This window comes from Acidithiobacillus sp. TH-A117 (genome assembly GCF_057473465.1).
This window is the reverse complement of sequence record NZ_JBYCKQ010000032.1, coordinates 1-44,732: the sequence shown is the minus strand read 5'-3', so window position 1 is coordinate 44,732 and position 44,732 is coordinate 1. Positions and strand designations below refer to the sequence as shown.

Sequence of the window (44,732 nt, the reverse complement as noted above, 5' to 3'; positions counted from 1 at the left end):
CCAGAATCCACATGGCCGAAAGACTGGAAGACAGGCCGACGTTGAAGGTGGCAAACAGATGCATGCCTTTACTGATTTTGCCCCAGCCGAAGACCATTAAGCCGATGAAGCCGGCTTCATACATGAAGGCGGTAATGGTTTCAAAGCCGAGGATGTTGCCGAAGAAGGGACCTACGGCCTGGGAGAAAGGGCCATAAAGGATGCCGAAGGCCATTTCCATGGTGACGCCGGTAGCCACACCTGCCCCGAAATTGATGATAAAGATTTTTTCAAAAAAGCGGTTGAGCTTGTACCAGCGTTCATCTCCGCTTTTCAACCATGCGAGCTCCATAAAAAAGAGCAGCCAGGACATGCCGATGGTCAAGGGCGTCCAGAGGATGTGCATGGAGGTGATCCAGGCAAAATCCAGTCGGCTCAAGAGCACCGGTAATGAATTTTCGATAACCATGATGATACTCCCTTTAGCATTGTTGCTATTAGTAACTACTGCCCGCTAAGACAGCAAATGCCGTGCCATCTGTCAGAGTGCAATGAAAGCCCACTGCATCAGTATCTTGTAATATAGATCGGAGATTTGGTGGGCATAACAACCATATCAGGGTGGTTCAAAAGAACCATATCACATAAAATAACCCAGTATAAAAGTATCTTCTTAAATTTTTATAGTCCAAATTGATGTTCTATCCTCACAAAATTAATGCGTTTCAGCCCTCGAATTGTTACAGTTGAGGAAACTACCCATCCGCCTGCTGGATTTGGCATACGTTCTTGATTGCGGAGGATATCCTTTGAAACAGGGCCAGGTATGTCGCTAAGGCAAAAGGTTTCCGTCACTGCCCGGCAGAAGTCCAACTTCTATCTGCTGGATCAGCTGACTGTGCTGCTCGGCCTGGTATTGTCCGGCCAGTTTGCCCGCTTCCTGATCCCGGATGTCCAGAACGGATGGTATCTGTCGGTATGGGCCAGTTCGGGGTTGTTTGTATTTGTCCTGATGCGCAGGGGGGGCATCTTGTTTCCCGGGCTGTGGTTGGGTGGGTTCTTAGACAACTGGTTACTGGGGTATAGCCCTTTTGACGCCCTGGGTTTTGCGAGTGGAGAGCTGCTTGCCGCATGGATTTCGTTACGTTTGCTGTATCGCTGGGCGCCTGACTGGCGATCGCTGGCGTATAAGACGGATTTTTTGCTGTTTCTGGCCTTTCCCGTTGGTTTGAATGGTGTGCTTGCCGGTGCCTGGGGACTGTTCTGGCAGCAAATATTTTACCAAGGACCGTGGCATCTGGCCCCTGCCCTGCTCCTCAGTAATAGCTGCGCGGTCAGTTTTGGTGTTTTGCTGCTGGGCACGAATTTATTGTCCTGGCAGAAGCCCTGGTCCTGGCAACGCCTGCTTGCCGAAGAATCCAGCTTCTGGTTTTTTTCGATTTATGCCCTAGTCGCGACAACCTGGCTTTTCTGGCAGCAGGATAGCGGATATCTGGGGATTGTCGGGTTGCTGTTTGTATTGTTCATGCCCATGCTCTGGGCGCTGACCCGCTTTCCTGTCGATGCCGTCTATCGCTTGGTACTGTTGGTGTTTCTGCTGGCCATGGCCGCTACTGCCCGTGGCCTCGGGCCTTACTCAGGGGCTACGGCCCTGCACCCCATCACCGTCCTGCAGATTATTGGAATAGGGATGATCAGTATCGGCCTTTTTGCCGCTGCCATGATTGCGGAGGCCGCACGCAACAAAGAGAAGCTGCGTCAGGGCAGCCGCTGGCTGGAGCGGCGCGTCGAAGACCGGACTCTGGCTTTGCGTCAGAGCCAGCAGGACTTGCTGGCCCGAGAGCGATTCATTCGTGCGGCCAGCACCGTGAACCGCTTGTTCTCGGAGAGTCTGGATCTGTCGGAAGATCAGGTTTTTCAGCGGTTTTGTGAAACCCTGCAGAGGCAATTACACCTTTCTCTAGCTTGGATTATGGAAGAAGGCCAGGGCATCAACGCCGTAGCGCTGCGCGCAGTGGCCGGTCCTCAGGCGGAAATGTTGCAGAGCATGCTGGAGCAAGCCCCCGGTCTGGTTCATCTCAGCCGTGATTCCGCTACGAGTATGGCCCGTGACTTTGTCTGGCCCGATGGGCATGCGGGTCATCTTGTCCTGCAATGTGCCGAAGAGGAGGGATTTGCGGAGGGGGTGACCGAGGTTCTGCAGCAGGTGACTCAGGATGTGCAGGATTTTTTGCAGCGTCAAAACAATCATTTTTCATTACAACGTACCCGCATCTTGCAGCAAGCCCTGTTGCGCGCTGGAGAAGCGATCCTGGCCGCCGAAGATATGCATGAGCTGCTCCAAAAAAGCTGCCAGCAACTGATCGATAGTGGCATTTTCATTGCCTGCTGGGTGGCGCGGCCGGGAGTGGATGCCTGTATGGACGCCCTGGCTTACGCCGGCTGGAGTGCGCCCAATGCGCTCCAACGACGCTGGCCGGTATCCGCAGATGTCCCCGAGGGACAGACGGTGGGTGCCAGAGCCTGGCGCGCCAATGGCCTGGTGGTTCAGCAGGATTATTTGTCCGATCCCTTGATCCAGTCCTGGCGCGCCGAAGCTCTGGATTACGGATGGCGTGCAGCAGCGGCACTGCCCATTGCTCACGATGGACAGCGCTGGGCGGTTCTGGCCGTCATTGGTGATCAGCCACACATGTTTTCCAGGGATATTTGTGACGTTTTGCAGCAGGTGGCGCGCCTGGTAGGACATGGACTGGACGAGCTGGTTCTGAAGCAAAAACTGGCTGAAGAAAAAATGCAGTTGACCTTGCTTGCCGCCCAGGATGCCACCATGCGCCGTTATCAGTCTGCAGTGATGAAAATCCAGCGCGATCTGCTGGATCGGGCAGCAGTGACGCAAATGTTTCCGGATTTGCTCCGTACCCTGGTACAGGAAACCAATGTGCTTGCGGCCTATATTACCTTGCCTGACCCTGAAAAGGCGCAGATCGGGAATTATTTTATCCAGTGCGATCATGTAGGCTTGCGCAGCGCCCTAGAGTCTTTCACAGACCAGCAAAATGCACTGGAATGGCCGGTAGCGGCCAGCCTGATCGGGCAATTTCTTCATCACCCCCCGGCGCAGATTCATCCCCTGGGTTATCCGGTCCCTCTGGTGAACAGCCTTTTCCTGCAAATGAATCCCCACCTCCAGAAGCTCGAACTGGTGAGCAGGCTCTGGGTCATCGCCGCTACGGACGACAGTCGACCCATGGCCATTCTGGGCGTTTTTAGTGAAAACCCGCAACATTTTACCGAGGCTGTTCAGCAACTGTATGGGCAGCTGGCCAACAGTATTGGTCTGGCCCTGCGCCAGGACGAATATCAGAAAACCATTGAAGAGGCCCGGCAAAAGCTGGAGAAAGTGGCGTTTTATGATCCTTTGACGGGCCTTGCCAATCGTCGTCTGCTGGAAAGCCAACTGGAGCAGGCCATGGCCCGGCATCAGCGGCAGGATGAAGTGCTGGCGGTATGCATGCTGGACCTCGATCATTTCAAACCCATTAACGATGAATTCGGACACGAGGCCGGAGATCAGGTACTGGTGACCTTGGGGCATCGTCTGGCTGAAGTGCTGCGCAAAAATGACATGGTGGGGCGCTTTGGTGGTGATGAGTTTGTGATTCTGCTGGAGTCTGTCCAGAACCAGGACGATCTCTATCAAATTTTGCGCAAAATTGAAAATGTAGTGACCTCGCCCATGCACTTGCAGACGGGTCAAAGTGTGCGCGTCGGATTGAGCATCGGCGTCAGTATCTATGCTGGTGGTGACAAAGTGCTGACCCCCGAAGAATTGCTCCATCAGGCGGATCTGGCCCTTTACGAAAGCAAGCATCATAAACAGGACCGGGACGCCTGTTGGATGCTGCATCAACCCAGTACGGCCCTGGAGCGGGCGCCGCTGGCGCAGCGGCTTCTCGCCAGCGGCCAGTTGCTGGTTTTATACCAACCGGTTTGGGATGCCCGGTCAAACAGGGTGGCAGGTATGGAGTCACTGGCCCGTCTGCGCGCGGAAGATGGCCGTATATTGACTCCCCGGGATTTTCTGCCGCAATTGCGCGGGGGGAATTTGTGTCATCTGACCCAGCGGATGCTGGCGCAGTCTCTGGAGGATCTCAAAAGTCTGGGGGAGGTAGGTGAGAACTTATGGGTTTCAGTCAATATTGATCCGCAATCCCTCAACAAACCCTGCATTCGCCAGATTCGCCAGATTATCCTGGATAGTGGTCTGGATCCGGCCCGCATTATTCTCGAAATTCTGGAGGGCAGCGATTTTCTGGAACGCAATTCCGCTCTGGAACTATTGCGCCAGATACGCGCCCTGGGCGTGCGTCTGGCGCTGGATGATGTGGGTAGTGCTTATGCCTCCCTATTGCGACTCAAGGACCTGCCGGTTGATGAAATAAAGCTGGATCAAGGCTTTGTGCGAACACTGGCCACCCGTCCGGAGGACTTGCATTTTGTGCTGGCGGTACGGGATCTGGCCCAGGGACTGGAAGTGGAACTGGTAGTGGAAGGGGTTGAAAACGAAGCCGTCATGGATGCCATGATGACTCTCAATATTCCGCTCCTGCAGGGACGGCACATTGCCCGACCCATGCCTATCATCCGTTTGCGCTCCTGGTTGCAGCGCAAACAACCCCTGCGCAAGTACCCCGCAACCATGCTGGGAATTTACGCCGCACAAATGGCCAGTCATAACCTGCTGTTCAAAATGGCCCGGCAAAATCCGCATTTGATGCAGGTTGAAACCCTCAGTCAGGCCCGTTTATGCCCCATCCATGACTATTTGCAGAATCTGGAACTAGACGACCAAAAGCGTTTGATGCGCCATCACCAATTATACCATCGGGAGCTGGGCAGTCTGCTCCGACAACTGGCAGAAGATCGCGATCAGGCCGACTGGATAGCCTGGAGTAAAGCCCAGGAAACTTTTCTGCATCTACTGCGCAATGCCTGGCAGGAGCAGGAACATTAAAACTTGCGATGGCGCGCAACCTTATCCTAAGCTTTAATTGAATCATGGATTTGTTCCTTTCTCGCTCAAGGAGTTTCCTCATGTCGGCAGCCCTGCTCAATGCTTCACCCGCCTGGCAACATTTACAGGCGCATCGTCAGACCTGGGAGGGCGTTACCCTGCGTCAGCTTTTTCAGGAAGATCCCCAGCGTGCTGCCTATTTTTCGGCAGAAGCCTGCGGGATTTACCTGGATTATTCCAAGCATCTGCTACGTCGCGAAAGCATGCACCTGCTCCTGGATCTGGCCCGCAGTCGTGACCTGGAGGCGCGCCGGGACGCCATGTTTGCCGGCGAAAAAATCAACTATACCGAGGGCAGGGCGGCATTCCATGTCGCCTTACGGGCACCCAAGGGTACGGTTATGCGGGTTGATGGTGTGGATGTGGTTCCCGAGGTGCATCAGGTCCTGGATCATATGGCGGAGTTCACCCAGGCCATTCATTCGGAATCCTGGCGAGGGGCCACCGGAAAACCCATCCGCCAGATCGTGAACATCGGCATTGGCGGATCCTACCTGGGTCCGGAAATGGCCTGGAAGGCACTGCGGGCTTATCGGCATCCCCATATGCAGCTGCATTTTGTGGCCAATGTGGATGGTGCCACCCTCAGTGAGGTGACCGCGCATCTGGACCCGGCGGAAACCCTGTTCATCATTTCCTCGAAAACCTTTACGACTCTGGAAACCATGACCAATGCCCATGCCGCCCGGCAATGGCTGGTGGATGCTCTCGGCGAGGAGGCGGTAGCCCGGCATTTCGTGGCAGTTTCCACCAACGCCGAAGCGGTCAGGGCTTTCGGTATGGATACGGAGCATATGTTCGGTTTCTGGGACTGGGTGGGTGGCCGCTATTCCATGGACTCCGCCATTGGCCTGTCCACCATGCTCGGGGTCGGCGTGCAGCATTTTCAGGCCATGCTGGCTGGTTTCCATGCCATGGACCTGCATTTTCAGAGCGCCCCGCTGGAGAAAAACCTGCCGGTTCTGCTGGGCCTCCTGTCCATCTGGTACAACAACTTCTGGGGCGCACAAACCCAGGCGATCTTGCCCTATGCCTATGATCTGGCCCGCTTCCCGGCGTATTTGCAGCAATTGCAGATGGAAAGCAACGGCAAAAGTGTGGATGAGGCGGGGCAATGGCTGGCCGTGGATACCGGGCCTATTATCTGGGGTGAGCCCGGTACGGACGGACAACATTCTTTTTATCAATTGATTCATCAAGGCACCCGCCTGATTCCCTGCGATTTCATCGGGTTTTGTCATCCTCTCAGTGATTCTGCGGAACAGCACGAATTGCTCATGGCAAATCTCATTGCCCAGGCGGAAGCCCTGGCTTTTGGTAAAAGCGCGGAGGAACTGCGCAGTGAAGGCGTGGCCGAGGCCCAGATTCCTTTCCGTACCTTTGCCGGGAACCGGCCGAGCAGCGTTCTGCTGGTGGATGCCTTGAGTCCCCATAGTCTGGGAACCCTGGTGGCCTTATATGAACACAGCGTATTTACCCAGGGGGTCATTTGGGGCATTGATTCTTTTGATCAGTGGGGCGTGGAGCTGGGCAAGGTGCTGGCGCAGCGCATTGTGTCTGATCTGCAGGGCAAAACCCATCATCCCCATGACGGTTCCACCTCGGCCTTGCTGGAGCGCTATTTGCGGCGGCGCGGTCATTGATGCAGGGAGTAGTAACCCCTCTTTGCCATCACCGAGATCTCCGAGAAACTTGGACGTGGTCATAGTGCGGTAAAGGGGGATCTAAATAGATTGGCGGTCTCTGTTTTGCTTGTCGTTGAGGCAGGTCGGGAACTTTTACCCGGCTGTGGTTTTCCAATAAAAGATTATCAGCTGGATTGAAGAGCCGCCCAACCATATGAAACAGCCTATTATTCTGGCCATTACGGCCATATTTGCCTGGGGGAGCGTCGCTTGTGCCGCTGTTCCGCCTTTGCCGCCCATGCCCACCCTGCCGCCGCCGCCGCCCATGCCAGCGCCACAATTGACGGGTATCCAGTCTGCCGTTTTGCTGGACGTCAACAGTGGTCAGGTGCTGATGGCGGAAAACGATCAAAAACCCGTCAACCCCTCGGGGCTGGTGAAGCTTATGACCGCCTACCTGATGTATCAGGCGGAAAAGCAGGGTTTGGTCCAGCCTGATGAAAATGTCCATGTGTCGAACGATGCCTGGCATGCCCAGGGGTCGCGCATGTTCATCCAGCCGGGGCTGCCGGTGACCATGTCCGAACTGACCCACGGACTATTGATTGACGGCGGCAATGATGCGGCCATCGCCATTGCCGAAACGGTGGCGGGCAGTGTCGGTGGTTTTGTGGATCTGATGAACCATGATGCCGCTGCCATGGGTCTGCAACATACTCATTTCACCAATCCCGACGGCTTGCCCCAACCGGGGCAAAGCAGCACGGCGCTGGATATGGCCCGGTTGTCCGAGCACCTGATCCAGACCTACCCGCAAGTCATGCAGGTGGCGGGTAAGGTGTCTTACACCTACAACCATATTACCCAGTACAATTATAATCCTCTCGCCGGCCAGAATGGGGTGAATGGCCTGGGCGTAGGGTTGGCCGGAAAAAACAGCTGGAATCTGGCGGTCAGTGCCACCCGGGACGGTCGTACCCTGGTGGCGGTGGTGTTGGGGGCGCCTTCCCGCAGTGCGGCGGGCAGCGATGCCAGCGCCTTGCTGCATTATGGCTGGAACGGCTGGCATAATGTCTCCCTTTACTCAGCGGGAACCATAGTGGCCCGGATCCATAACGGCGACTGGAGTCCGGCGGCGGTGAAAGGCATTACCGTAAGTCCTGTGGAGGTTTCTGAACCTAAGCAGCAGAAAAGCCAGTTACAAACCCGTTTTGTCGCTATTCCCGATTTGAAGGCACCCCTCGCGGCAGGAGCCGATCTGGGTACGCTGCAAATTTCCTGGCATGGTCATCTCCTGAAGACGGTTCCTGTACATGCCCAGACTGCGGTAAAACCGGCAGGATGGTTCACCCGTCTGGTCCACGAAGGCGAGTCCTGGTTATGAGCAGCCTGGAGATCAAGCTGTCTGCCGTTCAGCGGACCAGGAGCTGATTTTGGCAACGCGTGGAAAGTCTCCCCGGCGCCGCTGGGTATTCTGGACGCTTGTGGTTCTGCTGCTGGTTGCGCTCAATATCGTAGTGGGCATCGGTGTCTGGACCTGGCGAATCTGGCAGGAGTTACCCCCGGTTGTGCAGCTCGAAAATTGGCATCCCCAGGAACCTTTGCGCATTTATGCGGACAATGGTCATTTGCTCCAGGTAGTCGGGCCGCAATTGCGTTATGCCCTGCCCCTACAACAAATCCCCAAAACCCTGCAGGAAGCTTTCATTTCGGCGGAGAATTCCAAATTCTACAGTCATAATCCGATGTATTATCCGGTCAGTTTTCCCGGAATTATCCGGGCGGCCTTTGTGGATCTGGTACATATGGCACCAGTCCAGGGTGCCAGCACCATTACCGAACAGGTGGCCCGCAATTTTTATTTGACCCCCAAAAAAACCATCACCCGCAAGGTGGCGGAGATTCTTCTGGCCTATAAACTGGCAGCGCGTTTGCACCGACCTCAGATTCTGGATCTGTATCTCAACAAGATTTATCTGGGTGAGGGCGCTTACGGCGTCGAGGCGGCGGCGGAGACCTATTACGGTAAAACCGTCCAGCAACTCAGTATTGCCGAAATGGCCACCCTGGCAGGTTTGCCCGCAGCACCTTCGGACTTCAATCCCATTGCCTCTCCGGCATCGGCCAAAACCCGGCGGGATTATGTGTTACGGCACATGGCGCGCTATGGATACATCAGCAAGGCCCAGGAACAAGCAGCTCTGGCCGAACCCATCAAAGCCCATTATCACGCCCCGGCCAGCAATATTGCGCCTTATGCCACCGACTGGATCCGGAACTGGCTGGAAAAGCATTTTGGTGCTGACTTCACCTATCGCACCGGGCTGCGGGTGTACACCAGCATCAATCCCGTCGATCAGCGTGCAGCGGATCGGGATATTGCCGTGGGTCTCGAAAATTACGGCATGGGTCTGGACAGTATGGATCCCAAGGCCTGGCATGGTCCCATTGCCCAATTGTCGGCCAGCGCCATGGAAACGGCTCTGCAAGGCCAGCGTCCCAGCCAGTTGCCCCATCATAATCCCGCCAATTTGCACTGGGGGGTCGTCGTCAAGGCCACGCCGGCCATGGCGACGGTATCCTTCGAAGGCCGCCATCTGGTGCATCTGACTCTGCGCGACGTGGCCTGGGCACGTTCAGCGCCCAAGGGCAGTCCGCCGACGGCGGTCAACCAGGTGCTGCAGCCGGGTGATCTGATCTGGCTGCGCCGCTATGTGGTGGCTGCCACCTCGGGTACCGGTAACCCGGTGTGGGGAACCAAGGTCTGGCACACTATTCCCCATGGCGGCTGGCAACTGGCGCAAATACCCCATGTGCAGGGCGCTCTCGTGTCTCTGGACAGCCATAGCGGTGCTATCCTCGCCCTGTCGGGAGGGTTCAGTTATGAGCTCAGCCATTTTGACCGGGCCTTGTACGCCTTCCGTCAACCGGGCTCGGGATTCAAGCCATTTGTGTACTCATCGGCCATGGATGCGCCGACTTATCTGGCCAGTGGCCGCAAACATTATCTGACGCCGGTATCGCTGATTGCCGATACCCCGCTGGTGATTCATCTCAGCGACGGGCAGGTTTATGCCCCGACCAATTACAGCCGGACTTTTTCCAATATTCCTTTTCCGGTTTGGGAGGACCTGGCAGACTCCCATAATGTTCCCAGCGTGCGGCTGTTGATGCATGTGGGTATTCCCTACGCCAAGCGCTACGTGGAACGCTTCGGGATTCCGGCCAAACAGATTCCCGCTTCGCCTTCCATGGTGCTGGGTTCGGGAGATTTTACGCCCCTGCAGATTGCCCGGGGTTATGCGGTGTTTTCCAGTGGCGGGTTTTTGCCCCATCCCTATTTGATCCGGAAAATCGTCACCGCTCATGGCACGACGGTTTCCTTGCTGGGTTGTCCCCTGGGTTATCGCCCTCCGGCAAAGCAGACAGTGATTCCCCCCGGAGTGGCCTTTTTGATGACGCGCATGATGGAGCGGGTGATCCGGGTAGGTACCGGGGTGGCTGCGCAGATTTTGCATCGTCATGATCTAGCCGGGAAAACCGGCACTACCAACCACGAAGACAATGCCTGGTTCAATGGTTTTAATCCCAATATCACCACTTCCGTCTGGGTGGGTTACGACAATAATCAATCCATGGGGACTTGGGCGGCAGGCGCCCGCGAAGCCTTGCCGATCTGGATTCGTTACATGCATACGGCGCTGGCGGCTTATCCTGATGCAGGTTTCTTCCAGCCGCCTGATGTGGTGACAGCGCATTACAATCCCAAAACCGGGAATCTCGCCCCCCGGGATGATCCCGGGCACAAGTATCCTTTGGGTTACTTTCTTGCCGGTTATCTGCCGCCCAAGCCTAAACCCAAAGTCAGTGCAGAAACCCGGAGTTTCATTCATGCGTTGATGCAGATTTTCTAGGAGACTGACGATGAAGCAGTGGCTGGCCCTGATTATTATCGCCCTGTGTTTCTGGGGGGCTTTTGAAGTCAGCCATCACTGGCTGGTACAGCATCCGGATCGCCCGGATCAGCGGACCCTGAAGGTGATTTCCCCATAAGCGAAAGCAGGAATACTGAAATACCCCGGTGTAAACATCTGTGCTACATTTCCACGGCTTTAACTGGGATGTTGTGAAATTACAGCCATTATCAAAGGAAAATATTATGCGCCGTATGTTGACTGCCGCTTTATTGTTGACCGGTTCGCTTTCTGTTTCTGCGGTGGCGGCCGATGCGCCCATGCAGCCCGGGCTCTGGGTGATGCATGTTTCCGGAGTCACCAAAGTTTCTTCGCCTCCGGTCAGTACGCCCATGGAACGCAGTACGCAGATTTGCGTGAAAGCTCATCAGAAACCAGAGTCCGTTTTCCTGCCACAGGGGAGTGATCGCTGCACCGGCAGTCATAAACTCCTGCCCGATGGAAAAACCCAATGGACTTTCCACTGTCAGGCACCCGGAGCCTCCATCACCCAGGTGGGTTGGTTCCGGACCAGTCCCCATCATCTCCATGCCCACTGGGTGATTACGGCAGCGGTCCACAGTGAAGCCCATTACGAAACGACCACGGATTTGCAGATGCAGGGTACTTATCTCAGCGCCTACTGTGGCAAGGTGAAATAAGCCAGCGGGATGAGCCCCAGAACAACAGGCAAGGGGCGTTGGAGCGAAAAAAGCCCCTGCTCATCGCCGTTTAATACGAGTTAATACGGGTTACTGGCGCAGCAGTTCCAGAAAAGCCCTGCTGCTGTGACTGGCTTCCCGGCGATATAATACTGAAAGACGATGCTGAATGCGCGGTTGTGTATTCAGGGTGATCAGTCCCGGGCGCTGACCACTGCCGTCATTCAGCGCCGAAACAAAACTTACGCCCAGGCCGCAGCGCACCGCATCGCGAATGGCCGCCAAACCGCTCAGCTCATAACGGATTTCCGGATATATTCCGGCCTCTTTCAAGGCCTGCAGGGCATGGTCACGAATGCCCGAGCCTTCTTCCCGCCAGACCAGCGACTCCGCAGCCAGTGCCCGGAGAGGCAGAGCGGCAGCAGCCAATCCCAGCCAGTACGGATTTTCCGGGGCCAGCAGGACAATGGTCGTTTCCCGCAAGGTTTCCTGGACCCACTCGGCATGTCCTGGCGCTGTCAGATCGTCCTCGACAAAAATCAGGTCTGCCTGATCACGCATGGCCCGGGCAGCGCGACTGTTGGTGGCCGTCAGGCGTAACGAGACGCTGGGATAAAGTTGCTGAAATCGGGCAATAGCCTGAGGGAGCAGGCTTTCGGCATTGCTGTGACTGGCGAGATGGACAGGGAACCGCGTAACATTTTTTCGGTGTCCTGACAGAGGGTCCGGGCATCTTCCAGGGCGTTTTCGATTTGTTCGGCAATACGCAGCAGCGCCATGCCCATGGCCGTGGGAGTGATGCCGTGACGGGTCCGTTGATAGAGCGCTTCGCCGACGATTTCCTGCAAGTTTTTAAGACGATGCGATACCGCCGGTTGGGTCATGAACAGGCTTTCGGCTGCCGCATGGAGATTACCGTGCCGCGCTGCCTGGGCCCAGACCAGCAGTAAAACCGGGTCAATACGCTGATGCAGCATGTCTGCTTTTCCCCATTGTAAAATTATCTATGCTTATTTCACCCATGAAAAACTAGCATTGGATGCATAAGCTGTCCAGGTGCAAGCTGTCCTCATATTCATTGAGCAGGAAGCCGCCGTCATGAAAATATGGGCTGAAGCACCCGGAAAAGATCCCCGCGAAATCATTCGTCATTTCACTCCCAACTGGTTCGCCGCCAATATGGGTACGGGTATTCTGGCGCTCATGCTCGCGGAGTTTCCCTATGGGGAGTGGGGACAGAAAGTACTGGCTCAGGGCTTATGGATCATCAATGTCGGGTTTTTTGTGCTCTTTGCCCTGTTGTTCATGGGGCGGGCGGTGTTTTATCCGGCCAGTTTCCGACGCCTCTTTCAGCATCCGGTACAATCCCTGTTTATTGGTGCCATTCCTATGGGCTTTGCGACCATTATCAATGGCCTGCTCATCATCTGGCCGATCACGCCCCTCACCCTGCAGTTCACCCTGATTTTGTGGTGGATAGATGTGGCCATGGCACTGTTTTCCGTGCTGCTGGTGCCCTTTTTCATGTTTACCGCACAGGAACACAGCGTGGAGCGCATGACTGCCGCCTGGTTGCTGCCCATTGTCCCACCCGAGGTGACGGCGGCCAGTGGCGGATTGCTGGCCCAGCATCTGGCCCCGGCGCTGGGCAGTACGGTCATTTACCTGAGCTATCTGCTCTGGGCCGTTTCGGTGCTGCTGGCCATGGGCATACTCGCTATCCTGTTACTGCGACTCACCCTGCACAAGCTTCCGCACCAGGATATGGCGGTATCCGCCTGGCTTCCATTGGGACCTCTGGGTACCGGCGCCATGGCCATGATCACTCTGGGCGGCGCCGATAAAATCGTATTTGCCGGAGGCCCCCTGGCCGCCATGAGTCAGTTTGGAGCCATGGCGGGACTATTTATCGCTCTGCTTCTCTGGGGGTTTGGGTTCTGGTGGCTGCTGATGGCAGTGTTTTTTACCCTGCGTTATCTGGGAGAGGGGCTGCCCTTCAATATGGGCTGGTGGGGTTTTACCTTTCCCCTGGGCGTATTCAACGCCGCCACTTATTTGCTGGCCCGGGAAACCAGTTGGCCTGTGCTTCTACCCCTGGGCGCTTTCTTCACCATCGCTCTGGCCAGCTTCTGGATCATCGTCACCCAGCGCAGTTTTGTGGGCATGTGGAGCGGACGCCTGTTCCGTGCCCCCTGCTTGTCGGTGGAAACCGGGCTACCGGAACCCATTTGTGTGGACGCTGCGGAAAATACCGCCGGCGACGATCTCATGCACTCCCTGCGGGAGTAAAACGTGTGATCAATGGAATCGTCCTGTTGTGTAATTCCATTTCTAAACCATTAGGACATTTTTTATCCATGGCCAAGAGACGATGGAACGCAGGCGGTCGGGATCGTTTTCGAAAGCGCGCAGAGCGGCTTCCAGGTGGTCCTCCAAAGCCCCAATACTATCGAACACCCGGTTATGGAAATGCTTTTCCCGCAATTCATCCCAGACGTGTTCCACAGGGTTCAGTTCTGGTGCATAGGGCGGCAAACTCAGGATTCGGATATTGTCGGGGACTTTCAGGGTGCGGCTGGAATGCCAGCCGGCTCCATCCATGATCATCATGATGCTGTGCTGGGGGTGGCGCTTGGCCACTTCGTGGAGAAACAGTTGCATGCAGGACGTGTTGACCTGCGGTAAGATCAGGGAATCCATTTGTCCCGTGACCACATCCACGGCGGCGTAAGCATAGGTATACTCATGGGTAAGCATGGCCTGACAAATGGGCCGCATCGGTTTGGGGGCCCAACAGCGCCGCACATCGCTGATCCGCCCAAAACGCGCTTCGTCCTGAAACATCACGATAACGGGGCGCTGCTCGGGGAAGGTGGCTTGCGTTTCCTGGAGGGTTTCGGGGAGTTTTTTTTCCAGTCCTCCTGGGCTTGTGGATCACTCTGCGGGTGGCGCTTGTCGGGTGCCAGCTTCCGCCAGCCATGCCGGTGCAGGAGATTATAGACAGAGGATAAGGCCATTGGGCGCGGTAACTGGGCATCTATATGCGCCTTCACTTGCCCGACCACCAGGATGCCCCCCGTACTGGCATGATCTAAAAATGGTGCCAAAATCGCCGCCTCTTCTTCCGGGGCCATCAACTGCCGCCGCCGACCACCCCGCGCTTGACGCTGACCATCCCCCGCCGTCTCTCCCGAGAGAAAACGATTGCGAATCCGGCTGGTCCAGTGGACGGATCGGCCTATGACCTGCGCTGTCTGCTCCAGACTTAATCCATAATCCAGCGGCAGAACGACCGATTGCGCCTGTCGTAACTGTTCCAGCGTTTTTGCGCCGACCAGCATCTGCCGCGCCGCTTCCACGCGATCCCCACCCCTTGCCACTCTTGCCATAACCACCTCATTTTTACATGCTCAAGTCATGGCTATTATTGCTCTAATGATTTAGAAATTGAATAAAAGGAGAAAACGAAGATGAAAAAAAATGCCATGAAACTCACTGTTGCCGCTTTACTGTTGTTACCGAATCTGGCCTTTGCCGATAGCCATTATGTCAGCATCCAGCAGTTTCTGGAGGCGGGCCATGTGACTGGGAATATCCGTTCTTACTATTTCAACCAGATATTCAGTGGCAGCATTCTACCCAATAAGTACGCTTATTCTCTGGGTGGTATGCTGAAGGTGCACAGCGCTCCTCTCTACGGCGTAAGTGCAGCAGTGGCTTTTTATGCCGCCAATAGCCTGGGCGCCAATGACCTCAGTGCCCCCGGTTATACCCATCTGGATGCGCTGTTAATGGGTGAAAAAGACAGTCTCGACGTGCTGGGACAAGCCTATTTGCAGTATCAGAACCCCTGGTTACAGGCCAAGGCCGGGAATATATTGCTCAACACTCCCTGGATGAATCCCTCCGATGCTTTCATGATCCCCAGCACCTTCCAGGCGGTCAGCGTCACCGTCACGCCATTCAAAAATCTGCAAGTGATCGGTCTGCGGGAATTTCGCTTCAAGAACCGTACGCAGGAAAATTATTACCGGGAGACGTTGTTGAACCAGAATCCCCTGTATCCCCATATGCCGGATCATATGGACGGCACTTTGGCTTTCGGGGTCAAGGCCCATTGGCAGGGGTGGCGCTCCACGGCCTGGTATTACCGGTTTTATGATTTGGCCAATCTGTTTTACGGAACGGTGCATTATGGCATATCTGGCTTGCCGGATGGACTGAAGCCATTTGCGGATTTCCAGTATGCCCGAGAATGGGCGGACGGTGCGCAATATGCCGGTCCGGTCAACGCCACCGTCTTTGGCGGGATGGTGGGCTTGCAAACGCCCGTTGGGCAGATTTTTGCAGCCTATAATGCCATTCCCAGCCGTAGCCCTTTCTCCATGGGTGGACGCACTGTATATAATGGCGGATTTGTTTCACCCTATACCCAGCAGTACAGTGCCGACCCTCTCTATACCAGCATCATGGATTACGGCCTGGTTTCGGCGTCAGCCGCCGGACATGCCTGGAAGTTCGGCTTCTTGCTGCATCCCTTCCCATCATTGCGCATCAAATATTCCTACAGCCTGTACTGCACCCAGCCCTATTTGCCTACGGTAGGTGCCAACTATCTGGACCTGACGTACACCCCTGGCGGATTCTGGAAGGGGCTTTCTCTTCGCAATCGGTTGGCTATTGATCACAGCAATCCCTATGCGGGTTATCAGGGCACTTTCATTGATGATCGGCTGATGCTGCAGTATTCATTTTGAAGCTTTTGCGGTAAGACCTCCTCCTCTCCGTTATTGCAGAGATGGGTTTGGCTCCATAAAGGTGGGGCCTTTTTACGTGCGCCCGGCACGGGCGCACTCTTGGAGGTTCAGGAAGTACAGAATGCATCCACCATAGTCAAACGAGATGATAAAGGTTAATGCTTCTCCCCAATGAGGAACAGGGTTTTTCGACTATGCTTCAATGCTTCTCACATATCATGCCATGGATCTACTGCTTTTAACCCACATCAAAATTTGCTTGTTCCAGGATATGTGTAACAGGCGATACTCCCTTCTCCCTGATCTCCGGTCCTGGGTGAAAATAAGCCACAAAAATCCCCACAATCAGATTTTCAGCTAATACAGGGAACTTTCCTATAGGTCTTTCGGTCTTTTTCAATAGTCAGGAGTCCTGCTTCCTGACAATGGTTTGGATCTCAGGGTTTTTTGACATTAAGGAGGATAGTCATGAAAAGAAGCCCTCTCTCGAAATCAAAACGTCAGTGGCTCACCTTGCTGAGCCTGCCCATACTGGGAACAGCAATGGCCTTACCCCTCGCTCATGCGGCAACTAGCTATGTCTCGGTAGATGGCCATTCAGTGCCAGTTTCCACAGAAAACCGCACCATCCACATCCCGGGGGGGGTTATTCAAATTCATAGTGTGACCTGGGGGACGCAGGGGGTGCCGGGGCATTTGCAAGTGACCGCCGGACAAATCTCTCCCGTCCAGGCGGAAGCGATGATCCATCACAGCTTGTGGCAAATGCGTTCGATGCAAGTGGCTATGGATCGCCAGATTGCCGAGATGAACCAGTTGATGCGGGTGTCTTTTGGCCCATTCGCAAGTCCGTTCTTTAATTTCCCGGAGCCGGTCATGATGACCCGAGTATTTTTGCCGGGACCGGTCATGGTGCCACTGGCAGCTCCAGCCCACCTGGTAGCACCATCTCCCGCAAAAAACCTGCCGGGCCATGAGCTTATGTCGGTGCGCTGGCGGCATCCACAGCAACCCGCTAGTCCTAAGCTACCCATTTAGTCGCATCTATTCGATACACCCCAAGGACCAGCTCGCGGTGTCTGAACACGAGCAGCAGATGATGGCGAATAGTCCAAACGTCTCTTGGAATCAGGCATCTGCCGGGAATCTGTTTATCTTTGCAAATAGATTCAGCCCCACGTCACGGGGCATTTTTACTGAGGAAGGTTTTTGTGTCTGCGCGATTCCATAAAAAATATATCGGGGCTTTCATTTTCGTTGTAGTTTTTGCCAGTAGTCATGTTATGGCCTTTGCTGGTCAATTAAAGGTGTCCATAGTACCCCACTATCCAGTCCATGTTTTGGAAATGCCCAGATCAGTGGCAGGTATGTCATTAGGCAGGATGGAAAAATGGGCACGTATTGGAGATCCCGCAGCAGAAAATGCCCTTGGTCTGGATTACTTATATGGCAGAGGCCTTCGAGAAAACTGGCAAAAGGCCGACTATTGGTTTCGTAAATCTGCACATGCTGGCAATGCCAGTGGCGCTTTTCATTTGGCCTTTGCCTATAACTTTGGCGAGGGGGTCCCCATGAACACCCACAAGGCAGTGTACTGGTGGCAACAATCAGCCAAAGATCGACGGAAATGAGCCCTTCTTGTGTTCAAGCGTATGGTGAAAATCCTTGCAGTAGTTCTGTTCGCGACTTTCTGGGTGGTCTGGATTGGTCATCAAGGGCATCTGCATAGCGAACGAATATTCGCTTCGGAAAATACCGGCAAGATATACGTGAGCGGGTAGTCTGCCTGCTGGGTAGACCGTTAATACCTAACCAGATTCAGTGGGGTGCTTGACCACGGCAGGTCATTCCACACAATTCCAACGCGCTGGCTATGAAACTTGGGGGTGGAGTTGCCCGGCTGAACACTGCAGCAAAGCTGCTTAATTCTGCAATGGTGTCCTGATGATCACGACGTCTGCGCTACGCCTTATTAGCCGATGCCTTCAGTTCAGGCTGAACATTTTCGGCTTGCAGTCCATGTCCAGTCAACCAGCCCAGGAGAATCCCTAGAATCGCCATGGCGGACAAGGCCGGATAACCGATAAATTGTACCAACGGCCCACCCAGAAAGGTTCCCAAAACGGTCGCGACCGCGCCACTGGCATTGAATAAACCCATGGCAGCCCCTTGACTGAAGGGGGTCAGGCGGGCAGTCAGGGTGGTGCCAGAGATGCTTTGCAAGGGCCATACCGCCATAATTACAACAAAGCCCAGCAAGGCGACGAATGTTTTCGGAATAGGGGTAAAAAATAGGAGTAACAACAGACTAAAACCGAATAAGCGCCCGAGCAGGGACCAGCGATAGACCCGACCAGCACCATATTTTCCGGATAATTGCCCACCCACTGAATAGAGAATCAAGGCAAAGGCAGCGGTGATGGCATAGACACTGGAAGTCAACGTGGGGGCCACGCTGTAAGCTTTTTGCATGGCCACCGGGAAATAGGCAAAGAAGGCCGCCACGCCAAAGGACACCGCAAACCAGGAAAACAGAAAGCGCCCGAAGCGCGTATGCAAAACATCCATGAAGCGTTTGCCGCCCCGGAGGGAAAGATGATGGGAAAAGCGCAGTAGCCCACCCCCCAGCAGTTCGGGACGGCCGAAATTGGCCAGCAGACGCCAGTCTAAATCCCGGCGCATTTGTTGACCGATTTCCGCTGTCCAGTCAACCCGCTTTGCGGCCGAAGGGAGCCCCTTGGCAGCCAGCCATATCGTCGGAATCAAAGCCAGTGCAGAACAGAGCAGTCCCAGTTTGAAATTCGCGGTAAAAATCCCGGCAAGCAATAGTCCTCCCACTTGTCCCGCACCATTAAAGGTCTGTAGCCAGCCGAGCCGGGCCTCCCAGTGGTTTTTGGGATCGAACTCCACAATAAATAAACTGGCCACGGTAGCGACCGCCGAAGTGCCTGCCCCTGCCGCCAACGATAACAGCGACCACGGTAAGAGTCCGGGTAAAAACGGTAGAAACCCCAGAGCCAGCATCAATACGATGAAACCACCAAAGAAAACGGGAAGATGCCATTGCTTGTTGTCCGCCAGAAAGCCCCATAGAGGCGAACTCAATAATCCCAGATTGAATCCTCCCATCACATAGGCGACCCAACTGAGATGATGGGATATTGCGACAATCATCAAGGGGAGAAGAATGGGGAGTATTCCTGAAGAGATCGCCCCCAGAATGGCGTAGGAAAGAAACCAGATGGATATCCAGCGTCTTGGCTCATTCAGGATGTGCAGAACCTTGGCCAGATGCGCCCGTGCCCGCTGCCTGCGATCTGTGGATAAAATGGGTTTTTCGGGTTCAGCCTGCTGAGCGATGCTTTCAATCATGACAGATCCTCCCAGGATGGGTGATAAAAGAATTTCAGGACGAGAGCTTGGCCATATAAAATATGGATAGGCATCCCGGCCAATAGTTCCATCGGGAATGGCAAAGGCGCGTACGCCAACTGATTGCGCTGAAACATCCTTGTTTGACATTTCAGTAACATTTTTAAGGCTTGACCATTGAAATTTGTCCCCTATGCATTCACCTGAACCTCCCGGATAATCAGCAGTCAGATGAATTTGGAACGTTTTTTAAACTGCTAACCTTATAAAACTGATTGGCAGTTGTCAGAGTAGGCATTACCCTCGCTGCAAACTTTTTGCTCCGCCGGGTCCTGCGAAGCGTTATATACTCGCAATGCCTGGACGATAAACGCACTGAAAATAACCTATTGTCCAGTACATCCGGCTGGGCTTGTGGGACAGATTAGTCAGTCAGCTCGAAAATCTCCCTGTCTGGAAGTCATCCTTTTCCGTTCTCATACGTTCGTCGGGGTATATGAAATCAGCAAACACCACCTTTTCGTCTATAGTCGAGCTGAATGAGACTACTCTCGGACTTTTTCACATGAAAACCATGTTAACCGCCGGACTGGGATTTTTTCGGCAGCCTACGATTTGTTCATCATTGGTTATGCCTTGGCTTTGATTCGGCAGGAATGGCATCTCGATGCCTTCATGATGGGATTGATCGGTTCCATTTCTCTGATTGCAGTGCTTTTTGGTGCCTATTTTTTTCGGCAGAATTGCGGATATTTACGGACGGCGGAAAATATATGGTGTTGAGGTCCTGCTGATGGCGCTGGGTGTATTGATCGGGCCGGCCAAACGATAGGGGTCCATAGTGATATCCCAACAATACATTAATGGAGGACTGGACCTTTGGGTTGGCTATATCCGGTTTCCTTGAACATGGCCTGACCGGCCGCGCTGGTCATGAAATGGATGAAGGCCATGCCCAGTTTGGGATCAGGAGCATCCGTAGGCACTGCCGCATAAAATACCAGCGGTTGGGTGTGAACCGTTTTGGGGTGGCCATCCACATTCAGAGTGAAGTGGACCTTGCTGTACCAGTCCTTGGACATGGCCGGATCGCTGAGGTTGATCTGCGCAGGCAGGGTGATATAGGGCAGATGCAGGGATTTGACGGCGCTTAAGTAACCCGATGAAGCAGCCATCTGACCACTTTTTAGGCGGGCAAGCAGAGAGGCCTCGGTGAAAATCTGTTGCTGGTTTTCGACGGGGCCGAGAATGTTTTTGACCAGATCCGGCTGGTGATAATATTTTTCTGCCAGCATGAAGGTGAAAACGATGTTCTGACCTTGTGGATCGGTTTTGGGGTCGGTACGACCAAAGCGGACCCCGGGCATTTCAAGAACCTTGTACCAGGGCATTTTACCCGCAGCCGCTTTTTCAAAGTCCTTGGCGTAGGGACTGTTGGGGCTGTAGGCAATGCACATGGCGGTGCTGGCCACTGGATAGGCTTCTTTAACCAGGCCCGCTTTCATCAACACTTCAATGGGTCCGGGAGTAATGGAAACAAATACATCCGGACGCAGCTTGTGTCCGGCGATCAGGTGCGCCAGGCCATAGGCGCCCTGGCCTTCACCCTGGTAATGGACACCCTGGGCCTTGGCAAAGGCGGGCCCCAGGTGCAGATCCATGACGGCACCCATGGAGCCTGCATAGGCAACCCGAAAATCTTGAGCACTGGCAAAGGCAGGCAGAGTGAGAAAGATGGCAGCGGTGAGGCCGGCGGCAATATGAAGTTTTTGCATAAAGTGAACCCATGATTGTTTGTATATGAATATATATAACGATAGATCAACAACAGGTCAAGCGAGCGCGCTCAGCACAGCGGTGAGAAGCCATTTGGGCGCGGTTGACGCCCCTCTATTCGAACGATGGCCGCTGCTTGCCGTTGATTTTTATGATGGATATTCACCACGATGCGCCGCTGTAAGGTGGCGGGATGATGCGACATCCGGGCGTCGGTCCAGTAGCAGTCCCTCAGCCTGGTGACCAGGCCGGTTCGTTGGCTTGACCGGATATATCCAGAAAATGCAGGCCCTTACCGTTGACGGCCACTTCTCCCAACACTTTTTGTTCGCCGCGATGGGTCGCAAAAACCAGCATCCGGCCATCTCTGGCAAAACTGGGGTGCTCGCAGTTGCTACCCGCATAAAGAACCTGCAGGTCATTGCCGTCGGGGCGCATTTCGGCCAGCGATAATACTCCGCGATAGGCATGAATAAAGGCAATCCAGCGCCCGTTGGGGGCGTAGCTGGGAGAAACATTGTAACCACCCGCATAACTCAGTCGTTCAATGTGACTGCCATTGGCGCGCATCTGATAAATCTGGGCACTACCCTGGCGGTTGGAGACAAAAACCAGATGATGGCCTCCGGGTGACCAGCTGGGACTGGTATTGACGGTTCCCTGGCGCGTCAATACCCGTTCGTGACCAGTATGCAGATTTTCAAGCACCAATTCGGTGCGTCCCCGTTTCCAGACCTTGGCGAAAGCCAGATATTGGCCATCGGGCGAAAAAGCCGGAGCGCTCAGGGCGCTGCCCTGGTCGGGAACCTGGTGGCGCTGACCATTGGCGAGATTCTGAATGTAGATGACTGAATGGCGGTGCCGGTAGGTGACATAAGCCAGTTGCCGGCCATGGGGCGACCAGTCCGGGGAGATGATCGGGATTTTGCCGCGCAAAATGCTACGGGCATTCCAGCCGTCTGACTGGGCTACATCCAGAGCGTAATGGCTACCCTGTTGATCCACATAAGCAATATGACTGGCAAAAGGGCCGGGCTCACCGGTAATCTGCTGATAGAGCAGGTCGGCAATTTCCTGACCGACCATGTGATAACCCTCGGCATTGCTGACATAGCGGCGTCCCGCCAGCATTTTGTGGGTGATCAGGCTGACCGCATCGGCATCCACCACATAGCCTTGGGATGTTTGCCGGGCTTTCCCAACGACCATGGCCAGCGCCCCGGTTTTTTCCCATGCGCCGACTTTAATGGCGGCGGCGGAGTGGGGATCATCCGGATACAAGGCGGGATTGATCACCGAAAAATAACCACTGTGCTGCAGATCATAACGCACAATGTGGGCAATATCCGGCTGTCCGGCTGGGCCGGAGCCAAAGCTGGGGACGGCGACGGGGGCTGAGCTGCTGACAGCTTTGCTGATGTTGACAGTCAGAGCGCTGGCCGTGAGGGGCAGGCCGCCCAAAGCCAGTAGCAGGGCGGAGAGCAGAATAGGTCGATGAATAGGCCGAGGCATGAAAGGCTCCTGATGCTTTTACAAGGATTGTTTGACGCGATTCCAGAGGCTACCGAAGGTGCCTGCCGGTTTGGCGGCCTCAGCGGCGACCAGATCTGTGCTACCCAACACCTTGCCGTTCAGGGATACGGTCATTTCCCCGAGTTTCTGACCTTTGGCAATGCCCTGACTACCGATTTTCTGATAAGTGACCTGGGTTTTCAGATCCTTTTCGGCGCCGGTAGGAATCATGACCTCCACGTTCCGGGCGACCGTGACCGGTAGTTTGTCCGGGTCCAGGCTGGTATCGCTGTAAGTGCCGACCACGCTACCGGCCTTGGTCACGGTGTGGTCTGTGGTAAAGCGGTAACCGTAATCCAGTAAGGCCAACACATCATTGACCCCGCTCGGCCAATTGGGGGCGCCCATGACCACGGCAATCAGGCGGCGTCCATTGCGGACCGCCGTGGTATCCATGCAGTGCCCTGCTGCGTTGGTATGTCCGGTTTTCAGGCCGTCGATGTCAGGATGCCCGAACAGGGCCGGATTCCAGCTCCGCTGGGTGATGTGGTTGTAGCGATAGTATTTGATTTTGGAGATATGGATGACTTGCGGGTATTTCGCTATCAGGTCCCGGGAAATCATGGCAATATCCAGGGCGGAAAGGTGCAGGTCAGGAGTGGGTAGCCCATCCACGTCGCCATAGTGGGCCCCCGGTAAACCCAATTTACGGGCTGTGCTGTTCATTTCATCCACAAAACTGGCGCGACTACCCGCTACTGCTTGAGCCAATGCCACTGCCGCATCATTTCCGGAGTCGATGATCAGACCATGCATGAGCTGGGCGACGGTGACGGGCAGATTCGGCTGGATGAACATACTCGACCCGCCGGTATGCCAGGCTACCCGGCTGACATGAATGCGTTGATTCCAGTGCAGGGCCCCGTCGGCGAGAGCCCCGTAAGTCAGGTAGGCCGTCATCAGTTTGGTCAGGCTGGCGGGCGGCAACTGCAGGTTGGCATCTTTTTCCGCAATAATCTGCCCGGTCCGAAAATCCATCAGCACATAGCTTTTGGCATCGGGCATGGGCGGTGGGGGAGGCATCAGCAGGGCGGTATTGGCAAAGGCAGTGCCTCCTGACAACAGCGTGGCAACAGCCGCCATCAACAGGAAACGCGTGGATTGCAGAGAGGTGGTTTTGTGGCGCATGCGACTTCCTTGTAAGCAGTTTTGGTTTTAATGTTCCGGCAGGGTGATCACCACATACAGACTTTGATGCCCCTGGCGGACCAGCAAGGGAATGGGCGTATGGGCCGGTAATTTCCGGACAATCTGCTGGAGTTGCTCAGGACTGTTGACCATCTGCTGATCGATTTGCTGGATGACCATGCCGTCCGTCAGCCCCATTTGCGCAGCAGGGCCAGGATAAATGCTCTCGATCAGGACCCCGTGATGGATGCCGAGACGTTTTTGCGCAGCCTGATCCAGGGTGGTGACCCGCAGCCCCAGACGACGGATATCGGCGGTTTTTTCGGCTTCGACATGGCGCATTTTGGCCGGCATGGTGCCAATGGTGACTTGCAGGGTTTCCGGCTTGCCATTATGCAAAATACCCATGGGCACGATGGTTCCGGGTAGCGTATCGCCCACCAGCGGGGGGAGCTGCCCCACGCTGTAAACCGCTTCATGATTGTAAGTCACAATCACATCACCAGGTTTCAACCCGGCCCTGGCAGCAGCCTCATGGGGGCTGACCGAAGCCACCAGAGCGCCCACCGGTTCTTTCAGGTGCAGGGCCTTGGCCATTTGCGGCGTGACTTCCTGGACATCCACACCAAGCCAGCCAAAGCGGAGTTTTTTATGGGCCTCAAAGGCATGGACAGCGCGCATGGCGGTATTGATGGGAATACTGAAAGACAGGCCCATATAACCACCATCGTTGGTGTAAATCTGGTCATTGATACCTACGACCTGTCCTGCCATGTTGAAAATGGGCCCTCCGGAATTACCCGGGTTGATAGGCACATCGCTCTGAATGAAGGGGATATATTCATCATCATGGGGCAGTGGCCGATTCAAGGCGCTGACCACCCCCTGGGTGACCGTATTGTAAAAGCCAAAAGGCATGCCAATGGCCAGTAACCACTGTCCTACTTTGAGGTTGCGGGAATTGCCCAGCTCTACGGTGGGCAGATCATGAGCATCAATTTTCAACAGCGCCGTATCGTAACGCACCGATAATCCCACCACTTTCGCCGGGTAAGCATGATGATTGGTGAGGGTCACAATAATGTGATGCATCCCCCGCACGACATGCCCGGCGGTGACAATATAGCCGTTAGGGGAGATGATGAATCCGGAGCCGAGGGCTTCCATTTTTTCTTTTTGAGGGGGATTGGCCCCGGAAAAGCCCTGAAAAAACTGGTAGAAAGGCGAATTCCTGGGGAATGGATCGGCACCGGTGCCGCCCCGGACAATTTTGGTGTCGGAATCGTCAATTTTTACGATGGCATTACCGTACTTGTTCACAATGGGCGTGAAATCCGGTAGATCTACCAGCTTGTGGGGATCAGCAGCAGTTTTATTCGCGGAAGTCACGACTGCGCTTGGCGAATGATTGTCGGCGGCTAAAGCCCATCCTGCAGCGCCCAGTCCGAATCCGGCAGTGGCAGCAATGACGGCAACGAGAATTTGCCGTGGCTGAAAATTAAATGCACGTAAAGGCATAAATGGAGGCTCCTATTTGTCCCAATGACGTAATATCCATTCCACCAGCAGGCTGGCTGGAACAGTAAAAACCGCAATACCCGCTAAAATGAGGCATATTTCCAGAATATCGACCATCAGCATTTTTCTGACAGGAACACAGCAGCCAAAGGCGTTATGGGAATCGGTTTGCGGTTTTTTAGCGGCATCTTTCAGTTTGAGTTAAAGTCCATACACCCGTCTTAAGACGCCTACTCTTTACGGGAAGTTCCCGGGACATTTTTCCGGGACGGAGTCATCCTGCGGGAACTTTCCCCGGCTGACGACCTCTCAGCTAAGCCATAGACGGGGTTTTTTGAGGTGGTTACGTCATTGTTTTCTCCATGTTTGACGATTATTGAAGGGATTTCTGGGTGAGCCCGAATGCGGAGAAAACTGGCCGTTTCCGGGGCCGTCTGGCGGTGGCGATTGTTCTGCTGCTGCTGGCTTTCCTGTATCTGATCTGGCGTTTGGTGGATCTGGAAGTGCTGCATTATCAGCGCTTCCGGCAAATGGCCCAGGCCAATCACACCGCCATAGTTCCGGTTGCGCCAGCGCGCGGACTGATTCTCGCCAGCCACGGTCAGATTCTTGCCGCCAATCACCCGCGCTATGTGCTGGAGCTGATCCCCGATGAAACAGAGCATCTGCACGGAACGCTCCAGCGTCTGGAACAACTGTTTCCCATTCCCCCGAAAAATGTCCGGCACTTGCTGCATACCCTGGATGACAAGCCGCCTTATATCCCCCGCATTCTCTTGCATCACCTGGATGCTGCCCAAATTGCCGACTTTTCGGTGCGTGATATGGAATTCCCGGGCGTGCAGGTGGCCGCCCAGTGGCATCGTTATTACCCCTACCAAAAGCTGTTTACCTCGGTAGTGGGTTATGTCGGTCCAGTCAGCGCCCGCAATCTCAAAGGTTTTGACCCGCAAAAATACATTTATCGGCGCTTCATCGGTGAGAGTGGTCTGGAATATGCCTTTGAGCGCCAGTTACGGGGAAAATTCGGCTATCAGATCAAAGAGGTGGATGCTTTTGGTGTGCCGGTAGCCAATTTGCGCAATATTGCCCCGACGCCGGGGGATAATCTGCAAACCAGTTTACGCTTGCGGGTGCAGCGAGCCGTTGCCCGGGTCATGCGCCGCAATCATTTTCGTGGTGCCCTGGTAGCGGTTAATCCGAAAAATGGTGCGGTCATCGCCAGCTACAGTAACCCGAGTTTCAATGCCAACTGGTTTGTCGACGGTATCAGCGATACCCACTGGCAAAGTCTGCTGCATGACAAGGGGCGGCCCTTACTCAATCGGGTGGCGCAAGGGTTGTATCCGCCGGGGTCCTGCATCAAGCCCTTTTATTCCATTGAAGCTTTGCAGGACAAGGTCATCCAGCCCGATTTCCATACTTACTGCCCCGGCTATATCCGTCTGGGTGGTCACGTTTACTGGGACTGGTATCGTTCGGGTTTCGGGGAAACCGGGCTGACCAAGGCCCTGGCCTGGTCCGTGGACGTGTTTTTTTACAAGCTGGCCATCAAAATGGGTATTCAGCGTCAGGATGCCGCCTTGTGGCGCTTTGGTTTCGGGAAACCTGCACCCATTGATACGCCAGGCAGCGCTTCTGGTTTTGTACCCACGCCTCGCTGGAAAGAAGCGCATTTTCACCAGCCCTGGTACACCGGTGATTCGGTGATTCTGGGAATTGGTCAGGGGTATCTGCTGGTCACCCCACTGCAGTTGGTGCGTGCCGTTTCGGCCATCGCCAACGGCGGCTATTTACCATATCTGCATGTGGTTACTGCCCTCATCAATCCGGAAACCGGCGTTCGTCAGGCTTTACCCATACCCCCGCCGAAAAATCTGCATATTCCCGCCTTTGCGCTAAGGGCCGTGCGCAAGGGTATGACGGCCTGTGTGACCCGGGGAACCTGCAAAAGCATGGCTACTCCCGGCCTGGCCATGGCCGGCAAAACCGGAACTGCAGAAGTCCCTATCTGTTATCAGAACGGTCGCACGATTTACAATGATGATTCCCTGTTTATTGGCTGGGCCCCTCTTCATCATCCCCAAATTGCCGTAGCGGCCATAGTGGAAGATGGGGGTAATAATGCCTGGCAGGCGCTACCGGTAGCCAAGGCTGCTATTCTCAGCGACTTGCGCCCCAAAATGAAATTACGGGATTTTACCAATATTGTGGTGAACCCCGCCCAGGCTTTCGGATAATCCGGCGCAGAGATGCGTGAGACTGATGAGGAGGTTTTTTGAACTGTTCGCGACATTCAGGGTCTACTGATATACTTCAATAACATTTACTTCATGAGGAATGACCGTCATGTTTTATGCAACATTCATTGTTCTGGGTGCTTTGTGGGTGGTAGCCATGGTTGCCGGAATGCGCACAACCTTTGGACCTGCTGATTCTGATGAAGGTCAGCACGGCGGTTGATAACCGGTTTTTAGAGGCTTTAACCCAGTCTTTGTATTGGTGTAAAGCTATGAACACCTCAAATAGTCGCCGCTTAAATAAGACCTGCCGGGGTTTTTATTGCTTCTCTTGTCCCAGGCAGGTTAGGGTTAATCTAGTTGCTTAACAAACCCACGGATATTTGAGGAAGTGGTCATGATTCGCATCCCTGACATCATGCGCCTGTCGCTGCGCCAGAGGTTCTTTCGCTTTGTCGCCAAGGCTCGTGTGGTTTTATACCTGGATCGCTGGTTTCCCCATATTCCACTGGCGTTGGCAGTAGGCTTGCTCGGGGCTTTGGCCATCCTCAATGTGCTTCCTGATCTGCTTCATCTGTTTCCGCAACTTTCCGATCTGGCCCCGGCCGATGGTTTGACCCAGGCACCCTTGCTTTCGGCCTTGGGGACCATCCCTGAAGCCATTGTGGGTATTGTCCTGTTATTGATGGCCTTCGGTCTGCTGTTCCGCTCCCGCTTTTCCTGGGCCATAACCCTGATACTGGCGGGGGCGATGCTGGCCATGCTTCTTCACCATTACGGTTTTGAGTGGAGCGGGTTCACCATTTTCAATGCCGTTATCCTTATTTCCTTGCTGGTATTCCGTCGGCATTTTGCCCACTCCAGTGTTGCAGCTGGTACTTTATTCGCAGTTATTTCCATTCTGCTGTTAATGAGTTATGCAGTGTTGGGTAGTTACGTTCTGGGTGCTGGTTTTTCGCCACCCATCACCAATTTGATCAGTGCCTTGTATTTTGCCGTAGTGACCATGTCCACCGTCGGTTATGGAGATATCGTCCCTAAAAGCGCCGATGCCCGCTTTTTTGTGATTTCCATCATTATTCTCGGTATCACTGTTTTTGCCACCTCTATTTCGGCGGTGATTGTGCCCCTCTTGAATGGCCGGATGCAGCGCCTGCTTATGGGTGGCGAGAAGCGCCATCATCGCAATCATTATTTGATTATCGGCGATAATGTGCTCGCCCAGAATACCTATCGGGCGTTACGCGCCCGGCATTTGCGGGTTTTGGTGCTGGTTCCCGTTGCGCCGGAAAATGAATGGATGGCACCCGAGGATCTGATGGTGGGAGATGCCACCGATCTGGAAGTCTTGAAGCGGGCAGGGGCAGAATGCGCCTTGGGGATATTGGCCTTGCGGGTCATTGATAGTGAAAATGCCTTTATCATTCTGGCGGCCAAGGAATTGGATGTTCCTGGAAAAACCGTGGCCGCCGTGCAGGATGCCCGGAATCTGGAACGTTTGCGCCTGATTGGTGCGGATCTGATTATTTCTCCCGATGTGCTCGGTGGCGAACTGTTGGCCATGACCTTGAGTGGTGAGGAAATGCAGGGAGATACCATTATCAGTAAGTTGTTCGCTGCCAAAGGAGCAGAAGCATGAGTGCCATTTTAGGTGTTGCTATTGTTTTATTGGCGCTTGTAGGCTTGGGTATTGCCGCCTTGTTTTTTCATGTCGTGGTCTGGCTGTTGATGGCTGTACTGGGTTTGATGGTTTACTTTGTGCCCAGTATGATTGCCGCCGCCCGACACCATGAGCATTTTTTCTGGGTGCTGGTGCTCAATATTGTGCTGGGGTGGTCCGGCATAGTCTGGGTGGTGCTGGTGGTCTGGGCTATTCTCGGTGAAAGGCGCGGTCCGCCTTTGAACCGGGTGCGGGCCGACGCTTTTAACCCTCCTGTTCGCTGACCACAAAATTACCCAAACGCAAGCGCTCCAGGCTGGATGCATAATCTTCGGGGGCGGCAGTCGGTGCCATGGGGCCTATTTTGACTTTGTACAGACTGGCTGTTGCGGGAACCAGCTTGGCGGTGCTGATACCAAAATCCTGCAGTTTGCTGCGTTCACGCAATGCGCTGTGAAACCCCATGGCCTGCGCGGTTTCCAGATAGACCTGCTCCACCTGGGGAGCCCTGTGCCAGTTGCGCAGGACATGAGGTGCTGGAGCGGCGGGCGCTGTGGCCGGGCGGGGCGCAGGCGCAGCCCTTAATGGTACAGGGGCCGCTTTTGTTTCAGGACGGTTGTGGGCGCCGCTGGCAAAGGTTTGATTGACCACGGCCGTCAGTTTTGCTCCGGCATTGGCTGGTGGTGTATAGGCGGGCAGGGGGATGGCCCGGGGCGTGGCAGATAAGGGGGGTGGCGGCTGCACTGCCGGTCGTTGTGCCACTTCCAAAACCTGTGGAGCCGGAACATGGGGACTCAGCGCGCTGGGAATGACCTGGATATGTATCCGGGAAGTCCCCTGATTGAGCATTCCCAAGGCATTGGCGGCACCCGCCGACAAGTCCATGATCCGACCCTGGACGAATGGCCCCCGGTCATCCACTAGTACGTCGATGCTGCGCCCGTTTTCGAGGTTGGTCACCCGCACACAGGTGGGCAGGGGCAAGGTCCGGCTCGCGGCTGACAATTGCCGCGCATGAAAGGCGGTGCCCATGGCGGTCACATCACTGGAAGACTGCCGGTCATACCAGGAAGCAATGCCGTTTTCGGAAAATCCCGAGGCATGATGCATGGGGTGGTACCATTGCCCGTTTATTTCATAGGGTTGGTTGTAGGCAGCATTGAGATTGGGGGTCGGTGCATAGCAGGTCTGTCCAGTGGAGTAGGCTGAGTTGGTCAGAGCAGAACCGTATCCTCCCGTAGTGGCCCTTTGGGTGGGGCCGGGCATGCTGGCACAGCCTGCCAGGGCGGCAACCGTCAGGGCGAAAGCCCCTGAGCGCAAAAACGGGTAGTCTGGTTTCAGACGCATGAATATGCAGACCTCACTAAAGTCGTCGTCGCCATTCTAGGTCAGATTATCGAGAAAGCTCAAGTTTGGCGAACAGTTGTCAGATTTTTCTCATGTATATATAGAGCAATATTCGAAATCCTGCCGGATGCTGGAACTTTTTCATGAATCAGTCGTCAGAAGCTTGTTACAGCTCTATCAGAGTTCACTATGCACCCCATCTTTTTGCAGGCACAGCGCCCGCATGACTGAGCACACTGTGAAAATCCTCCCTTCGGGGCGGGCGCGCTGGCTGATTCTGATTCTGCTACTGGGCTTTGCTGCGGTGCTGGCCCGGGATTTGCGCTTGCAGCTCTTGGAACATCAGCACTTGCGCTCCCAAGGGCGGATGCGCTATCTGCGAACCTTGCCTTTACCCAGTGAACGCGGAGTCATCAAGGCCGATAATGGTGAACCTCTGGCGGTGAATGTCAAAGCCGTCACCATCTGGGCCGACCCTGCCATTCTCGATAAACAGCAAAAGCACTGGCAGGCCATTGCCCGGGTGCTCCATCTCAGCCCTGCCAGTTTTGCCGAGAGAGTCGCCAGTGGCGGTGCGGATTATGCCTATATTCTCCGGCAAATTCCCCCCGCTCTGGGCAAAAAGCTCGAAGCGCTGCAAGTGCCGGGTATTTACGTTCAGCATACCAGTCGCAGCTATTATCCCTTGGGCGCGGTCACTGCCCCTTTGTTGGGTATGGTCAATTTGCAGCATCAGGGGGGTACCGGGCTGGAGCTGGGTTACAATCAGTGGCTGGCGGCTCATCCTGGTCAGGAAAGAGTCCTTGAAGATGGTCACGGGCAAATTGTGCATGTGGATAAAATCCTGCAATTGCCGCGTGCCGGACATGCCCTGCAGTTGACCATCAATCCCCAGATCCAGTACTGGGCCTACATGACCCTGCTGGCTGCCCAGCGTCATTTCGGTGCCAGTAATGGCTCGGCGGTGGTGATGGATGTGCGTACCGGACAGGTGCTGGCCATGGCCAGCGTCCCCAGTTGTAATCCCAATAACCTCGGTAGTTGCAGTAATCCCATGGACTATGTTGACAATGCGGTGCATCAGGCATTTGAACCGGGTTCAGTCATCAAACCTTTTGCCATTGCCGCAGCGCTGGCGACTCATAGCGTCAGCCCTACGGCCCGTTTCAATGTATTTCATCCACTCTGGGTAGGGGGTTACCCGATTACCGATGATGTCCGCCATCACATCCTGAATATTGAACACATTCTTAAATATTCCAGCTGCATAGGCACGGCTAAAATTGCCTTGAAGACGCCGCGACGGGATATTTATGCTATGTATCGGGCGGTGGGTTTTGGTGATGTGCCGCAGATTGGTTTACCGGGCACAACCGCCGGTGTTCTGCCAGCCTGGGAGGGCTGGGGAAAAGCCCGTCATGCGACCATTTCCATTGGCTATGGCATTTCCGTGACCACTTTGCAGCTGGCGGACGCTTATGCGGCTATTGCCAATGGCGGTTACCATATCCGCCCCGTTCTGGTGAAGGGCGAGCCACTGGTCAAGCGGCGGGTGATGCCCTTCTGGGTGGCCAATGACCTGCGGCGCTGGTTACGCAGCGTGGCGGAGCCCAATGGTACGGGTATTCTGGCAGCGATTCCCGGTTATGCGGTTGCCGGCAAAACCGGGACGGCGGATTTGGCCAATGGCAAGGATGGTTTTTTCCATCATCGCACCAACGCGACTTTTGTGGGATTTGCGCCGGGGCGCGATCCGCAACTGGTGATGGCGGTTACCCTGCGCGATAGTGACAAATTCTGGAATTTTGGTGGCGTGGAGGCCGCTCCGGTGTTTCGGGTGACCATGGAGCATGCGCTGCAACAACTGGATATCGGGCCGGAATGGTGTGGCAAGGCGGTTTGCCGACTGCGTGCCCCGGTGATCACCACTGCCCAGGCGGAAATATGGTCGGAGGGCGGTGGCAATTAAGGAGCGTGGGTATGCAGTTCCTGAACCCAGCGCTGCAGTTTGCGCAAATCGTTGCGGATGAGGATCCCCATGATCAGGCAGGAAAATATCAGGACACCCAGGGCAGTCCACCATAAAAAGACGGGCATGCCAAAAATCATGTTGACCAGCACTACCCCCAACACTGGACCGAAGAGGAATACCGAAAGTAACCACTCGCGCTGCAGGACTTCACGAATGGCCGCCCGACGCAGAATTTCGGGGCGCAGGGTGATTCGGGCATCAGCCAAAAGCATGGTGACAATATGACCTTGTCTCACCAGTAGTTCCGTTTTGGCGTTTAGAGGCAGCGGATCCTGGCTTTGGCAAACCAGGGATGTGACTGGCACATCCTGTGCCTCAGGATGAAACTGATAATGACGAATACTCCCCTCTCCCGTACTTAAAATAATGCCGGGGAGGGAAAGCAGGTTGTTACCGGATATTCTTTCGCTCTCAAGGAACCCAGAGATTCTTTCAATACTGGATTCTTGAGACGAAGCTTGAGGGTCAGATACAGGCATGAACCTAGCGAGGCGTACAGGTGTAACCTGCAGGGCAAGCTGGAGGTTGCTGGTATTGTGGAGCTGTAGGGTTACATACATATCCGGCCGGACAAGGGACATTACCCGGAGGAGGCGCATAATAACCCTGCTGCGGCGCTGGCGCTTGTTGTTCCTGACTTTTGGACAAACCATAACCCGCCAGACCACCCAGACCGGCACCAATGGCTGCACCCGCCAGAGGTGAGCCGGTCTGGTTGCCGATGACGGCACCGGCCACCGCACCGAGCAATGAACCGCCCGCCGTGTTGGCGGTGGTGCCATTGCTGGCATAAGGATTATTTGCGCAACCCGCGAGCATCAGGGGGAGGGCCGCAGCCATCAACCACTTTGCATTTTTCATCTTTTCCAGCTCCTCTATGAGTAAATCCATCATAACGTGCTTTGTTATTATGGTGCAAAGCTTCCAGAACGCGCCACTGTAGTTAACTGGCTACAGGCATTATATTCTGGTTTTTCGGCTATAATGGCGCTATAAGATTCTTTAAGCGTCTTTATGGTTGTTTTGGAGGAAGTTTATGTCTTTTTCGTCACGCATTACCGCAGTATCCCTGGTTTTGGCCCTGGGGCTTAGTGGTTGTACGGCCAGTTGGGCGCCGCAAGTCAATCCTGTGCCTTATTATACCTACTACCCGGCTTCTCTGGCGGTTGTCACCGCCGCTGCAGAAAAGGCTTTACCCCAGGCGGGCATGCATTTTACTGGTGCCAAGCAGATCAGTCCGACGACGGTGGAAGTGCATGGCTATGATGCAGAGGGAAATGCTGTTCTGATCAACCTCACCTCCAAGGGCGCTGCCGTGACCAAATTTTCAGCGCGCATTGGTCTATATGGACATCTTCAGGAAGTGCAGCAAATTGAGCACTGGATGGGTCGTTATGTCGGTCAGGCAATTAGTCAGCCCTGATATTGTCGCTCTGCACGGCATGAATAGCCCCGGGTCTTAGATGATAATATTCTGATAAATTGGATAAAAAGGGCGGTGCACAATAATGGTGAATATGCTATCCTTTGCAGAAAATTCAGGTTTCTGCAAATGAAATGTAAAAGGAACCATTAGCTTATGTGTGCCGCACCCACTGAAAAGAAAGTCATCATTGCCGGGCATGTTGGTTCAGGTAAAACGACGGCCCTCCATTCCATTTTTGGCGATGACATGCTGAGTACCGATGCCAGGTACTCCGATGCTCTGGCATCTGAAAAGAAAAAAACGACTACTGTGGCCATGGATTATGGCGCCATTACCTGTCCAAAGACCGATTATCGCTTACATTTATATGCGATTCCCGGTCAGGAACGGTTCCAGTTCATGTGGGAGATTCTCGGCAAAAATACGGATGGGCTGGTAGTCCTGGTAGATGCCAAGCGTCCTAACCCCATTGCAGCCATTCATTTGTATCTGGACAAGATTTTACCGTTTCTAAATCGGGCTGTGGTCGTTGTGGCACTGAACAAATTGTCGCTGGAAGAGCGCGATGTGCTCAAGTTGCCGCCCTATTTGCGACATGGTGATCTGCGTTTGCGTCTGACGACGACAGATGCGCAAAATCCGGAAGAGGTTTTCGCGTTGTTACGGCTGTTACTCGATGAGATGATCCCGTCCGTACAAACAGAAGGCTAAGAAGCGGCTTTTTGTATTATGAATTCAGTGAGTTCTCCCGCTGGCATGGGTTTGGCCAAATGGTATCCCTGAGCACGATCTGCGCCGGCCTTTTTTACTAAACATTTGGTTTTTTCGTCTTCGATTCCTTCTGCCGTTACAGAAACGCCCAGGGCATGGGCCATCTGCACCATGGCCAAGACCATATTTTGATGCCGTGGACTTTGCGGCAGGGGAATGACGAAGCTATGATCGATTTTGATCTGGTTGCAGCCCAATTCCAGCAAATACTGCAGGGCCGCTGGTCCCGTACCAAAATCATCGAGGGCAAAACGTACCCCCAGACTCTGACAATCACTGATCAGGCGCGCGGTTTTGCGCAGATCCCGCAAGGCGATTCTTTCCACAAGTTCCAGGCATATCTGATGAGCAGACAGCGCCGGACAGTGATTCAAGTTCTCGCGTAATTCCTCGCAAAGTCGATGATTTTCAATTTGTCGGGCCGACAGATTGATCTGAATATCCAGGGGAAAGCCCGCTTCTGTCCAAGCATTAGCCTGCTGGCAGGCAGCTTGAATGACCCATGTACCGATGCGCTGCATGGCCGGAGATTTTTCGGCGATGTCCATGAAGCTGGCAGGCAGTAACAGTCCCCTTTCGGGATGCTGCCAGCGAATCAGGGCTTCCACAGCAACACATTGCTCGGTCTGTAAGTCTATAATGGGTTGCCAGTAGAGGATGAATTCCTTCTGTTTGAGGGCACGCTCCAGCTCCCCGCGCAGGCGTTGTGCGACAAGACGACGATCATCGTCGGTATGATCGTAGTAAACCCAGCGGTTACCCCCCTGGCTTTTGGCACGATAAACCGCTTGATCGGCATGATGAATCAGTTCCAAAACATCGACATCGTCGTGGGGATAGGTGGTGACTCCCGCGCTGGCTGTGACCTGGATTTGTTGCTGATCGATTCCCATGCGGATATTCAGGGCAATCAATACCCGGTGGAGAATATCTTCCAGATCCCGACGGCTGTGCAGATTTTCCAGGAGCAGAATGAATTCGTCGCCAGCCAGGCGGACAATGGTATCACTGGCGCGCAGAACATCGTGGAGCCGCGTCACGATTTCACGCAACAGTCGATCTCCGGCTTGGTGCCCCAGGCTGTCATTCACTTCCTTGAAGCCGTCAATATCCAGAAGAACCAGAGCCAGGGTGCGTTGATCGCGTTGCGCTCGCGCACAGGCAGTCTGCAGTCTTTCTTCGAGTTGGTAACGGTTGGGAACCCCCGTCAGGGCATCCCGGGTGGCGATATGCTCCAGATGAATTTCCATGCCCATGCGGTACCAGGCGGCCCCGAGCATGTCCGCCAGCAGCTGGGCAAACTGCAGTTGCTCCTCGCTGACTTCGGGGGGCTGTGAGGCAAACCAGGAAATGGCAAGAATGCCATTGATGCCATCAGGACCATGGACGGGAATCACCAGACTGGCTTTGAGCCCGGTGGCGATATATTCCGGCATTGCCGAGGCGTCAGCGGGATAATCAGGCACATAGACGGCCCGATCCCGCCGAAGTGCCTGCCCGCTGATGCCCTGATCATCGGGAAAAACGTGGCTGGCCAATTCTGCATAGGCGGCGGGAAGGCCATGGAAGAACAGATAACGCAGGGTGCTTCCCTCACGCACGATGAAGGCGGCTCCTTCGGCCTGCAATTGTTCAGCTGCCAACGCCGCGCATTCCTCAAAAAAGATATGGAAGTCATAGGTTCGCGTCAGATTTTGCAGACGTCCGAGAATGGCTGGCAGGTTCATCGTGGCCTTGTGTCCTTCTTGAGGTGAATGTTCCTTAACGCGTTCGCGAAGTACCCACTAAGTAATTAGTCATTTTTCGAAATCTTGCATAAAAAACGGCGGTTTCCCGCCGTATGTTTGTTGCCGAGTTAGTTGTTGGCTTCAGTCACCCGTCACCGGACGCCGCTCACCATCACCGTAGAAGGCGTAGGCTTCTTCACCGTGAATGGCATCATCACCAATCATCAGTTCTTCTTCAGACATGCGCAGCGGTACAACCAGGCTGATCAGCTTCAACAGAATATAGGTGACCACAATATTCAGGGCGATAATGAAGGCAGCGCCAATAATCTGCAGCCAGACCTGATGCCAGTTACCGTCGATGGCACCTCCGGGGGTGCTCAATCCGAAAGCCGCACAGCCTTCCTTGGTGGCGAGCAAACCGGTCATGATGCCACCGAGCACTCCGGCTACGGCGTGGGTATGGAAAACGCCGAGAGTGTCATCCACCTTGCGGAACAGGGCGGTTTTACCCAGCATGTTCATGCTGATCCAGGGGATAATGCCGGAAGCAATACCAATGGCAATAGCGCCCCAACCATCCACCACACCCGCCGCCGGGGTGATAGCCACCAAGCCGGTAATCATGCCCTGTACCGCACCAATCACCGCCGGTTTCTTGAAGTAGAAAATATCCATGATGGTCCAGACAATAACGCTGACGGCCGTGGCAATGTTGGTATTCAGTACCGCCGCACCGGCATCGCGGCTGGCAGCATAGGGATCGCCGCCGTTGAAGCCGTTCCAGCCGAGCCAGAGGATACCGGCACCGACCAGCATCAGCAGCACGTTGTTGGGCTGGAAGTTTTCCCGATCCCGGGCAAGACGGGGACCAATCACTGCAGCCCCGACAAAGCCGGCAATACCCGCCGACAGATGGATGACGTAACCACCGGAATAATCGATGACCCCGAGGGTGGAAAGAAAGCCGCCGCCCCAGAGGCTGAAGGCTCCGACCGTATAGGAGAAGGTCAGCCATAACGGTACAAATATCATCCAGGCCTTGAAACTCATGCGTCCCAGAAAAGCGCCGGCCATAATCACCAGAGTGATGGCGGCAAACACAAACTGAAAGTACACCATGGTCGACATGGGAAAGGCGGCCGAGGTGTTGGAGGTAGGCAACAGCGCCTGGGTGAGTTCATCATTCATGCTGATGATAGGATGGGGCAGGCCGACAAAAGGAAACCATTGGTGGCCGAAACCCATGTTATACGCCCAGAGCACCCAGGCGATGAGTACCGCAGCAAAAGCATAAAAGGCCATAAAAGCAGAATTGACGGCCCACTTCTTTTTGACAATGCCCGCGTAAAGTACCACGAGCCCCGGAACACTTTGCATTCCGACGATGGTTGCGGCGGTGAGCTGCCACGCGTTATCGCCGGTATTCAGCCAGGCTACTGACATGAGGTAATTCCCCCTTTTAACAATATAAGAGCGGTTGTAAAACGAACTGAAAATTTAAAGCGCATCATTCCCGGTTTCGCCGGTACGAATACGAATGGCGTCGAGCACTTCCGAAACAAAAATTTTGCCATCCCCGATTTTTCCGGTTCGGGCACCCTTTTCGATGGCCTCTATGGCCTGATCCACGGCATCATCACTGATGACCGTTTCAATTTTGACCTTGGGGAGAAAATCCACGACATACTCCGCCCCACGGTAGAGCTCAGTGTGACCTTTCTGGCGTCCGAAGCCTTTGACTTCGGTGACCGTCAGGCCTTGAATCCCGACCGCCGATAACGCCTCGCGGACATCATCGAGCTTGAAGGGTTTAACAATGGCAGTAATCAATTTCATGACGTTACCTCTTGCACAGGGTTGGAACATCCCGGGGGATAGCCCCCCGGGGGTTAGAACATAAAACCTGTCTCGACCATGCCGCGGACCTGGCTTTTGGCCAGCCCGTCTGGACCTGCGAAACCGGTACCGCTGGCCATACTGGCCTTGACATAAGACAGCTCAGCCCGGGCAAAAAAGCCACCGTCCTGGTAGGTGGGGGTGGCGGTCAGTGACCAGGCATGGGATCCCGCCCCGAAGCCGGTCAGGTTGGCCGAGCCATCCGTAGCCGTACCCGAGTTGCTGATATATTCCACCCGGCCCGCCAGGGAAATTTTGTCCGTCAGGCTATAGTTGGCGAGAATGGCGCCGCCCAGGGTGCTGGTGGTTTTGGTTCCGGCGCCCAGGGACTGGATGGCGCTGCCGGGGACGCTGGTGTACTGCATATAGGGCGTGATGACCAGGTTGCCACCACTGTAGGTGTAGCCGGCATCCACAATGGCCTCATTGTTTTGTAAGGGTGTGGTGGCAATGCTGGTGTAGGCATAATCTGTATGCCCCAGATTGCCGCCACCCTGGACGAAGAGGGTGTTGTGTTTGTCCAGCGCCCAAGTGACCATGCCGCTCATCCAGTTGAAACGATTGGAGTAGAAGCCATCATTCCAGGATATGGCTGCCGTAATCGGACCGTCGCTGTAATTGACTTGAATCCCTTTGTTGACGGCATTTTCCTGTCCCCAGAGCAGGCCGCGGGCAATATTCCAGTTCTGGTAGCTGAAAGTGTATTCCGCACCGATGAGGGTGAAGAGCTTGCCAATCTGGATGTTAAAGTGATCAGAAGGGGCAATTTCTATATAACCGGTGGGTAATGCGCCAAAAGTGTTCTGGGTGAAGGTAGCAGTGGACGCATAATTGCTCCCTAGGGTCATGACATTGTACGCACCTGCCTGGACTGCAAACTGGATGAGGCCGGAATTCTTGGAAATCATCACCATGCCGTTGCTGATGTCGACGGCGGCGGATTTGCTGCCCTGAAAACTGGACGCTGGAAACTTGTTGCTCTGCCACACCCCATAGCCGCTGGCTATGCCCTGAACATTGAGGGTTCCCAGGGGGCCGGCTTCAAAGGTCAGGGGGCTGGGCAGAGCCAGGGGATCTGCTTTAGCGTTGTCTATGACCAGCGGCGAAACCGCCAGCATCGCCAGGACCACGGGTTTAAATCGACTGCTTGATTTTGCTGTTCTCATTGCTGTAACGCTCCCTGTCAGTGTAGTTGCAGAAAGCGTTTAGCAAATTCAATGCCACTTAAAAAATCATTGTATAACAGGCTGTTTATTAAATTTGACGGGGAGGTGACAGGTGTTATGCACTAAAAAAGTGCGGTATGCATTATGTTGGTGCGTGCGACGCCGTTGCTCAGTCTGCTGACAGCGATTGCGGAGCTGTTAAAGTCTGGTCTTCAATATCCAGATGTACGTCATACCCCCAGAGATGATGCAAAAACCCCAGAGTTTTTTGGGCTTCTTCCAGGTCCAGTGGCTGTTGGTCCATCTGTTTCAGCCGTAAGTGTCGGTCTCCCCAGCGATCTACAGAAACCACCTGAATATCCGGAGGGCGGCTGCTGTCGGCGATTTGCCGGGCGAGGGCCTCGCGCAGATGTTGATAGCCGGCATCATCATGGATGGCGCTGACCTTGTAGCTGGCTTCATCCACCGCGTTGCGCAGGGAAAACAGGTGCAAGTCGCGCATCACCTTGGGAGAAAGGTATTGCAGCACGAAGCTTTCGTCGCGAAATTCGCGCATGGCAAAATGAATCTGCTTGAGCCAGTCCGGATCGCCGGCAAAGGAGAACCAGCGCCGGTCTTCTTCCGTAGGGGCCACACAAATCCGCTTGATATCCTGAAAAATGGCAAAGCCCAGCGCATAGGGGTTGATGCCACTATACCGGCGATCATCAAAGTCAGGCTGCATGACCACGGCGGTGTGGCTGGCATAGAACTCCAGCAGGGTGCCATCCGTCAATAATCCTTTGCCATGCAGACTGTGCATGATGTGGTAATGCACAAAACAGGCAAAACCCTCATTCATGATTTTGGTCTGACCCTGGGGATACAGATACTGGGTGATTTTGCGCACAATGCGCAGAATTTCCCGTTTCCACCCCTCCAGATGCGGTGCGTTTTTCTCAATGAAATAGAGTAGGTTTTCTTGTGGTTCGGAGGGGAAAACGTCTGTTTGCTGGGTCTTTTGGCCCAATACGGGTGGCAGGGTTCGCCAGATTTCCAGAACCTGCTGTTCCAGGTAGCGCTCCCGTTCCTGCCAGCGCTGTTCTTCTTCCCGCGCCGAAAGCTGGCGGGGGCGGCGAGCCCGATCGATACCATTGCGACTGATGGCATGGGCGGCATCCAGCACGTCGGTCACTGCATCCATCCCGAAGCGTTCTTCACATTGGGCAATATAGCGTTGGGCAAATGCCAGGTAGTCAATGATGCCTTCGGCATCAGTCCACTGCCGGAAAAACGCATTGTTTTTGAAAAAAGCATTATGGCCAAAAGCGGCATGGGCGATGACCAGGGTCTGCATGGTCATGGTGTTTTCTTCCATGAGATAACTGATGCAGGGATCGCTGTTGATCACCAGTTCATAAGCCAGGCCCATTTCGCCGCGTCGATACTGGCCGGATTCGATGGCCCGCTGTTTGCCAAATGACCAGTGCGCGTAATACACCGGCAGACCAATGGAAGCGTAGGCATCAAGCATCTGTTCGGCGCTGATCACCTCCAACTGGTTGGGGTAGGTGTCGAGGTGCAGTTCTTCCTCGGCAATGGCTGCGATAGCCCGGGTGACTGCGTCCAGCCGGGGAAAGGTCCAATCGTTGTCGGTAAACAGGTAGTCAGCCATGTTGGGGGAGCTCCTCACGGGAAAACAGTGCGCGGAAGAGGGGATAAATATCTTCCCGGGCACTGGCTCGGGCGGTAATCAGCTCGGGATGGTTTTCGGCAATACCTTCATACAACTGCAGAAGGTCACTTTCACTCTCACGATTGACTTCCAGATAAAAAAGATTGCGCAGACGGGGTAATAGTTGATTGAGATGATCGGCTACCACCGCGTTGTCGGCAAAATAATTATCACCATCGGAAACCTGGGCCACATACACATTCCAGCGCTCCGCCGGAAAGCGTTGGTTGATGATGTTTTCGGTCAGCTCGATGGCCGGGGAAACCAGGGTACCGCCGCCTTCCCGAGCCCCGAAAAAGGCCTGTTCCGTACACTCGGTGGCGGTGCTGTGATGCTTGATGAAGACGATGTTTACTGCCTGATAATGGCGGTGCAGAAAAAGATAGAGCAGCAGAAAAAAGCGTTTGGCCAGATCTTTTTCCTTTTCACCCATGCTGCCCGAAACATCCATGACACAGAACATGACCGCATTGGTGATGGGGTGGGGCTGTTGATCAATATGGGCAAAGCGCAGATCGGCTTCGTCAATAAAGGGTATCGCCTTGATTTTGCGGGCGAGGACAGCAATCTGCTCGTCCAGGTCGCGCAGCCGCTCCTGCTCCAGGGAAACATCCTGCTTGCGGGCCATGCGCGCGCTGATCTCCTGCTGCAATATGCTGCGGGCTTCTTCCAGTTCCTGGAGTTCGCGGCGCTTGCCGGCACGCAGGGCCAGGCGCCGCGCCCGGGCGGCGCGCATGGTCCGGCCAACGTGCATCCGCGAAGGACTGCCGTCCTTGATGAATCCGGCCCGCCGCCATTGCTCCGCCTGAACATCGCCCTGGGAGGTTTTGCGCAAATTGGGTAGGGCCAGGCCATCAAAAAGCAGATCGAGAAACTCGTCAGCGGAGAGGACGATGGCGACTTCGTCTTCGCCGAGGCCATCGGGTGAGCCTTCGCGTCCCTGCCCTGAAGCGCCACCCTCGGGTTTGGAAATTTCGTCACCACGCTGGTATTCCTTGTTGCCCGGCAAGACCCTTTCCCAGGAGGCATCGCTGAGATCCCGGCGGAAACTAGGTTCGTGCAGGTCGCGGGTAGGTATGGAAATGGGTTGATCGGCATTGGCCAGGTCTTCAATGGAACCGGAGCGGGCCATTTTTTCCACGGCCTTTTTCAGGCGGGCACGGACCCGTCTTTGCAGGCGCTCCTGATTGCTGGTAGAGCGAGTGCCAGAACTGCGCCGGTCGATAATCGTACTCATGGCAGACTCCTTGGGGAAACCCCCAATTTTTTCATCCTTCTCGCTGATGACGCAAAAACCGGGAGAAAGGTTGCGGGGCAGCACCGCTACGGGTTGAGCAGAACAGGCTCCGAATATGTTCCCAGTCTACGCGGGTAATGCGTTCTGGAAAACAGGCGCAGCACAGAAGCTGCTGCGTATATGCAAAGCGTGTTCTGGTCAGCCTTGACCACCCCTGTGGCAGGCCCGGCAACGGTCCGCCACAGGTTCTGATGAACAGTTATTCGTAAACCTGCTCACCATGCTGGGTAATATCCAGCCCTTCCCTTTCCTGCTCTTCTTTCACCCGCAAGCCGAGGGTCCAGTCGATGGCTTTTAGGATAATGAAGCTGACGATGGCATCATAAACAATGGTCACGCCCACGCCGGTGGCCTGAATCAGCAACTGCCCGGTATTGCCTTCCAGCACCCCCGCGGTACCGCCAATGGCCTTTACCGCAAAAACTCCAGTCAGCAGTGCCCCGACAATCCCGCCCATGGCATGTACTCCGAAGGCGTCCAGAGAGTCATCATAGCCCATCCAGTTTTTCAGATAGACAGAGGCCCAGAAGCAGATGACACCAGCGGCAATGCCGATCCACAGGGCACCCATGGGGCCGACAAAACCCGAAGCCGGGGTAATGGCCACCAGTCCGGCAACGGCTCCGGAAGTCATCCCCAGAACGGTGGGTTTACCCCGCGCTGCCCATTCCGCAAACATCCAGGCCAGAGCAGCCACGGCCGTCGCAATCTGGGTGACGGCCAGCGCCATTCCGGCCCGATCACTGGCAGCCACTGCCGAGCCGGCATTGAAGCCGAACCAGCCCACCCACAGTAATGAAGCGCCGATGAGGGTGTACATCAGATTGTTGGGGTGCATGGCATCGTGTTTGTAGCCTACCCGCTTGCCCATGACCAAAGCCGCCACCAGACCGGCTATCCCGGCGTTGATGTGGACCACGGTACCACCGGCATAGTCCAGTACCCCATCAGCACCCAGCCAGCCGCCCGGTCCCCAGACCATGTGGGCAATGGGCGCATAGACCAGCAAGGACCACAGCCCGGTAAACCAGAGCAGGGCGGAAAATTTCATGCGCTCGGCGAAAGCCCCGACAATCAGTGCCGGGGTGATGATCGCAAAAGTCATCTGGAAGGTCATATAGACGGATTCGGGAATGGTCGGCGCGAGGCTGCTGACCGAATCCAGCCCCAGGCCATTGAGAAATAAACGCTCCAGACCGCCCATGAAGGCGTTGCCCGTGGTAAAAGACAAGCTGTAGCCCACAATCATCCACAACACGGAAATCAGCGCGGTCACCGCAAAACTCTGGGCGGCGGTGGCCAGAACATTTTTCTTGCGCACCATCCCTGCATAAAACAGCGCCAGGCCGGGCACGGTCATCAGCAGTACCAGGGCGGTGGATGTCAGCATCCAGGCGGTATCGCCACTATTGAAACTGGGGGTGCTGGTACCTGCTTCGGCCAATGGGATACCCATGAGAGAAACGAACACTCCCAAACCTAAAGCCCCCATCCCTGAAAAACTGTCAAATCGGTATTGCCTTGCTCCCTTCTTCATCACTGTCGCTCCTTGTTTCCATCGTTTATGAGGCTGAATGCCCCGTGCATACTTTGCAGGCTAGCCTAGCAAAAACTGTGCAAGCATCTGGAACCCTGCAGGATGGGGGATTCCAGCCAGTGGCAAAGGCTGGAGTTTTCCACTACGCACTATTTTGGTGCATCAGGTAGAATGCAGTGGATGAAAAAAATCGGCCTTGCCTAGAAAAATGCCCGCAGATGCGGGCAGTCGTCAAAAAAGCAGGAGTGTGAGGGTGTTGTTTAGTGATGGTTCAGTGATGGTTTAGTGATGCTTGCGATAACGCATGTACCAGTCCACCAGCAGGCGCACCTGTTTTTCCGTGTAGCCTTTGCGGGTCATGCGCGCCACAAAATCCTGATGCTTGCGTTCATCATCGGAGGAGCTTTTTTTGCCGAAGGAAATCACCGGCAGAAGGTCTTCAGTATTGGCGAACATCTTTTTCTCGATGACGGCGCGCAATTTTTCATAACTGGTCC

Annotated in this window: 36 protein-coding genes and 1 pseudogene; 16 read left to right on the top strand and 21 right to left on the bottom strand. The window is 54.7% G+C overall.

Annotated features, from left to right (window positions below):
- Positions 1 to 448, bottom strand: a 448-nt coding sequence (locus AC2VLR_RS08085) for a cytochrome ubiquinol oxidase subunit I (RefSeq protein ID WP_486881678.1), incomplete at its 3' end; no start/stop codon positions are given.
- A 357-nt stretch (positions 449 to 805) separates the two neighbouring features.
- Here AC2VLR_RS08085 and AC2VLR_RS08080 point away from each other — a divergent pair.
- The 6 genes from AC2VLR_RS08080 (at position 806) to AC2VLR_RS08055 (ending at position 11,296) form a co-directional block, all read left to right on the top strand.
- Complete coding sequence (locus AC2VLR_RS08080; RefSeq protein WP_486881677.1) at positions 806 to 4,996, top strand: bifunctional diguanylate cyclase/phosphodiesterase; 4,191 nt, start codon at positions 806 to 808, stop codon at positions 4,994 to 4,996.
- A gap of 80 nt (positions 4,997 to 5,076) precedes the next feature.
- A complete protein-coding gene (gene pgi, locus AC2VLR_RS08075; protein ID WP_486881676.1) occupies positions 5,077 to 6,699 on the top strand; it encodes a glucose-6-phosphate isomerase in 1,623 nt (540 codons plus the stop codon).
- Positions 6,700 to 6,895: 196 nt separating this feature from the next.
- Positions 6,896 to 8,065 (top strand): D-alanyl-D-alanine carboxypeptidase family protein, encoded by a 1,170-nt coding sequence (locus AC2VLR_RS08070; protein WP_486881675.1) that lies wholly within the window; start codon positions 6,896 to 6,898, stop codon positions 8,063 to 8,065.
- 49 nt (positions 8,066 to 8,114) lie between these two features.
- Positions 8,115 to 10,595, top strand: a complete 2,481-nt coding sequence (locus tag AC2VLR_RS08065) for a penicillin-binding protein 1A (RefSeq protein ID WP_486881674.1) — start codon at positions 8,115 to 8,117, stop codon at positions 10,593 to 10,595.
- A gap of 10 nt (positions 10,596 to 10,605) precedes the next feature.
- Positions 10,606 to 10,734, top strand: coding sequence for a hypothetical protein (locus AC2VLR_RS08060; RefSeq protein ID WP_264319166.1), 129 nt, complete (start codon positions 10,606 to 10,608; stop codon positions 10,732 to 10,734).
- A gap of 106 nt (positions 10,735 to 10,840) precedes the next feature.
- Positions 10,841 to 11,296: a DUF3617 domain-containing protein gene (locus tag AC2VLR_RS08055; RefSeq protein WP_486881673.1), complete on the top strand. Its 456-nt coding sequence runs from the start codon at positions 10,841 to 10,843 to the stop codon at positions 11,294 to 11,296.
- A gap of 90 nt (positions 11,297 to 11,386) precedes the next feature.
- Here the strand turns inward: AC2VLR_RS08055 and AC2VLR_RS08050 are convergent, their stop codons facing one another.
- Positions 11,387 to 11,932, bottom strand: coding sequence for a LysR substrate-binding domain-containing protein (locus AC2VLR_RS08050; RefSeq protein WP_486881679.1), 546 nt, complete (start codon positions 11,930 to 11,932; stop codon positions 11,387 to 11,389).
- Positions 11,887 to 12,273, bottom strand: a complete 387-nt coding sequence (locus AC2VLR_RS08045) for a LysR family transcriptional regulator (RefSeq protein ID WP_486881672.1) — start codon at positions 12,271 to 12,273, stop codon at positions 11,887 to 11,889. The genes AC2VLR_RS08050 and AC2VLR_RS08045 overlap by 46 nt, the downstream gene beginning before the upstream one ends.
- Before the next feature lie 121 nt (positions 12,274 to 12,394).
- Here AC2VLR_RS08045 and AC2VLR_RS08040 point away from each other — a divergent pair, with 121 nt between their 5' ends.
- Complete coding sequence (locus AC2VLR_RS08040) at positions 12,395 to 13,585, top strand: TDT family transporter (RefSeq protein ID WP_486881671.1); 1,191 nt, start codon at positions 12,395 to 12,397, stop codon at positions 13,583 to 13,585.
- A gap of 42 nt (positions 13,586 to 13,627) precedes the next feature.
- Here AC2VLR_RS08040 and AC2VLR_RS08035 read toward each other — a convergent pair whose 3' ends face one another.
- Both AC2VLR_RS08035 and AC2VLR_RS08030 read right to left on the bottom strand, forming a co-directional pair.
- Positions 13,628 to 14,143: an IS630 family transposase gene (locus AC2VLR_RS08035; RefSeq protein ID WP_486881670.1), complete on the bottom strand. Its 516-nt coding sequence runs from the start codon at positions 14,141 to 14,143 to the stop codon at positions 13,628 to 13,630.
- Complete coding sequence (locus tag AC2VLR_RS08030; protein ID WP_486881669.1) at positions 14,140 to 14,685, bottom strand: winged helix-turn-helix domain-containing protein; 546 nt, start codon at positions 14,683 to 14,685, stop codon at positions 14,140 to 14,142. The genes AC2VLR_RS08035 and AC2VLR_RS08030 overlap by 4 nt, the downstream gene beginning before the upstream one ends.
- 81 nt (positions 14,686 to 14,766) lie before the next feature.
- On the opposite strand from AC2VLR_RS08030, the gene AC2VLR_RS08025 reads away from it, so the two are divergent.
- From AC2VLR_RS08025 to AC2VLR_RS08015, 3 genes are all read left to right on the top strand, one after another.
- Positions 14,767 to 16,053, top strand: coding sequence for an OprD family outer membrane porin (locus tag AC2VLR_RS08025; protein WP_486881668.1), 1,287 nt, complete (start codon positions 14,767 to 14,769; stop codon positions 16,051 to 16,053).
- 468 nt (positions 16,054 to 16,521) lie between these two features.
- On the top strand, positions 16,522 to 17,091 hold the full coding sequence (locus AC2VLR_RS08020) for a hypothetical protein (protein WP_486881667.1): 570 nt from the start codon (positions 16,522 to 16,524) through the stop codon (positions 17,089 to 17,091).
- 173 nt (positions 17,092 to 17,264) lie between these two features.
- Positions 17,265 to 17,684, top strand: coding sequence for a tetratricopeptide repeat protein (locus AC2VLR_RS08015; protein WP_486881666.1), 420 nt, complete (start codon positions 17,265 to 17,267; stop codon positions 17,682 to 17,684).
- 331 nt (positions 17,685 to 18,015) lie between these two features.
- On the opposite strand, the gene AC2VLR_RS08010 is transcribed toward AC2VLR_RS08015, so the two are convergent.
- The 5 genes from AC2VLR_RS08010 to AC2VLR_RS07990 form a co-directional block, all read right to left on the bottom strand.
- Positions 18,016 to 19,425: an MFS transporter gene (locus tag AC2VLR_RS08010; protein WP_486881665.1), complete on the bottom strand. Its 1,410-nt coding sequence runs from the start codon at positions 19,423 to 19,425 to the stop codon at positions 18,016 to 18,018.
- Between the two features lie 860 nt (positions 19,426 to 20,285).
- A complete protein-coding gene (locus tag AC2VLR_RS08005; RefSeq protein WP_486881664.1) occupies positions 20,286 to 21,200 on the bottom strand; it encodes an extracellular solute-binding protein in 915 nt (304 codons plus the stop codon).
- Positions 21,201 to 21,432: 232 nt separating this feature from the next.
- The gene (gene tolB, locus AC2VLR_RS08000; RefSeq protein ID WP_486881663.1) at positions 21,433 to 22,713 is read right to left on the bottom strand and encodes a Tol-Pal system beta propeller repeat protein TolB; all 1,281 of its coding nucleotides are present in this window, start codon (positions 22,711 to 22,713) and stop codon (positions 21,433 to 21,435) included.
- An 18-nt stretch (positions 22,714 to 22,731) separates the two neighbouring features.
- On the bottom strand, positions 22,732 to 23,901 hold the full coding sequence (locus tag AC2VLR_RS07995) for a D-alanyl-D-alanine carboxypeptidase family protein (RefSeq protein ID WP_486881662.1): 1,170 nt from the start codon (positions 23,899 to 23,901) through the stop codon (positions 22,732 to 22,734).
- A 27-nt stretch (positions 23,902 to 23,928) separates the two neighbouring features.
- Positions 23,929 to 25,419 (bottom strand): Do family serine endopeptidase, encoded by a 1,491-nt coding sequence (locus tag AC2VLR_RS07990; RefSeq protein ID WP_486881661.1) that lies wholly within the window; start codon positions 25,417 to 25,419, stop codon positions 23,929 to 23,931.
- 392 nt (positions 25,420 to 25,811) lie between these two features.
- Here AC2VLR_RS07990 and mrdA point away from each other — a divergent pair, with 392 nt between their 5' ends.
- From mrdA to AC2VLR_RS07975, 3 genes are all read left to right on the top strand, one after another.
- Positions 25,812 to 27,659, top strand: a complete 1,848-nt coding sequence (gene mrdA / locus AC2VLR_RS07985; RefSeq protein WP_486881660.1) for a penicillin-binding protein 2 — start codon at positions 25,812 to 25,814, stop codon at positions 27,657 to 27,659.
- Between the two features lie 397 nt (positions 27,660 to 28,056).
- Entirely contained in the window at positions 28,057 to 29,298 is a 1,242-nt protein-coding gene (gene kch, locus AC2VLR_RS07980; RefSeq protein ID WP_486881659.1) for a voltage-gated potassium channel protein, read from the top strand.
- Positions 29,295 to 29,603, top strand: coding sequence for a superinfection immunity protein (locus AC2VLR_RS07975; protein WP_215842366.1), 309 nt, complete (start codon positions 29,295 to 29,297; stop codon positions 29,601 to 29,603). Before kch ends, AC2VLR_RS07975 begins: the two co-directional genes overlap by 4 nt.
- On the opposite strand, the gene AC2VLR_RS07970 is transcribed toward AC2VLR_RS07975, so the two are convergent.
- Positions 29,584 to 30,666, bottom strand: coding sequence for a septal ring lytic transglycosylase RlpA family protein (locus AC2VLR_RS07970; protein WP_486881658.1), 1,083 nt, complete (start codon positions 30,664 to 30,666; stop codon positions 29,584 to 29,586). The genes AC2VLR_RS07975 and AC2VLR_RS07970 overlap by 20 nt on opposite strands.
- Positions 30,667 to 30,889: 223 nt before the next feature.
- Here AC2VLR_RS07970 and AC2VLR_RS07965 point away from each other — a divergent pair, with 223 nt between their 5' ends.
- On the top strand, positions 30,890 to 32,635 hold the full coding sequence (locus AC2VLR_RS07965; RefSeq protein WP_486881657.1) for a peptidoglycan D,D-transpeptidase FtsI family protein: 1,746 nt from the start codon (positions 30,890 to 30,892) through the stop codon (positions 32,633 to 32,635).
- Here the strand turns inward: AC2VLR_RS07965 and AC2VLR_RS07960 are convergent.
- On the bottom strand, positions 32,632 to 32,934 hold the full coding sequence (locus AC2VLR_RS07960; RefSeq protein ID WP_486881656.1) for a hypothetical protein: 303 nt from the start codon (positions 32,932 to 32,934) through the stop codon (positions 32,632 to 32,634). The genes AC2VLR_RS07965 and AC2VLR_RS07960 overlap by 4 nt on opposite strands.
- 247 nt (positions 32,935 to 33,181) lie before the next feature.
- Positions 33,182 to 33,559 (bottom strand): glycine zipper domain-containing protein, encoded by a 378-nt coding sequence (locus AC2VLR_RS07955; protein ID WP_215842370.1) that lies wholly within the window; start codon positions 33,557 to 33,559, stop codon positions 33,182 to 33,184.
- Positions 33,560 to 33,734: 175 nt separating this feature from the next.
- On the opposite strand from AC2VLR_RS07955, the gene AC2VLR_RS07950 reads away from it, so the two are divergent.
- Together AC2VLR_RS07950 and AC2VLR_RS07945 are read left to right on the top strand one after the other, a co-directional pair.
- A complete protein-coding gene (locus AC2VLR_RS07950; protein WP_215842371.1) occupies positions 33,735 to 34,121 on the top strand; it encodes a hypothetical protein in 387 nt (128 codons plus the stop codon).
- Between the two features lie 156 nt (positions 34,122 to 34,277).
- Positions 34,278 to 34,835: a GTP-binding protein gene (locus AC2VLR_RS07945; RefSeq protein WP_486881655.1), complete on the top strand. Its 558-nt coding sequence runs from the start codon at positions 34,278 to 34,280 to the stop codon at positions 34,833 to 34,835.
- Here the strand turns inward: AC2VLR_RS07945 and AC2VLR_RS07940 are convergent.
- From AC2VLR_RS07940 to AC2VLR_RS07905, 8 genes and pseudogenes are all read right to left on the bottom strand, one after another.
- Positions 34,832 to 36,622, bottom strand: a complete 1,791-nt coding sequence (locus AC2VLR_RS07940; RefSeq protein WP_486881654.1) for a bifunctional diguanylate cyclase/phosphodiesterase — start codon at positions 36,620 to 36,622, stop codon at positions 34,832 to 34,834. The genes AC2VLR_RS07945 and AC2VLR_RS07940 overlap by 4 nt on opposite strands.
- Before the next feature lie 141 nt (positions 36,623 to 36,763).
- Positions 36,764 to 38,068 (bottom strand): ammonium transporter, encoded by a 1,305-nt coding sequence (locus AC2VLR_RS07935; protein WP_486881653.1) that lies wholly within the window; start codon positions 38,066 to 38,068, stop codon positions 36,764 to 36,766.
- Positions 38,069 to 38,122: 54 nt separating this feature from the next.
- Entirely contained in the window at positions 38,123 to 38,461 is a 339-nt protein-coding gene (glnK, locus tag AC2VLR_RS07930; protein ID WP_010639279.1) for a P-II family nitrogen regulator, read from the bottom strand.
- Between the two features lie 53 nt (positions 38,462 to 38,514).
- Positions 38,515 to 39,687 (bottom strand): outer membrane beta-barrel protein, encoded by a 1,173-nt coding sequence (locus AC2VLR_RS07925; protein ID WP_486881652.1) that lies wholly within the window; start codon positions 39,685 to 39,687, stop codon positions 38,515 to 38,517.
- A gap of 169 nt (positions 39,688 to 39,856) precedes the next feature.
- Positions 39,857 to 41,341 (bottom strand): SpoVR family protein, encoded by a 1,485-nt coding sequence (locus AC2VLR_RS07920; protein WP_486881651.1) that lies wholly within the window; start codon positions 41,339 to 41,341, stop codon positions 39,857 to 39,859.
- The gene (locus AC2VLR_RS07915; RefSeq protein ID WP_486881650.1) at positions 41,334 to 42,638 is read right to left on the bottom strand and encodes a YeaH/YhbH family protein; all 1,305 of its coding nucleotides are present in this window, start codon (positions 42,636 to 42,638) and stop codon (positions 41,334 to 41,336) included. Before AC2VLR_RS07915 ends, AC2VLR_RS07920 begins: the two co-directional genes overlap by 8 nt.
- A 259-nt stretch (positions 42,639 to 42,897) precedes the next feature.
- Positions 42,898 to 44,154, bottom strand: coding sequence for an ammonium transporter (locus AC2VLR_RS07910; protein WP_486881649.1), 1,257 nt, complete (start codon positions 44,152 to 44,154; stop codon positions 42,898 to 42,900).
- Positions 44,155 to 44,517: 363 nt separating this feature from the next.
- A pseudogene (locus tag AC2VLR_RS07905) lies at positions 44,518 to 44,732 on the bottom strand (PrkA family serine protein kinase); the annotation flags it as partial.

Excerpts from the sequence above, each read along its gene's own strand:
- AC2VLR_RS08080 (WP_486881677.1), top strand. The coding sequence starts at position 806 with ATGTCGCTAAGGCAAAAGGTTTCCGTCACTGCCCGGCAGAAGTCCAAC.
- pgi (WP_486881676.1), top strand. The coding sequence starts at position 5,077 with ATGTCGGCAGCCCTGCTCAATGCTTCACCCGCCTGGCAACATTTACAG.
- AC2VLR_RS08070 (WP_486881675.1), top strand. The coding sequence starts at position 6,896 with ATGAAACAGCCTATTATTCTGGCCATTACGGCCATATTTGCCTGGGGG.
- AC2VLR_RS08060 (WP_264319166.1), top strand. The coding sequence starts at position 10,606 with ATGAAGCAGTGGCTGGCCCTGATTATTATCGCCCTGTGTTTCTGGGGG.
- AC2VLR_RS08055 (WP_486881673.1), top strand. The coding sequence starts at position 10,841 with ATGCGCCGTATGTTGACTGCCGCTTTATTGTTGACCGGTTCGCTTTCT.
- AC2VLR_RS08045 (WP_486881672.1), bottom strand. The coding sequence starts at position 12,273 with ATGCTGCATCAGCGTATTGACCCGGTTTTACTGCTGGTCTGGGCCCAG.
- AC2VLR_RS08040 (WP_486881671.1), top strand. The coding sequence starts at position 12,395 with ATGAAAATATGGGCTGAAGCACCCGGAAAAGATCCCCGCGAAATCATT.
- AC2VLR_RS08030 (WP_486881669.1), bottom strand. The coding sequence starts at position 14,685 with ATGGCAAGAGTGGCAAGGGGTGGGGATCGCGTGGAAGCGGCGCGGCAG.
- AC2VLR_RS08025 (WP_486881668.1), top strand. The coding sequence starts at position 14,767 with ATGAAAAAAAATGCCATGAAACTCACTGTTGCCGCTTTACTGTTGTTA.
- AC2VLR_RS08020 (WP_486881667.1), top strand. The coding sequence starts at position 16,522 with ATGAAAAGAAGCCCTCTCTCGAAATCAAAACGTCAGTGGCTCACCTTG.
- AC2VLR_RS08010 (WP_486881665.1), bottom strand. The coding sequence starts at position 19,425 with ATGATTGAAAGCATCGCTCAGCAGGCTGAACCCGAAAAACCCATTTTA.
- AC2VLR_RS08005 (WP_486881664.1), bottom strand. The coding sequence starts at position 21,200 with ATGCAAAAACTTCATATTGCCGCCGGCCTCACCGCTGCCATCTTTCTC.
- tolB (WP_486881663.1), bottom strand. The coding sequence starts at position 22,713 with ATGCCTCGGCCTATTCATCGACCTATTCTGCTCTCCGCCCTGCTACTG.
- AC2VLR_RS07995 (WP_486881662.1), bottom strand. The coding sequence starts at position 23,901 with ATGCGCCACAAAACCACCTCTCTGCAATCCACGCGTTTCCTGTTGATG.
- AC2VLR_RS07990 (WP_486881661.1), bottom strand. The coding sequence starts at position 25,419 with ATGCCTTTACGTGCATTTAATTTTCAGCCACGGCAAATTCTCGTTGCC.
- kch (WP_486881659.1), top strand. The coding sequence starts at position 28,057 with ATGATTCGCATCCCTGACATCATGCGCCTGTCGCTGCGCCAGAGGTTC.
- AC2VLR_RS07975 (WP_215842366.1), top strand. The coding sequence starts at position 29,295 with ATGAGTGCCATTTTAGGTGTTGCTATTGTTTTATTGGCGCTTGTAGGC.
- AC2VLR_RS07970 (WP_486881658.1), bottom strand. The coding sequence starts at position 30,666 with ATGCGTCTGAAACCAGACTACCCGTTTTTGCGCTCAGGGGCTTTCGCC.
- AC2VLR_RS07965 (WP_486881657.1), top strand. The coding sequence starts at position 30,890 with ATGACTGAGCACACTGTGAAAATCCTCCCTTCGGGGCGGGCGCGCTGG.
- AC2VLR_RS07955 (WP_215842370.1), bottom strand. The coding sequence starts at position 33,559 with ATGAAAAATGCAAAGTGGTTGATGGCTGCGGCCCTCCCCCTGATGCTC.
- AC2VLR_RS07950 (WP_215842371.1), top strand. The coding sequence starts at position 33,735 with ATGTCTTTTTCGTCACGCATTACCGCAGTATCCCTGGTTTTGGCCCTG.
- AC2VLR_RS07945 (WP_486881655.1), top strand. The coding sequence starts at position 34,278 with ATGTGTGCCGCACCCACTGAAAAGAAAGTCATCATTGCCGGGCATGTT.
- AC2VLR_RS07940 (WP_486881654.1), bottom strand. The coding sequence starts at position 36,622 with ATGAACCTGCCAGCCATTCTCGGACGTCTGCAAAATCTGACGCGAACC.
- AC2VLR_RS07935 (WP_486881653.1), bottom strand. The coding sequence starts at position 38,068 with ATGTCAGTAGCCTGGCTGAATACCGGCGATAACGCGTGGCAGCTCACC.
- glnK (WP_010639279.1), bottom strand. The coding sequence starts at position 38,461 with ATGAAATTGATTACTGCCATTGTTAAACCCTTCAAGCTCGATGATGTC.
- AC2VLR_RS07925 (WP_486881652.1), bottom strand. The coding sequence starts at position 39,687 with ATGAGAACAGCAAAATCAAGCAGTCGATTTAAACCCGTGGTCCTGGCG.
- AC2VLR_RS07920 (WP_486881651.1), bottom strand. The coding sequence starts at position 41,341 with ATGGCTGACTACCTGTTTACCGACAACGATTGGACCTTTCCCCGGCTG.
- AC2VLR_RS07915 (WP_486881650.1), bottom strand. The coding sequence starts at position 42,638 with ATGAGTACGATTATCGACCGGCGCAGTTCTGGCACTCGCTCTACCAGC.
- AC2VLR_RS07910 (WP_486881649.1), bottom strand. The coding sequence starts at position 44,154 with ATGGGTATCCCATTGGCCGAAGCAGGTACCAGCACCCCCAGTTTCAAT.